At 72.3% G+C, this 54,386-nt stretch carries 60 protein-coding genes and 1 tRNA gene; 32 read left to right on the forward strand and 29 right to left on the reverse strand.

Annotated features, from left to right (window positions below; genetic code table 11):
- The 3 genes from U5911_RS14185 to U5911_RS14195 form a co-directional block, all read right to left on the reverse strand.
- On the reverse strand, window positions 1-316 hold a 316-nt coding region (locus tag U5911_RS14185; protein ID WP_336038083.1), incomplete at its 3' end, for a TSUP family transporter.
- Window positions 317-318: 2 nt separating this feature from the next.
- Window positions 319-468 carry a DUF7512 family protein gene (locus U5911_RS14190; protein ID WP_336037713.1) on the reverse strand — a complete coding sequence of 50 codons (150 nt, stop codon included), beginning with the start codon at window positions 466-468 and terminating at the stop codon, window positions 319-321.
- Window positions 469-489: 21 nt separating this feature from the next.
- A complete protein-coding gene (locus U5911_RS14195; RefSeq protein ID WP_336037714.1) occupies window positions 490-1,665 on the reverse strand; it encodes an MBL fold metallo-hydrolase in 1,176 nt (391 codons plus the stop codon).
- Window positions 1,666-1,891: 226 nt separating this feature from the next.
- Between U5911_RS14195 and U5911_RS14200 the strand changes: the two genes are divergently transcribed.
- From U5911_RS14200 to cydB, 7 genes are all read left to right on the forward strand, one after another.
- Window positions 1,892-2,983 carry a rhodanese-like domain-containing protein gene (locus U5911_RS14200; RefSeq protein ID WP_336037715.1) on the forward strand — a complete coding sequence of 364 codons (1,092 nt, stop codon included), beginning with the start codon at window positions 1,892-1,894 and terminating at the stop codon, window positions 2,981-2,983.
- Entirely contained in the window at window positions 2,980-3,156 is a 177-nt protein-coding gene (locus tag U5911_RS14205; RefSeq protein ID WP_336037716.1) for a hypothetical protein, read from the forward strand. Before U5911_RS14200 ends, U5911_RS14205 begins: the two co-directional genes overlap by 4 nt.
- A gap of 307 nt (window positions 3,157-3,463) precedes the next feature.
- Complete coding sequence (locus tag U5911_RS14210; RefSeq protein WP_336037717.1) at window positions 3,464-4,624, forward strand: NAD(P)/FAD-dependent oxidoreductase; 1,161 nt, start codon at window positions 3,464-3,466, stop codon at window positions 4,622-4,624.
- 2 nt (window positions 4,625-4,626) lie between these two features.
- The gene (locus tag U5911_RS14215; protein WP_336037718.1) at window positions 4,627-5,463 is read left to right on the forward strand and encodes a DUF1641 domain-containing protein; all 837 of its coding nucleotides are present in this window, start codon (window positions 4,627-4,629) and stop codon (window positions 5,461-5,463) included.
- Between the two features lie 147 nt (window positions 5,464-5,610).
- Entirely contained in the window at window positions 5,611-6,300 is a 690-nt protein-coding gene (locus U5911_RS14220) for a peroxiredoxin (protein ID WP_336037719.1), read from the forward strand.
- 83 nt (window positions 6,301-6,383) lie between these two features.
- Window positions 6,384-7,784 (forward strand): cytochrome ubiquinol oxidase subunit I, encoded by a 1,401-nt coding sequence (locus U5911_RS14225; RefSeq protein WP_336037720.1) that lies wholly within the window; start codon window positions 6,384-6,386, stop codon window positions 7,782-7,784.
- On the forward strand, window positions 7,777-8,790 hold the full coding sequence (gene cydB / locus U5911_RS14230; protein WP_336037721.1) for a cytochrome d ubiquinol oxidase subunit II: 1,014 nt from the start codon (window positions 7,777-7,779) through the stop codon (window positions 8,788-8,790). Before U5911_RS14225 ends, cydB begins: the two co-directional genes overlap by 8 nt.
- 5 nt (window positions 8,791-8,795) lie before the next feature.
- Here cydB and U5911_RS14235 read toward each other — a convergent pair whose 3' ends face one another.
- Complete coding sequence (locus tag U5911_RS14235) at window positions 8,796-8,993, reverse strand: DUF8073 family membrane protein (protein WP_336037722.1); 198 nt, start codon at window positions 8,991-8,993, stop codon at window positions 8,796-8,798.
- A gap of 132 nt (window positions 8,994-9,125) precedes the next feature.
- Entirely contained in the window at window positions 9,126-9,338 is a 213-nt protein-coding gene (locus tag U5911_RS14240) for a hypothetical protein (protein WP_336037723.1), read from the reverse strand.
- A gap of 220 nt (window positions 9,339-9,558) precedes the next feature.
- Between U5911_RS14240 and U5911_RS14245 the strand changes: the two genes are divergently transcribed.
- Window positions 9,559-9,984 carry a CopG family ribbon-helix-helix protein gene (locus U5911_RS14245; RefSeq protein WP_336037724.1) on the forward strand — a complete coding sequence of 142 codons (426 nt, stop codon included), beginning with the start codon at window positions 9,559-9,561 and terminating at the stop codon, window positions 9,982-9,984.
- A 22-nt stretch (window positions 9,985-10,006) separates the two neighbouring features.
- Here the strand turns inward: U5911_RS14245 and U5911_RS14250 are convergent, their stop codons facing one another.
- On the reverse strand, window positions 10,007-10,276 hold the full coding sequence (locus U5911_RS14250; RefSeq protein WP_336037725.1) for a MarR family transcriptional regulator: 270 nt from the start codon (window positions 10,274-10,276) through the stop codon (window positions 10,007-10,009).
- Between the two features lie 154 nt (window positions 10,277-10,430).
- On the opposite strand from U5911_RS14250, the gene U5911_RS14255 reads away from it, so the two are divergent.
- Genes U5911_RS14255 through U5911_RS14265 form a run of 3 tightly spaced genes read left to right on the forward strand, consistent with a single transcriptional unit; the run spans window position 10,431 to window position 13,290 of the window.
- The gene (locus tag U5911_RS14255) at window positions 10,431-11,528 is read left to right on the forward strand and encodes a metal ABC transporter substrate-binding protein (RefSeq protein ID WP_336037726.1); all 1,098 of its coding nucleotides are present in this window, start codon (window positions 10,431-10,433) and stop codon (window positions 11,526-11,528) included.
- Window positions 11,525-12,262: a metal ABC transporter ATP-binding protein gene (locus U5911_RS14260; protein ID WP_336037727.1), complete on the forward strand. Its 738-nt coding sequence runs from the start codon at window positions 11,525-11,527 to the stop codon at window positions 12,260-12,262. Before U5911_RS14255 ends, U5911_RS14260 begins: the two co-directional genes overlap by 4 nt.
- The gene (locus tag U5911_RS14265; RefSeq protein ID WP_336037728.1) at window positions 12,262-13,290 is read left to right on the forward strand and encodes a metal ABC transporter permease; all 1,029 of its coding nucleotides are present in this window, start codon (window positions 12,262-12,264) and stop codon (window positions 13,288-13,290) included. Before U5911_RS14260 ends, U5911_RS14265 begins: the two co-directional genes overlap by 1 nt.
- Window positions 13,291-14,010: 720 nt before the next feature.
- On the opposite strand, the gene U5911_RS14270 is transcribed toward U5911_RS14265, so the two are convergent.
- The 11 genes from U5911_RS14270 to U5911_RS14320 form a co-directional block, all read right to left on the reverse strand.
- On the reverse strand, window positions 14,011-14,181 hold the full coding sequence (locus tag U5911_RS14270) for a DUF7838 family putative zinc beta-ribbon protein (RefSeq protein ID WP_336037729.1): 171 nt from the start codon (window positions 14,179-14,181) through the stop codon (window positions 14,011-14,013).
- A 94-nt stretch (window positions 14,182-14,275) separates the two neighbouring features.
- Window positions 14,276-14,989: an adenosylcobinamide amidohydrolase gene (locus tag U5911_RS14275; RefSeq protein WP_336037730.1), complete on the reverse strand. Its 714-nt coding sequence runs from the start codon at window positions 14,987-14,989 to the stop codon at window positions 14,276-14,278.
- The gene (gene cobD / locus U5911_RS14280) at window positions 14,982-15,992 is read right to left on the reverse strand and encodes a threonine-phosphate decarboxylase CobD (RefSeq protein WP_336037731.1); all 1,011 of its coding nucleotides are present in this window, start codon (window positions 15,990-15,992) and stop codon (window positions 14,982-14,984) included. Before cobD ends, U5911_RS14275 begins: the two co-directional genes overlap by 8 nt.
- Window positions 15,982-16,560: an NTP transferase domain-containing protein gene (locus tag U5911_RS14285; protein ID WP_336038084.1), complete on the reverse strand. Its 579-nt coding sequence runs from the start codon at window positions 16,558-16,560 to the stop codon at window positions 15,982-15,984. Before U5911_RS14285 ends, cobD begins: the two co-directional genes overlap by 11 nt.
- Window positions 16,560-17,315, reverse strand: coding sequence for an adenosylcobinamide-GDP ribazoletransferase (gene cobS, locus U5911_RS14290; RefSeq protein WP_336037732.1), 756 nt, complete (start codon window positions 17,313-17,315; stop codon window positions 16,560-16,562). Before cobS ends, U5911_RS14285 begins: the two co-directional genes overlap by 1 nt.
- A complete protein-coding gene (locus U5911_RS14295; protein WP_418771543.1) occupies window positions 17,306-18,232 on the reverse strand; it encodes a CobD/CbiB family cobalamin biosynthesis protein in 927 nt (308 codons plus the stop codon). The genes cobS and U5911_RS14295 overlap by 10 nt, the downstream gene beginning before the upstream one ends.
- Window positions 18,223-18,849, reverse strand: coding sequence for an HAD family hydrolase (locus tag U5911_RS14300; protein WP_336037733.1), 627 nt, complete (start codon window positions 18,847-18,849; stop codon window positions 18,223-18,225). Before U5911_RS14300 ends, U5911_RS14295 begins: the two co-directional genes overlap by 10 nt.
- A gap of 38 nt (window positions 18,850-18,887) precedes the next feature.
- Window positions 18,888-20,444, reverse strand: a complete 1,557-nt coding sequence (locus U5911_RS14305; protein ID WP_336037734.1) for a cobyric acid synthase — start codon at window positions 20,442-20,444, stop codon at window positions 18,888-18,890.
- 1 nt (window position 20,445) lies between these two features.
- The gene (locus U5911_RS14310) at window positions 20,446-21,129 is read right to left on the reverse strand and encodes a cob(I)yrinic acid a,c-diamide adenosyltransferase (protein WP_336037735.1); all 684 of its coding nucleotides are present in this window, start codon (window positions 21,127-21,129) and stop codon (window positions 20,446-20,448) included.
- On the reverse strand, window positions 21,126-22,424 hold the full coding sequence (locus U5911_RS14315; protein WP_336037736.1) for a cobyrinic acid a,c-diamide synthase: 1,299 nt from the start codon (window positions 22,422-22,424) through the stop codon (window positions 21,126-21,128). Before U5911_RS14315 ends, U5911_RS14310 begins: the two co-directional genes overlap by 4 nt.
- Window positions 22,421-23,443 carry a nicotinate-nucleotide--dimethylbenzimidazole phosphoribosyltransferase gene (locus U5911_RS14320; protein WP_336037737.1) on the reverse strand — a complete coding sequence of 341 codons (1,023 nt, stop codon included), beginning with the start codon at window positions 23,441-23,443 and terminating at the stop codon, window positions 22,421-22,423. Before U5911_RS14320 ends, U5911_RS14315 begins: the two co-directional genes overlap by 4 nt.
- Before the next feature lie 96 nt (window positions 23,444-23,539).
- On the opposite strand from U5911_RS14320, the gene U5911_RS14325 reads away from it, so the two are divergent.
- Window positions 23,540-24,352: a DUF7839 domain-containing protein gene (locus tag U5911_RS14325; RefSeq protein ID WP_336037738.1), complete on the forward strand. Its 813-nt coding sequence runs from the start codon at window positions 23,540-23,542 to the stop codon at window positions 24,350-24,352.
- A gap of 147 nt (window positions 24,353-24,499) precedes the next feature.
- On the forward strand, window positions 24,500-25,198 hold the full coding sequence (locus U5911_RS14330; RefSeq protein WP_336037739.1) for a DUF547 domain-containing protein: 699 nt from the start codon (window positions 24,500-24,502) through the stop codon (window positions 25,196-25,198).
- Here U5911_RS14330 and U5911_RS14335 read toward each other — a convergent pair whose 3' ends face one another.
- Window positions 25,199-25,492 (reverse strand): tRNA-binding protein, encoded by a 294-nt coding sequence (locus U5911_RS14335; protein ID WP_336037740.1) that lies wholly within the window; start codon window positions 25,490-25,492, stop codon window positions 25,199-25,201. It lies immediately after the preceding gene.
- Window positions 25,493-25,597: 105 nt separating this feature from the next.
- Here U5911_RS14335 and U5911_RS14340 point away from each other — a divergent pair, with 105 nt between their 5' ends.
- The 3 genes from U5911_RS14340 (at window position 25,598) to U5911_RS14350 (ending at window position 26,626) form a co-directional block, all read left to right on the forward strand.
- Window positions 25,598-25,837 carry a glutaredoxin family protein gene (locus U5911_RS14340; RefSeq protein ID WP_336037741.1) on the forward strand — a complete coding sequence of 80 codons (240 nt, stop codon included), beginning with the start codon at window positions 25,598-25,600 and terminating at the stop codon, window positions 25,835-25,837.
- Window positions 25,834-26,367: a cob(I)yrinic acid a,c-diamide adenosyltransferase gene (locus tag U5911_RS14345; RefSeq protein ID WP_336037742.1), complete on the forward strand. Its 534-nt coding sequence runs from the start codon at window positions 25,834-25,836 to the stop codon at window positions 26,365-26,367. Before U5911_RS14340 ends, U5911_RS14345 begins: the two co-directional genes overlap by 4 nt.
- A 184-nt stretch (window positions 26,368-26,551) precedes the next feature.
- Window positions 26,552-26,626, forward strand: a tRNA-Val gene (locus U5911_RS14350).
- A 195-nt stretch (window positions 26,627-26,821) separates the two neighbouring features.
- On the opposite strand, the gene U5911_RS14355 is transcribed toward U5911_RS14350, so the two are convergent.
- On the reverse strand, window positions 26,822-27,355 hold the full coding sequence (locus U5911_RS14355; RefSeq protein ID WP_336037743.1) for a Rieske (2Fe-2S) protein: 534 nt from the start codon (window positions 27,353-27,355) through the stop codon (window positions 26,822-26,824).
- Between the two features lie 136 nt (window positions 27,356-27,491).
- Here U5911_RS14355 and U5911_RS14360 point away from each other — a divergent pair, with 136 nt between their 5' ends.
- A complete protein-coding gene (locus U5911_RS14360; RefSeq protein ID WP_336037744.1) occupies window positions 27,492-28,382 on the forward strand; it encodes an ATP-grasp domain-containing protein in 891 nt (296 codons plus the stop codon).
- 1 nt (window position 28,383) lies between these two features.
- Here U5911_RS14360 and U5911_RS14365 read toward each other — a convergent pair whose 3' ends face one another.
- The 5 genes from U5911_RS14365 to U5911_RS14385 form a co-directional block, all read right to left on the reverse strand.
- Complete coding sequence (locus tag U5911_RS14365) at window positions 28,384-29,409, reverse strand: DNA-methyltransferase (protein WP_336037745.1); 1,026 nt, start codon at window positions 29,407-29,409, stop codon at window positions 28,384-28,386.
- A 179-nt stretch (window positions 29,410-29,588) separates the two neighbouring features.
- Window positions 29,589-29,786 (reverse strand): DUF7835 family putative zinc beta-ribbon protein, encoded by a 198-nt coding sequence (locus U5911_RS14370; protein ID WP_336037746.1) that lies wholly within the window; start codon window positions 29,784-29,786, stop codon window positions 29,589-29,591.
- A gap of 195 nt (window positions 29,787-29,981) precedes the next feature.
- Entirely contained in the window at window positions 29,982-30,851 is an 870-nt protein-coding gene (gene sucD / locus U5911_RS14375) for a succinate--CoA ligase subunit alpha (RefSeq protein ID WP_336037747.1), read from the reverse strand.
- Window positions 30,848-32,005, reverse strand: a complete 1,158-nt coding sequence (sucC, locus tag U5911_RS14380; protein WP_336037748.1) for an ADP-forming succinate--CoA ligase subunit beta — start codon at window positions 32,003-32,005, stop codon at window positions 30,848-30,850. The genes sucD and sucC overlap by 4 nt, the downstream gene beginning before the upstream one ends.
- Before the next feature lie 120 nt (window positions 32,006-32,125).
- Window positions 32,126-32,764: an SdpI family protein gene (locus tag U5911_RS14385; RefSeq protein ID WP_336037749.1), complete on the reverse strand. Its 639-nt coding sequence runs from the start codon at window positions 32,762-32,764 to the stop codon at window positions 32,126-32,128.
- 113 nt (window positions 32,765-32,877) lie between these two features.
- On the opposite strand from U5911_RS14385, the gene U5911_RS14390 reads away from it, so the two are divergent.
- From U5911_RS14390 to U5911_RS14410, 5 genes are all read left to right on the forward strand, one after another.
- A complete protein-coding gene (locus U5911_RS14390; protein WP_336037750.1) occupies window positions 32,878-33,588 on the forward strand; it encodes an SDR family NAD(P)-dependent oxidoreductase in 711 nt (236 codons plus the stop codon).
- A gap of 157 nt (window positions 33,589-33,745) precedes the next feature.
- A complete protein-coding gene (locus U5911_RS14395) occupies window positions 33,746-35,089 on the forward strand; it encodes a sodium-dependent transporter (protein WP_336037751.1) in 1,344 nt (447 codons plus the stop codon).
- A 139-nt stretch (window positions 35,090-35,228) separates the two neighbouring features.
- On the forward strand, window positions 35,229-36,662 hold the full coding sequence (locus U5911_RS14400; protein WP_336037752.1) for a sodium-dependent transporter: 1,434 nt from the start codon (window positions 35,229-35,231) through the stop codon (window positions 36,660-36,662).
- Window positions 36,663-36,737: 75 nt separating this feature from the next.
- Complete coding sequence (locus U5911_RS14405) at window positions 36,738-38,282, forward strand: acyl-CoA carboxylase subunit beta (RefSeq protein WP_418771550.1); 1,545 nt, start codon at window positions 36,738-36,740, stop codon at window positions 38,280-38,282.
- Window positions 38,282-38,599: a DUF8022 family protein gene (locus tag U5911_RS14410; protein ID WP_336037754.1), complete on the forward strand. Its 318-nt coding sequence runs from the start codon at window positions 38,282-38,284 to the stop codon at window positions 38,597-38,599. Before U5911_RS14405 ends, U5911_RS14410 begins: the two co-directional genes overlap by 1 nt.
- Here the strand turns inward: U5911_RS14410 and U5911_RS14415 are convergent.
- Window positions 38,596-39,948, reverse strand: a complete 1,353-nt coding sequence (locus tag U5911_RS14415; RefSeq protein ID WP_336037755.1) for a cytochrome P450 — start codon at window positions 39,946-39,948, stop codon at window positions 38,596-38,598. The genes U5911_RS14410 and U5911_RS14415 overlap by 4 nt on opposite strands.
- A gap of 82 nt (window positions 39,949-40,030) precedes the next feature.
- On the opposite strand from U5911_RS14415, the gene U5911_RS14420 reads away from it, so the two are divergent.
- The 3 genes from U5911_RS14420 (at window position 40,031) to U5911_RS14430 (ending at window position 45,027) form a co-directional block, all read left to right on the forward strand.
- Window positions 40,031-40,678 carry a helix-turn-helix domain-containing protein gene (locus U5911_RS14420; RefSeq protein WP_336037756.1) on the forward strand — a complete coding sequence of 216 codons (648 nt, stop codon included), beginning with the start codon at window positions 40,031-40,033 and terminating at the stop codon, window positions 40,676-40,678.
- Between the two features lie 130 nt (window positions 40,679-40,808).
- Complete coding sequence (locus U5911_RS14425; protein ID WP_336037757.1) at window positions 40,809-42,644, forward strand: acetyl-CoA carboxylase biotin carboxylase subunit; 1,836 nt, start codon at window positions 40,809-40,811, stop codon at window positions 42,642-42,644.
- 301 nt (window positions 42,645-42,945) lie between these two features.
- Window positions 42,946-45,027 (forward strand): hypothetical protein, encoded by a 2,082-nt coding sequence (locus tag U5911_RS14430; protein WP_336037758.1) that lies wholly within the window; start codon window positions 42,946-42,948, stop codon window positions 45,025-45,027.
- Here U5911_RS14430 and U5911_RS14435 read toward each other — a convergent pair.
- On the reverse strand, window positions 45,024-45,158 hold the full coding sequence (locus U5911_RS14435; protein WP_336037759.1) for a DUF7503 family protein: 135 nt from the start codon (window positions 45,156-45,158) through the stop codon (window positions 45,024-45,026). The genes U5911_RS14430 and U5911_RS14435 overlap by 4 nt on opposite strands.
- A 201-nt stretch (window positions 45,159-45,359) precedes the next feature.
- On the opposite strand from U5911_RS14435, the gene U5911_RS14440 reads away from it, so the two are divergent.
- Window positions 45,360-46,322, forward strand: a complete 963-nt coding sequence (locus U5911_RS14440) for a biotin--[acetyl-CoA-carboxylase] ligase (RefSeq protein WP_336037760.1) — start codon at window positions 45,360-45,362, stop codon at window positions 46,320-46,322.
- Between the two features lies 1 nt (window position 46,323).
- Here the strand turns inward: U5911_RS14440 and U5911_RS14445 are convergent, their stop codons facing one another.
- The 3 genes from U5911_RS14445 to U5911_RS14455 all read right to left on the reverse strand — a co-directional run bounded on the left by U5911_RS14445 (window position 46,324) and on the right by U5911_RS14455 (window position 49,185).
- Entirely contained in the window at window positions 46,324-46,770 is a 447-nt protein-coding gene (locus U5911_RS14445; protein ID WP_336037761.1) for a universal stress protein, read from the reverse strand.
- 79 nt (window positions 46,771-46,849) lie between these two features.
- Window positions 46,850-47,866, reverse strand: a complete 1,017-nt coding sequence (locus U5911_RS14450; protein ID WP_336037762.1) for an amidohydrolase family protein — start codon at window positions 47,864-47,866, stop codon at window positions 46,850-46,852.
- A gap of 92 nt (window positions 47,867-47,958) precedes the next feature.
- Window positions 47,959-49,185: an HD domain-containing protein gene (locus U5911_RS14455; RefSeq protein WP_336037763.1), complete on the reverse strand. Its 1,227-nt coding sequence runs from the start codon at window positions 49,183-49,185 to the stop codon at window positions 47,959-47,961.
- A 195-nt stretch (window positions 49,186-49,380) separates the two neighbouring features.
- Between U5911_RS14455 and U5911_RS14460 the strand changes: the two genes are divergently transcribed.
- Genes U5911_RS14460 through U5911_RS14485 form a run of 6 tightly spaced genes read left to right on the forward strand, consistent with a single transcriptional unit; the run spans window position 49,381 to window position 54,348 of the window.
- Complete coding sequence (locus tag U5911_RS14460; protein ID WP_336037764.1) at window positions 49,381-50,208, forward strand: DUF7537 family lipoprotein; 828 nt, start codon at window positions 49,381-49,383, stop codon at window positions 50,206-50,208.
- A gap of 59 nt (window positions 50,209-50,267) precedes the next feature.
- Window positions 50,268-51,287 carry a 2-phospho-L-lactate transferase gene (cofD, locus tag U5911_RS14465; RefSeq protein WP_336037765.1) on the forward strand — a complete coding sequence of 340 codons (1,020 nt, stop codon included), beginning with the start codon at window positions 50,268-50,270 and terminating at the stop codon, window positions 51,285-51,287.
- On the forward strand, window positions 51,287-52,018 hold the full coding sequence (locus tag U5911_RS14470) for a tRNA-dihydrouridine synthase (RefSeq protein WP_336037766.1): 732 nt from the start codon (window positions 51,287-51,289) through the stop codon (window positions 52,016-52,018). The genes cofD and U5911_RS14470 overlap by 1 nt, the downstream gene beginning before the upstream one ends.
- A complete protein-coding gene (locus U5911_RS14475; RefSeq protein WP_336037767.1) occupies window positions 52,015-52,857 on the forward strand; it encodes a triphosphoribosyl-dephospho-CoA synthase in 843 nt (280 codons plus the stop codon). Before U5911_RS14470 ends, U5911_RS14475 begins: the two co-directional genes overlap by 4 nt.
- The gene (locus tag U5911_RS14480; protein WP_336037768.1) at window positions 52,850-53,443 is read left to right on the forward strand and encodes a DUF447 domain-containing protein; all 594 of its coding nucleotides are present in this window, start codon (window positions 52,850-52,852) and stop codon (window positions 53,441-53,443) included. The genes U5911_RS14475 and U5911_RS14480 overlap by 8 nt, the downstream gene beginning before the upstream one ends.
- A 41-nt stretch (window positions 53,444-53,484) precedes the next feature.
- Window positions 53,485-54,348: a hypothetical protein gene (locus U5911_RS14485; RefSeq protein ID WP_336037769.1), complete on the forward strand. Its 864-nt coding sequence runs from the start codon at window positions 53,485-53,487 to the stop codon at window positions 54,346-54,348.
- The last annotated feature ends 38 nt before the right edge of the window (window positions 54,349-54,386 follow it).

The raw sequence follows: 54,386 nt of genomic DNA on the forward strand, positions 1-54,386 counted from the left end.
GGCCCATCGCCTGGAGGGCGTGGAGGCCGATCTTGCCGACTTCGATGCCGGCGGTGGTCCCGGCGATCATCAGGACGCCGAGCTTGTAGTCGACCTGCCCCAGGTCGCGGTGTTTCAGCGTCGCGATCACCGACGTCCCGAAGACGAACGCGAGCCCGGAGGCCACCGCGACGTCGGCATCGTAGCCCATCACCATCAGCGCGGGCGTCACGAGGAACGACCCGCCCATGCCGAAGAAGCCGAACAGGATGCCGATGAGCAGGCCGAACCCGGTGAAGGTGCCGACGAGCGCGACGCTCATCCCGAACAGCTCCACCGTCATTCACCCCGCAGTAGCCCGACGAAGTACTCGCCGAAGGCCCGTTCGAGTGCGCCGTATACGACGTAGAGGACGACGGCTTCGACGAGCACGATACCGACGAGCGTCACCGCTTGCGCGTTCCCGGAGAGGGATCCGATTCCGAACATGGTGAGTGGGTGGGTGGGGTGTCAGTCGTCGGCGACGGCGCTGTCGGCGGTGGCGGCACAGCGGTTCGGACCGAGTTCGAGTTCGGTCTCCTCGTCGTCGTCTTCGGGCTGGTACTCGCCGGCGTTGGTCGCGATGACGTCCTCGTAGTTCGGCGGCTTCGACGGGAGGTTCTCGAACATGTGCTCGACGAACTCGTCTTCGTCCAGCCGGAGGATCTCGTTGTTCTCCCAGAGGTAGCCGACCGTCGAGAACATCGGCTGGCCGGGCGTCACGTCGATGTACTCGCCGTCGTCGGTGACCGAGAAGTGGCCCGGCAGGATCTTCACGTCGTTGGGCTCGGTCATGACGACCTTGTGCAGCGTCTCGTACTGGATTCGGGCGCCGTCGCGGGCGTCCTGGTCGGCGAACTGGAGTTCGGTGCGGCCGATGGACTCGACGAACAGCGTGTCGCCGGTGAGCAGCGCCTCGTCGTCGACGAGGTACGAGGTCATGCCGGTGGTGTGGCCGGGCGTGTGGACGGCCTTGATCTCCACGTCGCCGAGTTCGACGACGTCGTTGGGCTCGATGGGGTCGAACTCGAAGTTCGGGTCCCGCGTCTCGGCGGGCGCACCGAGGTGGTAGGGGACGCCGAGCCGGTCGGCGAGCTCCCGGCCCTTCGAGATGTGGTCGGCGTGGATGTGCGTGTCGAGGACGCGCGTGACCTCCAGCCCGCGTTCGCTGGCAGCGTCGAGGAACTCGTCGGTGGCGCGAGTCACGTCGACGAGCGCGGCCTCGCCGGCGGTCTTCGACCCGACGACGTAGCCCAGACAGCCCTTCGAGCGGCGCTGCAGTTGGAGCACGACGAGGTCGTCGTTCGCGGTGGCGACCGGCACGACGTCGTACACCATGCTCCAGGCCTCCATGCCGCCCTCGACGGTCTTGACGTCGTGGGCGTGGCCCTCGCGTTCGAGGTACTCGGCGAAGCTGCTCGCGGAGTTGCCCGTCGCACAGATGGTGACGACGGTGTCTCCGGCGTCGAGGTCGTCCGGGTCGAACTCGCCGACGAGTTCGTCCTCGGAGCTGCTGTACTCGACGTTCCGGGCGCCGGCGATGTGCCAGTCGGCGAAGCTGTCCGGTGACCGGGTGTCGAAGAGGACGAAGTCCTCCCCGGCGTCGATCGTGTCCCGCAGCTGTTCCGCAGTGATTGTCTCGACCATCTTCACAGTATTGTATAGACAGGACACGTAAAACGGTTCGAGCGGGGAGGAAAATTGGTGCTAGAATCCGCCGCTCCGGCCCGGGAGCGCAGGACCGGGAAATAATTTCCGCAACTCGAGGCGGGCGGAGCGGTCCACTACGCCAGATTTTCGCCAACGCCCTCGCTCTTTCGCGAATCGTACCAGTAATGTCTTGAACCGCAATCCCTTAGATAGTATTGTAAGGATGGCACAAAATTCTGGCGCGGAGGAGGCCCTGGTGGACCTGCCGCCGAGTTCGAAGTTCATCTACAAGACGCTGTCCCGGGAAGGGTCGATGACCCTGAAACAGATCACCGAGGAGACGCTGCTGTCCTCGCGGACGGCGCGATACGGGCTCACCAAACTCGAGGAGGCGGAACTGGTCGAAACGGCGCCGGCGCTGCACGACGGCCGCCAGACGTGTTACAGCATCAGCCACCGCTCGCTCGGCTCGGACCGGATCGGCTACCCCGAGACGGCGCTGGTCAGGCCGGACAGCGCCGACGAACGGCTGGCGGAGTTCGAGGCGGACGACCCGGACTTCCGCCTCGTCGAGGTCTCGACGCAGTACCAGGACGGACACATCCCCGGCGCGGTCGAACTCGACCCGCGGACGGACTTCCTCGACGCCGGCACGCGGACGATCCCGGACGCCCGTCGCCTCGAAACCCTGCTGGGCGAGCGAGGCGTCACGCCCGACAGCACGGTCGTCCTCTACAGCGACGGGTACAACGAGTTCGCGGCGTTCGTCTACTGGACGCTCAAGTACTACCGACACCGTGACGTCCGCCTGCTCAACGGCGGAAAACGGTACTGGACGGAGAACGGCTACCCGACGACGAGCACGACCCCGTCGGTCACGCCAGTCGAGTACGAGGCACACCCCCCGAACGACCGCATCCGGGCCTACCGGCAGGACGTCCAGGACGCCCTCTCGGAGGACACCGCCATCATCGACGTGCGGCCGCGGGAGGAGTACTGCGGGGACGCCGAGGCGCCCGCGCGCGCGAGCGGTCACATCCCCCGGACCGTCAACATCGAGTGGGACAGCGTGGTCCGGGATTGCGGGCGGTTCGAGCACCAGCGCGCGCTCGAACGGCCGTTCGCCGAGGCGGGCGTCGAGGAGGACGACGACGTGATCGTCTACTGTAACGTCGGCGAGCGCTCGGCGCTGGTCTGGTTCGCGCTCTCGGAGCTGCTCGGGTACCCGAACGTCGCGAACTACGACGGGTCCTGGACGGAGTGGGGGAACCTCGTCGACGTCCCCGTCGAGACCTGTGACTCGGAGGACCAGTGACCGACCCGCTCCCGGCCCTGGCGGCCAGTGGCGCCGGCGAGCTGGTGCTCGCGCTCGTCGTGCCGGTCGTCCTCGTCGCCGTCGGCACGTACGTCGGCGTCCTGCTGGCGCTGCAGTCGTTTTTCGACGCCTCGTCGTGGGAGGAAGCGACGACCGGCGACGCGGGCGAGTAGCGCAGACGCCCGCACGAAGCGGACCCGACACGCGCTAGGAGCGTCGACACGCGGCAGGTGGACGCTCATACGCGCCGGTGGGCGTCGACACGCGCCGGTGGACGCCGACACGCGTCAGGGAGCGCCGACACGCGTCAGGGAGCGCCGACACGCGCCGGTGGACGCCGACACGCGGCAGTGACGGCTGTACCCGACGCGGCGCGAACTCCCCGCAATCTTTTCCGCGAGGCGTCCGGGCCGCCGAGGTCTTCGACATTGTGGTAGCTACCTCAGCGTTCAGGTATCCGACCGACTAACACGAACGTATATGGACCACGTAGTGGTGCTCGGTGCTGGTGTCGGCGGAACGATGACCGCCAACATGCTCGACCGCCGATTGGACCGCACCGACGCCGAAATCACCGTCGTCGACAAGAGCACAGAACACGCGTACCAGCCGTCGTTCTACCTGCTCCCGTTCGGGTACATGGAGCCAGACGACCAGTTCCGGGACGTCCGCGGGCTGCTCCGCGACGGCGTCGAGTTCGTCCACGACGAGGTCACCGGCGTCGACCCCGACGAGAAGACGGTCGCGCTCGGGGACGGCGACCTCTCGTACGACTACCTCGTCGTCGCGCTCGGCCACCGGCTCGCGCCCGAGGCCACGCCCGGCATGCTCGAGGGCTGGGAGGAGACGGACGCGGTATACCCGTTCTACCACTTCGAGGCCGCGATGGGGCTGCGTGACGCCCTCGAGGACTTCGAGTCGGGGACGTTCGTCGTCTCGGTGCCGGACACCTCGATCAAGTGCGGGGGCGCGCCGCTGAAGATGACGATGCTCGCCGAGGACTACTTCCGCCGGCGGGGAATCCGCGACGACGTCGACGTCGTCATGACCAAGGGCAGCGACGCCGTGTTCGGCGTCTCGCCGTACCGCGAGAAACTCGAGGAGATCTGGGCCGACCGCGGCATCGAGGCCAACCTGGAGTTCGAGGTCGCGGAGATCGACCACGAGGCACAGGTCATCCACTCGACGGACGGCGACACGCAGGAGTACGACCTGTACGCGCCGGTCCCGCCCCAGTACGGGCAGGAACCCCTCACCGAGCACTCGCCGCTGACCGACGGCGAGTACGTCACCGTCGACGAGCACACGCTCCAGCACACGGAGTACGAGGACGTGTTCGCGCTCGGCGACGGGGCGGACACGCCGAACGCCAAGACCGCCGCGGCCGCGCGCAAGCAGTCCCACGTCGTCCTCGACAACCTCACGGCGCACATGGCGGACAAGCGACAGACCGCAGCCTACGAGGGGTACGCTGCCTGTCCGCTGCTGACGAGGAAGGGCAAGGCGATGGTCGCGGAGTTCGACTACGAGGAGAGCATCTCCGCGCCGGTCGAGAGCCGGCTGAACTGGATCATGGACGTCGACGTCCTCCCGAGTTTCTACTGGGACGCCTGGCTGCGCGGCTACGACCCCCTCCCGTGACCATGGCAAGCGAACACCGGTCCGCCGACGCGACCGACCCGCTGGACGACGAATCGGAGCTGGCCAGGGCCATCGAGGACAACGAGGCGGAACTCGCGGAACTCCTCCGGCTGCTGGCGGTGACCGAGGAGCTCGCCGCGGACCTGACCCCGGAGCTCCGCGAGACCGTCCGGGAGAACCGCGAACCCATCCGCGACCTCCGCGTGGCCTTCGAGCGCGAGGAGACGCTCGTGCTCTTCCAGCGTGTCGGCGAGGAAGCCGACACGCTCGTCGAACTGCTCGACGTGCTGGCCGCCTCGAAGGACCTCGCCGACGACCTCGTGCCGGAGTTGCGGGTCGCCGTCCGCGAGAACCGGGCGGTCGTCGAACGCCTCCGCGCGGCCGTCGAGCGCGAGGAGACGCTGGTGTTGCTCGAACGGCTCGGCGAGAACGCCGACACGCTCGCGGAGTTGCTGGACCTCCTCGACGCGACCCACGACCTCGCGATGGACCTGACGCCCGAACTGCGGGACGTGGCCCGGGACAACCGGAACGTCATCCGCGACCTCCGGATGGCCGCCGCCGGCTTCGCGGACGCCCACGCCGAGAACGACGTCGACATGTACGAGCTCGGCCGGAACGCGAACAACATGGTCGCGCTCGTGCAGACGCTCGGCGACCCACAGGTCACCGACGCCGTCGACGCCACGATGGGGGGGCTGGCAGCGGACGACCCCCAGCCGGTCGGCCTCTTCGGGCTGTTCCGGGCGCTGTTCGACGCCGACGTCAGGCGCGGACTCGGCCGCCTGCTGGCGGCCGCCCGCGGTCTCGGCAGCCTGGAGGCGGACGCGGAGGACTGACCCGACGACCGGGCGGGGCCCGTCGCGGGCACCCGGAACCGGAACAACCGGAAATCGTGTCGCGTTCACGGAAATGTGGTTACAGAATACGAAAAAATAGTTCGTAGTACGCGAACTAAGTGTGGCGGGGCCCAACTGGAGAACGGGATGACACAGCGAGAACCCGCGACCGACGACGCGACGGTACCGACGCCCGGCATCGGGGACCAGTTCCCGGCGCTGACAGTGGAGACGAGCATGGGCGAGCGGACGCTGCCCGACGACTACGAGGGCCAGTGGCTCGTCCTGTTCAGCCACCCCGGCGACTTCACCCCCGTCTGCACCTCCGAGTTCGTCGCTTTCGAGCAGCGCCGCGAGGAGTTCGAGGAGCTGAACGCCGAACTGCTCGGGCTCTCGGTCGACCGCGTCCACTCGCACATCAAGTGGACGGAGTGGATCCGCGACAACCTCGACGTCGACATCCAGTTCCCCATCGTCGCCGACGACCAGGGAGCGGTCGCCGAACGACTCGGCATGCTCCACCCGGGCGCCGGGACGGCGACCGTCCGGAGCGTCTTCGTCCTCGACCCCGACGGAGTCGTCCGCCTGCGCCTGACCTACCCGATGGAGATCGGACGGAACATCGACGAGGTCCTCCGCTCGCTGCGGGCCCTCCAGACCAGCGACGCCGACGGCGTCGCCGCACCGGCCGACTGGCCGAACAACGAGACGTTCGGTGACCGCGTCCTCCTCTCCCCGCCCGGCACCGAGGCCGACGCCGAAGCACGGAAAGCCGAAGTCGCCGACCGCGAGGACACGGACTACTACGACTGGTGGTTCGTGACGCGCGAACAGTAACGGAACAGGGACGCTCCAACCGCTCCGCACGGGCCGTGGCCGCGCGCTGACGGCCGCCGCCCGACTCCGAGGACATCCTACCAATGATTGACCCGGTCATCGCCAGCAGACTCCAGTTCGCGGTGACGACGATCGTCCACATCATCTTCCCGGTGATGAGCATGGGCCTGGCGCCCTTCCTCATCTACTTCACGTGGAAGGAGATACGGACCGACGAACAGGTGTACGAACAGCTCCGCGCCTTCTGGACGAAGGTCTTCGCGATCTCGTTCGTCGTCGGCACCGTGACGGGCATCGTCCTCGAGTTCGAGTTCGGCACGAACTTCGCGGCGTTCTCGACGGCCGCCGGCGAACTGTTCGGCGGCCCGCTCGCCATCGAAGGCATGATGGCGTTCATGCTCGAGGCGACGTTCCTCGGCATCTTCGTGTTCGGCCGCGACCGGGTCAGCGACCGCCTCTACATGCTGTCCAGCGTCCTCGTGGGCCTCGGGACGTGGCTGTCGGCGGTCTGGATCCTCGTCGCGAACTCCTGGATGCAGACGCCGCGCGGGTTCGAAATGGCACACGAGAGCGGCCAGCCGGTCGTCACGCTCGTCGACCCGGTGGCCGCCTACGCCAACCCCCGGTTCCCGTGGATGTACGTCCACATGCAGAACGCGGCCGTGCTGTCGGTCGCGCTGTTCCTCACCGGCGTCGCGGCCTACTACGTCTGGACGAACCGGGACACGGAGTTCTGGCGGAAGACGATGAAAGCCGGTCTCGCCGTCCTGCTCGTCACCGCTCCGTTCCAGGCGGTCCACGGCGACGCGTACGGCCGCCACGTCGCCGACACGCAGCCCCAGAAGTTCGCCGCCATGGAGGCCCAGTACGACACCCGCTCCTCGGTCGGCCTGAAGTTGCTCGCGTTCCCGACGAGCCTCGAAGACGTCACCGACCCCCACGCCGAGGACCTGTTCGTCGTCGAGGTCCCGTTCGTCGCGTCGCTGCTCGCCAGCGGAGGCGACCCGGACGCGCAGATCACGGGGTTGAACGACCTCCCCGCCGAGAGCCCCCCGGTCGCGGTCGTGTTCTGGGCGTTCCGGGCGATGGTCGGCCTCGGCGTCTGGTTCGTCCTGCTGGCGTTCTGGGGCGGCTACCGCTGGTACCGTGGGGAACTGTTCGAGGACGACCTGCTGGCGAAGGCGCTGGTCGGCTCCTCCGTGCTGGGGATTCTCGCCGTCGAACTGGGCTGGATCGTCACCGAGGTCGGCCGCCAGCCGTGGGTCATCCAGGGCGTCATGAAGACCCACGCGGGCGTCTCACCGGGACTGACCGGGGCCGAGGCGCTCACCACGCTCGCCGGGTTCGTCGGCGTCTACAGCGCGCTGCTCGTGCTCTACTGGTACGTCGTCGTCAGGCTCGTCCGCGAGGAGGCCCCGACCCGGCCACCGACACCCGAGCGCGACGCGTCAGGCACCGAGGAGGTGGTCGCGAGCGATGACTGACCCGGCAGCCCTCGCGCCGCTCGCACTGGCCGACGGGCCGCTGTTCGGCCTCCCGCTCGACCGGCTGTGGTTCGGGCTGGTCTTCTCCGTCCTCGGGACGTTCCTGTTCCTGGACGGGTTCGACTTCGGGGTGGGCGCGCTGTTCGCGACCCGCGACGACGACCGCGAACGCGAGCAGTTACTGGCCGCTATCGGGCCGTTCTGGGACGGCAACGAGGTGTGGCTGGTCGTCTTCGGCGGGATGCTGTTCGCCGTCTTCCCGGCGGTGTACGCCGACCTGTTCAGCCGCCACTACCTGTTGATGTTCGCCATCCTCGCGGCGCTCGTCCTCCGCGGTCTCGCCCCCGAGATGTACGAGCAGCGCCACGACGAACAGTGGCAGCGCCACTGGGGGCGGGCGTTCGTCGTCGGGAGCATCGCGTCCCCCTTTTTCCTCGGCGTGTTCGTCGGCAACTGGCTGTTCGGCGTCGACGGCGGCGCTTCGCTCGCGAGCGTCCTCGTCGGCCTCGCCGTCGTCGCGCTCACTGTCGTCGACGGGGCCGCCTACCTCGGACTGAAAACGCGGGGCGACGTCCGGCTCGAAACCCGACCGCTCGGCCACCTCGCACAGGTCGCCTACCTGGTGCTGGCGGTCGCCGCCCTGGCCGTCGGCGGTCGTTCGACACCCCACGTCAGTCTGTTCGCGCTACCGACGCTGGGCCTGCTCGGCCTGACGGCGCTCCTGGCCGGCGTCCACCTGCTCGCCGGCCGGGCCGGCCGCCACTACGTCGCGTTCGCGGCGGTCGCGGGCCAGGTGTACGGTCTCGCGGCGCTCGTCGCGACGCTGCTGTACCCGCAGATCGATCCCGTGACCGGCCGCACCGTCGAGGCGGCGATCGTGTCCACGGTCCCGCTGAACCTCACGACGATCGGTGCGGGACTGCTCTTGCCGCTCGTCGCGTCCTACTTCGTCGTGCTGTACTCGGCGTTCAGCGGCCCCGTCGAGGACGAGGAGTCGTACGCGTAGGCCGCCTACGCGTCGTGCCACTTCCGGTAGAACCCGGCGCCGAACGCCACGAGCACCACGGCGATGCCGAGGTCGCGGGCGAACGAGCCGACGTCCCCGGTGAGCGATAGCTGGAGCAGGCCGACGCCGACGAGGAAGGCGACGACGACGCCCGAGAGGACGAGCATCCAGGTCGCCACGTCGGCGGTGGCGTCCTCAGGCACGGCCAGGTACCTCCGGGCCGCGGCGGCGAGGGCCGGCGCCACAGCTCCCGGGTTTTCGATGCCACCTGACTACCGACGTACCGTGTTGGCCGTGCATGGGGGTGGGACGGGACGAGCGGCCAGAAACGCGTGTCAGTGCGTCGCCGCGTGGGGCGAGAGACCGATACCGGTCAGCAACAGACCGGCAGCGACGAGCAGCCCGAGTCCAGCCGCCGTCACGACGTCGCCGACGCTGAGCATCCAGGCCGCCGCAGCGAGGCTCAGGAGGACGAGCAGCGTCCCCGCCACGAGCAGTGGCGTGTCGAGCCGGTCGGAGGTGTGCGGAAGTGACATGCGTTGGCTCACGAGCGATGGTAGGCGTCGCCGACGCAAAAGCAGTCGTCCACGTGCGATTATTGGCTGTTGCACCCGGCCGCCCGGAGATAGCGGAAATAATTTCGCGGCGGGTCCGCGCCCCCGAGAGCGCCGTCGTCCAGTCGCCGTCGACGGGAACGCGGCGATACTCGCTGTCGTGCTGCGGCCGAAAATAATAATCCTTAATATTCTATTCCCGTTTGGTTGTTACATGACCGTCGTCAGCGTCTCGATGCCGGACGAACTGCTGGAGCGCATCGACGAGTTCTCCGAGGACCACGGCTACACGGGCCGCAGCGAGGTGGTGCGGGAGGCCGCGCGCAACCTCCTCGGCGAGTTCGAGGACAAACAGCTCGAGGACCGCCGGCTCATCGGCGTCGTCACGGTCCTGTTCAGCTACGAGAACTCCACCGTCGAGGAGCGCATGATGAACCTCCGCCACGAGTACGAGGGGCTCGTGACGTCGAACGTCCACAACCACGTCGGCAACCACTACTGCATGGAGCTGTTCATCCTCGAGGGCGAACTCGAGGAGATCTCGGAGTTCGTCGGCCGCGTGCGCGCGACGAAGGACACCATCACGGTCGACTACTCGGTCATCCCCGTCGACGGGTTCGCGGCGGTCCCCGACGCGTGAGCCGCCGGCGGTCCCGGCGGGCTCAGTCGACCACCCGCGGCTCGTAGATGCGCTTTCTCGCGTCCGGGACGTAGACGCGCTCCTCGACGAGGTCGGCGTCTTTCAGCAGCGAGACGCCGTGGCGCGTCGTCCGCTTCGACAGCCGCGTCCGGTCCCGTATCTCGGACTGCGTGAGCGGCGCGTGGTACTCCAGGACCTTGTAGACGAGTTTCGCGCTCGGCGGGAGCGCCGTCAGGTCGTCGCTGTCGGCGGGACTCGATGCCTCAGAACTGCTCGTGGCAAAAACGACCACTGGACTCTGCCATTGCAGCCGTGGTGACGACGCGGACGTAGTTAGGTGTTTGGCCCCCGACAGCGATGGCCGCCGCCCGCGCCCGTCGGATTATTATCTAGTTCGACTAGAAAAACAAGAATTAATAGAACCGGGGCATTCGTTAGTAACACAGATGGAGATGACGCGACGACAGCTGGTCGCGACGGCGGCAACGGCGGCGGTCGGCGGCACGTTCGCCGGCTGCCTCGGCGACACCGGCGGCGGGGGCGACGACGCGGGAACGACCGCACAGGCGTCCTTCTTCGTGTTCGGGACGCTCGCGGAACGCGTCGCCGGCGACGCCGCCGAGGCGAAACTGCTCGTGCCGACCGGCCAGCACGGCCACGGCTGGGAGCCCGGCCCTAGCGTCCGCGAGGACGTCCAGACCGCGGACCTGCTCGTGCACGGTCCGCCGGACTTCCAGCCGTGGGTCGACGACGTCCGCGGCGAACTCGACGCCGACGGCGCGGACGTCCACGCCGTCGACGTCACCGCCGACGTCGACCTCCTCGAAGCCGGCAGCAGTCACGACCGCGGCGACGAACACGACGACAGTCACGACGAGGAACACGGGGACCAGCACAGCGACGAGGAACACGACGAGCACGACGAACACGGGGACGAGCACGGCGACGAGCACGACGAACACGGGGACGAGCACGGCGACGAGCACAGCGACGGCCACGCCCACGGTGCCCACGACCCGCACTTCTGGATGGACCCCCTCCGGCTCCGGGACGCCGTCGACGCCGTCCGGGCCGGATTCGTCGCCGTCGACGACGGGAACGCGGACGCGTACGGCGAGAACGCCGACGCGTTCCGCGAGGACCTCGCGGCGCTCCACGACGACCTCCGGGCGACGGTCGAGGACGCCGACCGGGACGTCCTGCTGGTCGCCGGACACGACTCCTTCCAGTACCTCGGCGCGCGCTACGGCGTGCAGGTGGAGGCGCTGACGGGCATCGCGCCCGACGACCAGCCGACCACGAGAGACCTCGCGCACGCCCAGTCGGTCGTCGACGAACACGGCCTCGAGTACGTCTGCGCGGACCCCCTGGAGTCCCAGCGGGCCGCCGAGAAACTGCTCGAGGAGACCGACCTCGAGGCGGTCCTGCCGCTGACCGCGATGCCGGGCGTTACCGACGAGTGGCGGGACGGCGGCTGGGGGTACCTGGACGTGATGGAGCGCGTCAACCTCCCGACGCTCGAACGGGCACTGGAGGCGCAATGACGGTCGTCAGCGTCGCGGACGCGTCGTTCGCCTACGCCGACCAGCCGGTGCTCGACGGCGTCACGCTGGACGTCGAGGCCGGCGACTTCCTCGGGCTCGTCGGTCCGAACGGCTCCGGGAAGACGACCCTCCTCGAACTGATGGTCGGCCTGCGCCGGCCCGACGCCGGCAGCGTCGAGCTGTTCGGCGAACCCGCCCACGACTTCGCCGACGGCGAACGCGTCGGCTACGTCCCCCAGGACGCCGCCGCCGCGAACGGCGAGATGCCGGTCACCGTCCGCGAGGTCGTCCGGATGGGCCGGTACCCGCACGTCCCGCTCGGGCGGTTCGGCGGCGACGACCGCCGCGCCGTCGACGACGCCCTCGACCGCGTCGACGTCCGGGACCTCGCCGACCGCCGCGTCGGCCGGCTCTCCGGCGGCCAGCGACAGCGCGTGTTCATCGCGCGCGCACTCGCCGCCGACGCGGACCTGCTCGCGCTCGACGAACCCACGACGGGGGTCGACGCCGAGTCCCGGGAGGCGTTCTACGGCCTCCTCGCCGAGCTCAACGACGACGGCCTCACGGTCGTGCTCGTCGAGCACGACGTCGGCGTCGTCACCGCGCACGCGAGCGCGATCGCGTGCCTGAACCGCCGCCTGTACTTCCACGGCGACCCGGAGTCGTTCGTCGAGACGGACGCGCTCGCGGACGCGTACGGGGCCGACCAGCACGTCGTCCGCCACGACCACTGATGTCCGGCGCCCGCACTCCGCCCCCCCTGGCTGCCGTCCGCACGCCGTCCCCCCTGACCGCCGCCCTCCTCGTGGTCGCCGTCGTCACCGCTGCCGCCGCCGCCGGCGGTGCGGCCGCCCTCGAAACGCTGCTCGCGGCCTGGGGGAGCGGGTTCGACGTCCTCGCCGCCGCGACCGGCGCGGACCTGCTCGCGCTCTCGTTCATGCAGCAGGCGTACCTCGCCGGCGTCTGCGTCGCCGTCGTCGGCCCGCTCGTCGGGAGCTTCCTCGTGCACCGCGAGATGGCGATGATCGGCGACGCGCTCGCGCACTCCGCGTTCGCCGGCGTCGCCGCCGGCCTCTTCGCGAACGCCGTCCTCGAGACGGCGCTCCCGCCGCTGGCCACGGCGCTCGCCGCGGCGGTGCTCGCCGCGCTGCTCGTGCAGACGCTCGTCGACCACGCGGGCGCCTACCGGGACACCTCGATGGCCATCGTGCTCACGGGGTCGTTCGCGCTCGGGAGCGTCCTCGTCACCGCCGCGGACGGCGGCATCGCGGTCGGCGTCGACGCCTACCTGTTCGGCAGTCTCGCCACCGTCACCCGGGCGAACGTCGGCGTGCTCGTCGCGATGACCGCGGTCGTCGTCGGCGTGGTCGCGGTCGCGTACCGCCCGCTCGTCTACGCCACCTTCGACGACGTCGGCGCGCGCGCCGCCGGCCTCGACGTCGCGCGGTACAACCAGTTGCTCGCCGTCCTGACCGCGGTGGTCGTCGTCGCGGCGATGCAGATCATGGGCGTGATCCTTGTCGCGGCGATGCTCGTCGTCCCCGTCGCCGCCGTCGCGCACGTCCGCGGGTTCAAGCGCGCGATGGCGGCGGCGGTCGGCGTCGCTCAGGTCGCGACCCTGGTCGGCGTCACGCTCTCCTACCAGTTCGACGTGGCCGCCGGCGGCGCCATCGTCCTCACCGCCATCGCCGCCTACGTCGTGACGACGCTGGCCGTCCGCGGCCGTCGCTGGGCCGCCTCACGTCGTCGACGGAGCGCGTGACGGCCTCGGACGCCCGCTTCGACGCCCGACCTCGCGCACGAGACCGGATTCTATATCTCCGAATGCGGTTTATGGGCTCTCGTCGGAACGGCCGTCGCCGCGCTAGAACCGCAGGACTGGGCCGGATTCCGCCACTCTATCGTCGGATTTCGGGGTCGGCTCGGCCTCGCGGTCTCGTTCTCCGGCGTCGGGTCCGGCCTCCTGGTCTCGTCTTCGGGCGGGACGGGTGAACGCGGCGCTGCCGCGGTGGCCGACCGCCGCGGCAGCCAGCGACTGTTACGCGGAGAGCCCCGCGACCGACGGGAGGGCAGAAGAACCCGGGACGATCGCGTCTCCGAGACCAGCTGGCGCGACCGCGTCGCTGGGAACGGCCGTCACGCGCGCGTAGTCAATTCGCAGAAAATGGCGCTCAGACCGGGTCGGGGTGGTCTGGTCCGGGAACCGACGCCGCCTGGGCGGAGTTGCCCCGAACGCAATACGTGCGCTCGCCAGAAGTCCGCTGGACGGGTACGCGGTCGGTGCCCGACTGGCCGAGGCGGTGAGCGACTGGCCTGCCGCCGCTGCCACCCCGGGCAGTGACTGCTGGGACGTGTCCTGCTGGGGCAGACCCCGCTCGGCGGCCGGGAGTCGAGCGTGGGCTACGGGGCGGTGAGGCGCGGTACTCGGGGCGGTGAGGCGCGGTACTCCGGGGCAGTGATGCGCCGTACTCCGGAGCGGTGGTTACGCGGTCGCCGAGGAGTCGATGTCGCCGTCGATGCGGACGAACCCGTAGCCGCACTCGGGGCAGTACCACTTCGTCTTCAGGCCGAGGTGGAGGTTGGTGGCCGCGGCGCGGTAGAACGTCCGCTCCTCGCCGCACTCCGGGCACTCGTGGTCGAGTTCGCGAGCCATAGACGGGAGTCAGCCTGCCAGCCAATTTAACGTACTGATTTCGGGGCTCTCGCCGGCTCCGACGCCCCGATAAACTCCATGGCGCAATACAGAATCAGGGCCGGCGGTCGGGCGTCGAGACGTCGGCCTCGACGTCCGTAGTGACGCCGTGGCTGGCGTCAGCGACCGACGACGGCGGGTCCTCGTCGCCGTACCGGCTCTTGACGCTCGCGGCGACGGCGTCCCGGACGCACGCCCGGGCGGCCGCTCCGACGCGCGTCGCGCTCCCCGAGTAGGACGCCGGTTCGCCGGACAGGTCGCAGGCGGCGACGACCGCGTCCGTCGTGGTTCCGGGGAACCCGGTGGCGTCGAGCAGCGTCGCGGCCTTCGCTTCCGCGGCGACCGTCGCGAGGTTCGCGAGCGCGGCGTCCCCGAGCGCGCGGGTCGTCCCGACGAAGACGTTCACCGTGCCAGCGGCGGCGGTCGGCGCTTCGGGGAGCGTGCCGCCCTCGGGGTCCATCGGGAGCGCGGCGGGGTTGGAGACGCCGGCGGTCGCGACGGCGGCCGCGGGGCCGCAGCGTGCGATGCGAGCGTGGCGCTGTGCGACGCCGGTGAGGAGGACCGGGGCGCCGGCGGGCCGGTCGAAGCCCGCGTCCGCGAGGCGGTCGGCGACGTACGCGTCGAGGTCCTCGGGGTTCCAGCCCTCGGGCACCGTCACGTTGAACGCGCGGTCGGCGGCGGCGAGGCCGCCGTCCCAGCCCGTGGACAGCCACCGCGAGCCGGGGCGCTCCAGGCGGAGCACGCCCTCGCGCACCGCGGTCTCAAACATCCGCGAGCACCTCCAGCAGGCGGTCGTTCTCCCCGGGCGTGCGGACGGCGACGCGGACGTGCGAGTCGAGGCCGCGGAACGTCGTCGCGTCCCGGACGGCGACGCCGCGGTCCAGCGCCGCGTCAGCGAGGCCGGCGACGTCCCGGTCGCCGACGTCCAGGAGGAGGAACGGCGCGTCCGAGGGGTGGACGTCGAAGTCGCCCGCGAGCGCCGCCCCGAGTCGGTCGCGTTCGCTGGCGACGCGCGCGCGAGTCTCCGCGACGAACTCGTCCTGGCGCATCGCGTGCGCGCCGACCGCCGCCGCCGGCGTGCCGAGGTTCCACGCGCGGCGCGCGGTCGCACAGTCCGCGCGGCGCTCGCCGGTCGCGGCGAGGAAGCCCGCGCGCAGCCCGGGCAGGCCGAACAGCTTCGTGAGCGAGCGCGCGACGACCACTCCGGGCTCGCCGGCCAGCGAGTCCGCGTCGGTGAACCCGAGGAAGGCCTCGTCGACGAGCAGCTCCGTCCCGGCGTCGCGGCACCGGTCGGCGAACGCCCGGAGCGCCCCTGCGTCGTACAGGTCGCCCGTCGGGTTGTTGGGGTTGCAGACCACCGCCATCGCGTGGCCGGCGGGGTCCGCCTCGAGGACCTCGTCGTTGGGGACGAACGACGGGTCTGCGCCCTGGAGTGCGATCTCGCGCGCGTACTCGCCGAAACTCGGGGAGGGCACGAGGACGCTGTCGCCGCGCTCGACGCGCGTCTCGACGGCCAGGCGGATGGCCGCGAGGCCGCCGGGCGTCGGCACCACCTGGCCGGGGTCGCAGCCGGCGTACGCGGCGGCCGCTCGCCGGTAGTCCGGGTAGTCGTCGTCCGGGTAGCGCTCGGCGGCGGCGAGCGCGTCCTCGTAGACCTCGCGGACGCCCGGCGGCGTCCGGGGGTTGGTGTTCGCGCTGAAGTCGAGCACCGAGGCGTCGTCGCTGCCGCCGTGGGGGACGCGGTCGGCGCCCCGGACTGCGTCAGGGTCCATCGGTCCGGTCCTCGGCCGCGGGGTCGATGTGCGTGTCGGTCCGCGCCGCGAGCAGGCGCTCGGCGACCGCGGCGTCCGCGCGGCGGTTGACGTTCACCGCGAGGCGCGCGTCGTAGCTCCGCTGGAGCGCGTCCTCGTCGTCGGCGACGACGTTCACGCCGGCGGGCACCCACGCGCCGTCGCCGTCGACGCTCGCGCCGAGCAGTTCCTTCAGCGCCGCCGGCACCGCGACGCTCGTCGAGCCGCCCGCGGCGTCGAGCACGCGGTCCAGGACCTCGCCGTCCAGCAGCGGGAGGTCGGCGGCGACCGTGAGCACGGGCGGTTCGACGGCCTCGAGCGCGACGCGGAGGTCCTCGACGTAGCCGTCGCCGGGCGTCTCCACGAGGGGGAGGTCGCCGGCGAGGTGGTCCCGCGTCGCCGGCGCGTGCGGCGAGACGACGGCGTGCGCGGCGTCGACGCGGCTGGCCGCGAGCGCGTCGCGGACGCGGTCGACCATCGGCGTTCCGGCGACCGGGAACAGCGGCTTCTCGACGGCGGCGTCGAGGCGCGTGCCGCGGCCGCCGCACATCAGGAGAGCGTCCACGCGACCACCCCCAGGTGGAGGCCGACCGCCCGACCGAGTTCGTTCACCGCGCCGAAGACGTCGCCGTTGACGCCGCCGAGCAGGCGGCCCAGCCACGCCAGCGCGAGCACGCAAGCGAGGACAGCGCCGCCCAGCGCCGCGGCGGCGGCCGGCGTCGGCCAGGCGAGCGCGGCGGCGGGCAGCGCGACCGCGGCGACGCCGGGGAGGTCGTCGGCGCCGGCGCGGGTCGTGAACTGCGAGCCGAACCCCTCGTGGGCGGCGGTGCCGAGGCACGCGACGACGGCCATCCCGGCCTTCGCGCCGACCTCCGCGGCGACGGCGACGGCGACGGCGGCCCGGAGCGGGAGCGCGGCGACGCCGAGCGCGCCGAGCGCGAGCGCCAGCAGGACGACGCCGACGGCGGCGGCCGCACCGACGCCGACGGTCGTGTCCCGGAGGACTGCCGTCCGGTCCGCGGCGTCGCCGTGGACGACCGCCGCGTCGCCGACGTCGGCGACGCCGTCGAGGTGGTTGACGCCCGTTACCGCGAGCACGGCGACGAGGTACGCGGCGGCGACCGTCTGCGGCGGGGCGGCGGTCGCGACCAGCAGGAAGGGGACGGCGACGAGGCCGCCGGCGGCGTAGCCCGCGAGCGGGAACGCCCACGGCGACGCGCGGAACGCCGCCCACGCGGACTCGCTGTGGCCGACGGGCAGCCGCGTCAGGAACCCGAGCGCGCCCCGGACGGCCGCTACGACCACGCCACCACCCCCTGTGACGCGGCGGCACCGGCGGCGGCGAGCGCGTACGCGAGCACGCCGGCGGCGCCGACGACGCGGACGCCGCGGCGGGCGTCGCCGACGGCCGGGAGGCCGGCGCCGAGCGGCAGGTCGTAGCTGTCCGGCTTGGCGAGGCGGACCTCGAGCGCGGCGGCGAGCGTCGCCATCGGCCACCCCGAGTTCGGCGACGGCGGCGCGGCCGCTTGGCGGCGAGCGCGAGCGAGCGCGCTGGGGTCGCGGGCGGCGGCGGCCACGAGCGCGGCGGCGAGCCGCGCCGGCAGCCACATCGCGGCGTCGTCGAGGCGCGCGCTCGCGGTGCCGACTGGCTTGTCGGGGTAGCCGAGCATCGAGTCGAGCGTGTTCACGGCCTTCACCCAGGCGGCGGCCGCCGCGGCGACCGACAGCGACACGGCGGCGCCGACGGCGAACGCGAGCAGGGGCGCGACGAGGCCGTCCGCGAGGTTCTCGGCGGCGCTCTCCACGGCGGCGCTGCGGACCTCGCCGGCGGTGAGGGCGCTGGCGTCCCGGCCGGCCAGCGACCGCAGGCGGTCGCGAGCGGCGGCGAGGTCCGAGTCGGTCGCGGCGGCGACGGCGCCGGCCTCCTCGAGGAGCATCCGCAGGCTGGTGGCGCTGAACAGCGCGACGCCGGCCGCGGCGGCGGCGAGCCGGGGGTCGACGCGGGCGGCGAGTGCGACGGCGCCGGCGGTCGCGCCGGCCGCCAGGAGGGGGACGAGGACTGCCGCGGCGACGCCGACGGCCCGCGGACGGCGCCACTCGCGGTCGAACGGCGCGACGGCGCGCCCGAGCCACGCGACGGGGTGGACTCGAGTCGGGGGTTCGGCCGCGGCGACCTCGAGCGCGAACGCGGCGGCGACGGCCGCGGCCGCCGTCAGCGACACGGCGCTCCCTCCAGTTCCGCCGGCACGGACTCGAGTGGGGTCTCCGGGAGGAGGACCGCTCGACCGCCCACTGACTCGACGCCGCCGTCGGTCTCGGGGTCGTCGCCGACGTGCACGAGCGCTCGCGGCTCGGCGTCGAGCGCGGCCGCGACGGCGCGGAACGACCGCTCGTGGGGCTTCCGCCAGCCGCAGTCGACGCTCGCGGCGACCGCGTCGAAGGCGCCGTCGAGGCCCGCGCGGTCGAGCGCGCGCTCGACGAGCCCCGGGACGCTGCAGTTCGAGAGCACGGCGACGGGGCCGCGGTCGCCCGCGGCGCCGACTGCGGCGCGCGCGCCGTCGCGGCGCTGGACCGGCCGGTCGAACGCGGCGAGCGTCGCGTCCTCGACGACGCCCGCGGCGGCGTCGACGCCGCGGCTCTCGAGCGCGTCCGCGACGTGCGCGGGCAGCGAGCGCTCGGCGCCCGGCGGGACGTCCGCGTGGGGTTCGCGGTACGCCACAGCCCAGTCGTCGGGGACGGCGACGCCGCGCTCGCGGAGGGCGGCCGCCACGGCGCTGGCGGGGGCTCTCGGGCGCTCGGCGGCGACGAGGGTCCCGAAGCGGTCGAACGACACTGGCACTGTACTTTACTTACTGCAAGCAGACTTGAATCGGTCGGTCACTCGGGGAGGCCGAGTGCCGAGAGGGCGACGTGTTCGCGAACCAGGTCGGCGGCCGCCTCGTACGGCGACTCGCGGGTCGCGTCCGCGACTGGCCGGTCCGCGTCCGCGTGCTCGAAGACCGCGTCCACGAACCCCTCGCGAGCGCAGTCGTTCTCGAAGAGCCCGTGGAGGTACGTGCCGAGGACGCGGCCGTCCGCGGCGCTCGCCGGTCCCACGGGACTGGCGACGCCGTCCGGCACGTCGGTGCGGCCCGCGTGGATCTCGTAGCCCGAGACCGAGCCGGTCGCGCCGCCGAGCGCCGGGGTCGAGTCGAGGCCCCGTTCGACGGCCGCGACGCGCTTGTCCTCGCGGAACGCGGTCGTCACCGGGAGCAAGCCGAACCCCGCGACAGCGTCGAGGTCGCCGGTGGACTCGACGCCCGCGTCCGTGACGCGGTCGCCGAGCAGCTGGTAGCCGCCGCAGAGCCCGACGACGGGGCCCTCGAACGCCCGGAGCTCGTCCCCGAAGCCCCCGTCGCGGAGCGCGCGCAGGTCGTCGACGGTGTTCTTCGACCCGGGGAGCACGACCGCGTCCGCGTCGGCGAGCGAGCCGTCCGGCGGCACGAACGCGACGCGGACGCCGGGCGTCGCCGCGAGCGGCTCGAGGTCCGTGGCGTTCGAGATGCGCGGCAGCCGCGGGACGGCCACCGTCACCGCGCGCTCGGGCGGCACGCCGTCGTCGTCGCCGCGGACCGCGCGCTCTCCGGCGGCCGGGAGCGCGACGCTGTCCTCCTCGGGGAGCCCGGGGTCGTCGTACGGCAGGACCCCCAGGACGGGGACGCCGGTCCGGGCCTCGATGTCGGCGATGCCGTCCTCGAGGAGAGCGGGGTCGCCCCGGAACTTCGTGACGACCGCGCCCGCGACGCGCTCGCGGACGTCACCGGGGAGCAGTTCGAGCGTGCCGTAGAGGCTGGCGAACGCGCCGCCGCGCTCGACGTCCACGACGAGCAGGACGTCGGCGTCGGCGAACCGCGCGGTCTCGATGTTCGCGAGGTCGCGGTCGTGGAGGTTGATCTCGGCGATGCTGCCAGCGCCCTCCGCGACGACGACGTCGTGGCTCGCGGCGAGGCGCTCGTGTGCCGCTCGCGCCGCCGCCCGGGCGGCCGCCCAGTGGTCGTCGTAGTAGTCGCCGGCCGCGTAGTGGCCGACCGCCTGGCCGTCGAGGACGAGCTGGCTCTCGGCGTCGCCCCGGGGCTTCAGCAGGACTGGGTTGTGGTCGGTCGTGGCGGCGACGCGAGCCGCGCGCGCCTGGACGTACTGGGAGACGCCGATCTCGCCCCACGCGGCGTCGGCGCCAGCGCCCTCGGCGACGGGGGCGGCGCGCGCGTTGTTGCTCATGTTCTGGGCCTTGAACGGGGCGACCGACGCGCCCGCGTCGGCGAGGTGGCGGCAGAGGCCGGCCGCGACCGTGCTCTTGCCGACGTGGGAGGCGGTGCCGGCGACGAGAACCGTCCGGCGGTCGCTGTCGGCCGCTTCGTCACGGTCGCTGCCGCTCCCGCCGTCCGGGCGCGCCATCTCAGTACTCGGTGCCCTTCCGCGCGCCCTGCCCGGCCTCGATGGGGTGGGCCTGCTTCCGGACCTCGGTCACGAGGTCCGCGCGCTCCGTGACGTACGTCGGTTCCTCGTGGCCGCCCGTGAGCACGACCTCGAGGGTCGCCGGCCTGTCCTCGAGGAGCGCGACGACGTCCTCGGGGTCGACGAGGCCGCGGTTCGCGGCGTACAGCACCTCGTCGAGGATCAGCATGTGGACGCCGTCGTCGGCGGGACCGTCGAGCGGGAGCGGCCCGTCGACGTCCCGGGAGGCGTCGACGACGTCGCGCGCGCGGTCGAGGCCCCCCTTCGCCCTGGCCTCGTGTTCGTCGTCGTCGCTGCCGTCGAGGAAGCCGTGCCAGCCGTAGTGCCCGGAGTTCTCGAGGGAGAACCCGGGGACCGCGGCGGCGGCGTTGTACTCGCCGCGGACGTCCTCGACGCTCCCGGTGCCGCCCTTCATGAACTGGAGGACGTGGACGCGGTAGCCGTGGCCGGCCGCGCGCAGCCCCATCCCCAGCGCAGCGGTGGTCTTGCCCTTGCCGTCGCCGTACCACACCTGCACGAGCCCGAACTCGTCGGGCTCGCCGGGCGTGATCTCGCGCGCGTCGAGGGGGTTGCTGTCCGCGTCTCCGGTGCTGTCGCCGCCGTCGTGGTCCGTGTCGTCTGTCATAGTTCGTCGAGGAAGTGGTCGAACGCGCCGCTCTCGGCGTGGACGTGCGCGTACGTGCCGAGGGTGCGGTACTCCGTGAGGCCGTCGCGGCTGCCGTCGACGCCGTCGCCGCGCTCGACGTCGAACGCGAACCGCGCGTCGGTCGCGACGTCCGCCTCCGAGTAGTGGAACTCGTGGCCGCGCAGCGTCCCGCCGGCGCTCGCGGTGAGCGCGTCGCGGCGGGCGCGGAGTGCCACGTGGTCGAGCGCCCGGTAGCGCTCGCACAGCCGCACGGCCGCCGGCAGGACGCCCGCCAGCTCGTGGGTGTCGCCGTCGACGGTGGTGAGGGACTCCGAGAGCGCCAGCAGGCCGCCGCACTCCCCCAGGACGGGGAGACCGTCCGCGGCGCGCTCGGCGAGCGCGTCCAGCGCCGGCGAGTCCGCGAGTTCCGCGGCGTGCAGTTCCGGGTAGCCGCCCGGCAGGTAGACGCCGTCGCAGTCCGGCAGGTCGTCGCCCGCGACCGGCGAGAACGTTACGACGTCGGCGCGCCCGCGGAGGCGCTCGCGTGTCGCCGGGTACGCGAAGCAGAACGCGGCGTCCGAGGCGACCGCGACGCGCTCGCCGGTCGGCGGTCCCCGGTCCGCTGGCGCCGGCCGCGGCGGTTCGCGCGCCAGCGCGGCGATTGCCTCGGCGTCGACGTGCGCGGCCGCTCCGTCCAGCGCCCCGGGGTCGACCGGCGCCTCGTCGCCCATGTGGAGGCCGAGGTGGCGGTCCGGGATCTCGAGTCCCTCGTGTGGCGGAATCCGGCCGAGGTAGGCGAGCCCGTCGGGGAGCGCGTCGCGAATCCCGCTCTCGTGGCGGCCGCCGTGCGCGCGCTGGGCGAGCACGCCGGCGACGTCGACGTCGGCGTCGACCTCGGCGGCGTACTCGCGGAAGCCCAGCGCCGTCGCGGCGACGCTCTGCATGCCGGCGCTGGCGTCGACGACGAGCACGACAGGGAGGTCGAGCACGCTCGCGACGCGCGCGGTGCTCGCCACCTCGCCGTCGTACAGCCCCATCATGCCCTCGACGACGCAGACGTCGCCGCCGCCGCGGTGGTAGTTCCGCCGCGTCCCCGCTTCGCCCGCGAGCCACGGGTCGAGCGTCCGGGAGGGCGTTCCGGCGACCGCCTCGTGGTGGCTCGGGTCGATGAAGTCCGGGCCGGCCTTCGCGGGCCGGGGGTCGTAGCCGGCGTCCTCGAGCGCGCGCAGCACCGCGAGCGTCGCGACCGTCTTGCCGACGCCGGAGGCGGTGCCGGCGAGCACGACGCCGTTCACGGGGCGACCTCCGTTCCGGCGACCCGGTCGTAGACGTCTTCGACGGCGTCCAGGAGGCCGTCGTGGTCGACGCCCGCGTCGGCGGCCAGCGACAGCGCGCCGCCCATGCCGACGCCCTCCTTCGCCTCGCCGGCGAGGTAGCCCGCCACCGCGGGGTGGTCCTCGCGCGCCTCGAACCCGGGGTCGGTGACGGTGAGGTCGAGGTCGAGGTCGGCGGCGAGGCCGCGGACGGCGGCGGAGTCGTCGGCGGTCACGAAGGACGTGGTCGCGAGCTCGAGCGGCCCGGTGACGCCCGTGTGGCGGACGAGGGCGCCCGCCGCGGCAAGCTGGGTGCCGCCCGCGAGGACCACCTCGGCGTCGCCCGCGAGCGCGCCGACCGCCAGCCCGGAGACGGCGGCCAGCACCGGGTCGCCCATCCGCCGGACGGCGTCGGTGGGCCGGCCGGCGAGGTCGCCGTCGCCGAGGCCGCTGGCGGCGAGCGCGTCGTCGACGACCTCGCGCTTGAGGTCGAGGGGGTTCTCGGGGAGCGACGAGGAGACCGCGCGGCGCTCGCCGAGCGCGGCGAGCACGCCCATCGCGGTGGTGGTGCCGGCCGGGACGGTCTCGGCGACCACGAGGCGGTCGGCGGGGAGGTCGGCGCCGAAGCGGCGCGCGGCAGCGAAGACGTCGCCGGCGTCCGGGACGGGTTCGGCGTCGCGGACGTCGCTGCCGGGGGCGGCGCCGACGTCGACGGTGGGCGCGCCCGTGGGTTCGGCGAGGCCGGCGTCGAGCGTGACGACGTCGAAGCCGACGACCTCGCGGACGGCGCGCGTGACGACCGCCGGCGTCGGACAGCCCGTGGGACTGACCGGGACCACGGGCGCGCGGACGGGGCGGCCGTACGCGAGAATCTCGGCGTCCGCGGCGGGCGTGTGCGCCATCGCGGCCGGGTCCGCGCCGGCGGCGCTGATGCCGTCGATGGCGGCCGTGCGGGTGGTGCCGGCGGCGAGCGCGAACAGCGCGTCCGTGTCGTCGGTCACGCCCGGTGGTTCGTGGACCCCGCACGTCAATTCGCCGGTCGCCGCCCGGCGAGTTACACAAAGATACTTGCGTTGGAGTCGCGTGCGCTTGTAGTGATGGACGACGCCGCCGACGCGGGCGAGCTCGGGGTGCTCCGGAGCAAGCGCAACGCCACGCGCTACCAGATCCTCGTGGAGATCGCCCAGCGCCAGCCAGCGGTCAGCCAGCAGGAGATCGCGGACGCCATCGGCGTCACCGCGCAGGCGGTCAGCGACTACCTCGGCGACCTCGTCGCGGAGGGCCACGTCCGCAAGCACGGCCGCGGCCGCTACGAGGTCACGAAGGAGGGCGTCGACTGGCTCATCTCCCAGACCGACGACCTGCGGTCGTTCGTCGAGTACGTCTCCGAGAACGTCATCGAGGGCGTCGACGTCGACACCGCGGTCGCGACGGCAGCCGTCCGGGAGGGCGAGCGCGTCTCCCTGTCGATGCGCGACGGCGTGATGCACGCGTCGCCGGGCGGCGGGGGGGCCGCGACGGCGGTCGCGGTGACGGACGCCGACCCGGGCCAGGACGTCGGCGTCGCGGAGTTCGAGGGGATGCTGGACTACGAGCCGGGCGAGGTGACGGTGGTGTCGACGCCGCGCGTCCGGAACGGCGGCAGCCGCGCGCTCCCCGAGGGCGCGGTCGGCGAACGCCTCGCCGACCACGACCTGGTCGCGGCGGCGGGCGTGGAGGCGCTGGTCGCCGTGCGGGACGCGGGCGTCGAACCGGACGTCCGCTTCGGCACCGCGGAGGCCGTCCCCGAGGCCGCGAGCAAGGGGCTGTCCGTGCTGCTGGTGGCGACCACGGACCGCCTCTCCGAGCACACCGATCCGCTGCGCGAGCACGGCGTCGGCTACGAGGTCGTCGAGGCCGGCGAGGGCTGACGGCCGACCGCCGCACCGACTGGTCGCCATCGCGCCGATAGACGTTAGTGGACTGCCGCGGAATATCGTGGTATGGTATCACGGGGCACACGGCGGCCGGCGGGGGCGCCACCGGCCGGACCTCCGCTCGGACGGGGGTGACCTCGCGTGTTCGCCGCGAACGCCGACACCACGACCGCCCACGACCTCGTCGCCGCGTCGCAGCGACTGCTGCACGCCGTCCACCACGACCACCCCACCGACGACCTGTTCGGGTCGCTTGCGGGGCTGTCCGAGGACGTCCTCGCGGTGCTCCGCGACGACCAGCGCGCAGCGAAGGCGTTCTGGCTGAACCTCCACGGCGCGCTCGCCGCCGACGCCGCCGACACCCGTCGCGTCGCGGGCGTCCGGCTCGCTCCCGACGACGTCCGGGACGGCATCCTCCGCGGCGGCAAGTGGAAGTACGGCTTCGGCTACCTCCCGGACCCGTTCGGGTCGCGGTTCGCGCGCCGGCACGCCCTCACGGACCTCGACGCGCGCGTCCACGCGGCCGTGCTCGCCGGCGAGCACGCGCCCGACCTCTCGGGGACGTACACCGCGACCGACGTGGAGGCCGAACTCGCGGCGGTCACGGGCTCGTACCTCGACGGCACGGTCGACTACGACCCGGCGACGGGCGTCGCGCGCGTCCCGGCCGCGTTCTTCTGGCACCGCGGGGACTTCGGCGGTCGCGACGGCGTGCGGGCGTTCCTCGTCGCGCACGGCGCTCTCCCCGCCGACGCCGACCCGCGGTTCTCCTACGCCGCCCCCGAGCCGGACGTCGAAGCCGACGCGCCGCCCCGGCGGACGCGCGAGCGCCGCCAGTAGCTAGTACAGTTCGCCGCCGAGCGGCACGCCCTCGTCCGGCCCCACGAGCACGGGGTTGCCGTCTCCGTCCGGGACGCCGACCGTCAGGACCGCCGACTCGTAGCCCGCGATGGTGACCGTGCCGAGGTCGGTCGCGCACAGCACCTGCCGGCCGACGAGGTCCTGGGGCTCGTAGTTGTAGCCGGTCCGGGCGGCCGACTGGACGACCTCGGTTCCGAGGTCCACCTCGAGTTTCGCGAGTTCGGGCTTCCGCGCCTCGGGGAACGGCTCGGCGGCGACGACTTCGCCGACCACGAACGTCGTCTCGAACAGCTCGGACGTGTCCCGAGGCCACGCGGTCGCCGGGGTTAGGCGTTCGGGTGGACGAACTACTTTGGTGGGGCGACGCCAAGACCGCGTATGGGCGTGACGCTGTACGAACTGGACGGCTGTCCGTACTGCGAGCGCGTCGCGGACGCGCTCGACGAGCACGGCGTCGACTACGAGTCGGTGTGGGTGGACGCGTTACACAGCGACCGCGACGCGGTCAAGCGCGCGAGCGGCCAGCGCGCCGTGCCGGTGCTCGTGGACGACGACCGCGGCGTGACGATGGCCGAGAGCGAGAACATCGTGGCGTACGTCGAGAGGACGCTGGCATGAAGATCTACACGCGACGCGGCGACTCGGGGGAGACGGACCTCCGGGACATGTCCCGGGTCTCGAAGGCGAGCCCGCGCATCGAGGCGTACGGCACCGTCGACGAACTGAACGCGGTCGTCGGGACGGTGCGGCCGACGGGCGTCGAGGAACTCGACGACTACCTCGAGGCCGCGCAGAACCACCTGCACGTGGTGCAGGCGGACTTCGCGAACCCCGACCCCGACGAGGGCGACCCGGTGGTCCGCGAGGACCACGTCGACGAGGTCGAGGACTGGATCGACGCCTGCGAGGAACAACTGGAGCCGCTGCAGTCCTTTATCCTGCCGGGCGGCAGCGAGGCGGGCGCGGACCTCCACCACGCGCGGGCGGTGTGTCGGCGCGCGGAGCGCCGCGCGGTCGCGCTCGCGGACCGCGAGGACGTCAACGAGACGGCCGTCGCGTACCTGAACCGGCTGTCGGACGCGCTGTTCGTGTTCGCGCGGCTGGCGAACAGTGAGATGGGCGTCCGCGAGGAGTCGCCGTCGTACTGACGGCGCGCGGACGCGGTGATGCCTCGGGTGCCGACGGTCGAGTGGACTGGGACAGACGCGGGCGGGCGGCCGGCGACGCCCGCCGCACGGGTTTTAGGTTCGCCTAAACGAACAAAAAGCTGTCGGAGTCCACCGCCCCCAAACGCAAGTCTTAATGGCGGCCTGCGGGTAGTAGAGAGTGCGCGGGTCGGTGGTCTAGTCCGGTTATGACGGCTCCTTCACACGGAGCAGGTCGGCGGTTCGAATCCGCCCCGACCCACTTCTACTGACGCAACGACCGCGAGAGACCGCCGTGTCTCTCGCGTCGTCGCAGTTGCGTGCGGTCGGAAGGATTCGAACCCTGGAAGACGCAGCGTCGAGCGGAGCGAGACGACCGTCTTCCTCCGGTTCGAATCCGCCCCGACCCATGTTCTCTCGGACCTTCTCCGCGTAGCCACGACGTTGTCGCTTCGCGTCAGTCGAGGCGCCTGCAGGCGTCGAAGCGGTCGTCGGCGAGGTAGACGGCGCCGTCGCGGGCGGCGACGGCGACGGCGTCGAGTGCGTCGCCGGCGCAGGGGCCGCGCGTGCAGACGCCGTCCTCGCACTCGAAGCGCGCGCCGTGTTCGTGGCAGACGAGCTGGTCGTCGTCGACGATGGCGCCGTCGCCGGGGTCGAGGCGGACGTTCGGTCGGTGCGGGCAGGCGTTCCGCCAGGCGAGGACGTCGTCGCCGTCGCGCTGGAGGATGACCTCCGTGCCGCGGCGGCCGTGCAGTGCCTCGCAGCGGAGCGTGCTGTCCGTCGGGACGTCGGAGAGCGGGGCGACGTGCCGGGGGTCGGAGCGGTCGTCGGGCTCGGGTGGCGCGTCGCCGGTGGCGTCCTCGCGGTCGGTGCCGCCGACGCTGAACCGGAACGTGGCGTCGCCGGCGGACACCTCGCCGGCGTCGTCGTGGACGCGCACAGCGGTCTGGTCGTCGCCGGCCTCGACGGACACCCTGACTGCGTCTCGCATCGACCGTCTTTTTCGGCCAGCCTAAAAGTGTGTTCCGGAATCGCGTCCGCGGGACGGCGGACGCGGACCCCTCGGGTGCGTTACGTAAACCGAGTGCAGCGAGCGCTTTAGTCGCTGGCGCGACCACGTCGCGCCGATGACGGCCCTCCACTCGAAGGCGGTCGGCGTCGTCACCGGGCCGCGACGCCCCGACCTCTCCGCGGGCGGTCGGGCGCTCGCCGACGAACTCCGGGCGCGCGGCGCGACGGTCGACCCGGTCGTCTGGACCGACCTGGACGACCTCGCGGACGTCGACGCGCTCGTCCTGCGGTCGTGCTGGGACTACCACGAGCGAATCGCCGACTTCCGCGCGTGGCTCGAGGGCGTGGACGCCGCCGACGCCGCGCTCCTGAACCCCGTCCGTGTCGTCCGTTGGAACGTCCACAAGTCCTACCTCCGTGACCTCGCCGAGGCGGGCGTCGACGTCCTCGACACCGCGTTCGTCGAGCGCGGCAGCGACCGAGCCCTCCGGAGCGTGCTCGAGGCCCGCGGCTGGGAGGACGCGGTGGTGAAGCCGGCCGTCGGCACCAGTTCGGCGGGAGCGTTCCGGACGACGCGGGCGGACGCGGCCGCGGACCGCGAGCGGTTCGCGTCGCTGGTCGCCGACGGCGACGTGCTCGTCCAGCGGTTCGCGCCCGAGATCCGCGACGGCGAGCGGTCGCTGGCGTTCCTCGGCGGCGCGTTCAGTCACGCCTACCGCCGCGTCCCCGCGGACGGCGACTTCCGCGCGCACCCGAGCTTCGACGCGACAGTCGAGCAGTACGACCCGGCCGACGCCACCGTCGCGGCGGCCCGCGCCGCGCTCGACGCCGTCGAGGACGCGGTCGGCGTACCGCCCGCCGCGCTCCCGTACGCGCGCGTGGACGGCGTGCGCCGCGACGGCGGCTTCGTGCTGATGGAACTGGAACTCGTCGAGCCCTGGCTCGGCCTCCACGAGGTCGACGGCGCCGCCGACCGGCTCGCGGACGCCGTCGCGGCGGCGCTGTGAGTCACGGCTCGTAGGGCCGGTGGGTCAGCCGCCAGCCGTCGCCGGTCTCCGCGACGGCCGCGACCTCGTAGAACCGGATGTGGCGCTCCTGGCTCGTTCGCACGGGCGCGTCGTAGTGTTCGGCCTCGTACTCGAGGTCGCCGTCGGCGTCCGCGACGAACTCGCGGTGGGCGGCGAGGCGGTCGGCGGCGACCGACCGCGAGAGCGCCGGGGCCTCCCGGATGCGGTCGGCGAACGCGGCCGCGAGGTCGCCGTCGCGCTCGACGCCGACGGAGTGCCGGCCGGCGACGGCGGCGGCGAGACTCGTCGTCCCCGTCCCCCAGAACGGGTCGAGGACGGTGTCGCCGTACACGGAGTACATGTTCACGAGCCGGTAGGGGAACTCGAAGGGGAACGCGCCAGAGCGCTCCCGGAGGTCGGGGTCGGAGAGCGTCTGCCGTCGCCCGTTCAGGTCGGTCCAGACGTCCGAGAACCACCGGTTGCGCTCCTCCCAGAAGTACGCCGCCTCGTAGCGGCGGTCGGCGCCCGGGTCGAAGTCCCGGCGCTCGCCGTTCCGGAACACGAGCACGTGCTCGCGCTCCAGGGTGACGTAGGCGTTCGGCGGCACCATCCCGCTGCCCATGAACTTCGCCGCGGAGTTCGCTGGCTTCCGCCAGAGCACGCCCGGCAGCGGGTCGAACCCCAGGTCCTCGAACGCCGCGGTCACGCGCGCGTGGTTGTCGTACACGCGGAACCGGTCGAGCGTGCGCGTCGCGTCGCCGACGTTCACCACCGCGATGCCGCCGGGTTCGAGCACGCGCGCGACCTCCGCCCACGCGTCCGCGAGGACCGACAGCATCAGGTCGTGCGCGCGGTCGCCGTCGCCGTCCGCGAGCGCGTCGCCGATTTCCGGGTCGAGGGCGGCGAACACGTCGTCCCACATCTCGATCATGGGGTACGGGGGCGACGTGACCACGAGGGACACGCTGTCGTCGGCCAGCGGGAGGTCCCGGGCGTCGCCGACGTGCACGCGGTGCGTGGTCTCCATCACCGTGTGGTTGCCGCCCCGCCACGTAGGCGTTACGCCGACCCGGAGGCCGGTCGGCGGTCCGGTTCCAGACGGCGGCTGACGTTGCGTCGGCGTACGCCGGTCGACGCTCCGGTCCCGGACGGCGGCTGACGTTGCGTCGGCGTACGCCGGTCGACGCTCCGGTCCCGGACGGCGGCCTACGCGTCGTTCATGCGGACCGCGTCCGTGGCCTCGCAGTGCAGGCACTCGCTGACGCGGTACGGCTCGCGGCTGCACTTCGGCTGGCTGGCCTCGGCGTTCTCGACGCGCAACTGGATCTCGACCGCGTGGCGGGTCTCCCGGTCGCAGTCCTCGCAGAACTCGGTCAGGTTCGACATGGGTGTCTTGGTCGCCATCTCGTCCGGGCCGTGGACGGCCGTGTCAATAAACCGGGTCGTCCCTGGCGCCCGATTTAGGACGCTTAAGCCGAATTATCGCCGAGTCGACGGCGCTTCCGGCGTCCGGGTCGCTCCGGTCGAACCGCTAGAGGCGGCCGGAAACGGTGTCAGCGAAACAGAGAGAGGGCGGCGAGGCTGGGTCGGCGCCGGCGGTTACAGCAGGTCCTCGATGTGCTCGGCGACCTCCTCGGGGGTGTCGCCGACGGGGACGCCCGCGTCGTTGAGCGCGGTGATCTTGCTCTCCGCGGTGCCGGTGCCGCTGCCGGAGACGATGGCGCCCGCGTGCCCCATGCGCTTGCCCGGCGGCGCGGTGCGCCCGGCGATGAAGCCCGCGACGGGCGTGTCCATGTTCTGGGCGATGTACTCGGCGGCCTCCTCCTCGTCCTCGCCGCCGATCTCGCCGCACATCACGACGGCGTGGGTGTCCTCGTCCCGCTCGAACAGCTCGAGGGCGTCGATGAAGTCCGTGCCGATGATGGGGTCGCCGCCGATGCCGACGGCGGTCGTCTGCCCGATGCCCCGGGAGGTCAGGGAGTCGACGACCTGGTAGGTGAGCGTGCCGGAGCGGGAGACGAGGCCGACGTTCCCGGGTTCGAAGATGTTCCCGGGGAGGATGCCGAGTTTCGTCTCGCCGGGCGTGATGATGCCCGGACAGTTCGGCCCGATGAGGCGGGTCTCGACCTCCGAGAGGCGCTTTTTCACCTTCGCCATGTCCTGGGTGGGGATGCCCTCGGTGATGGCGACGACGAGGTCGAGGTCCGTGTCCAGCGCCTCGAAGACGGCGTCCGCGGCGAACGCCGGCGGCACGAACACGACCGAGGCGTCGGCGTCCTCGGCCGCGACGGCCTCGTCGACGGTGTCGTAGACGGGGACGCCGGCGACCGACTGGCCGCCCTTCCCGGGGACGGCGCCGGCCACGACGTTCGTCCCGTAGTCCATCATCTGTTCGGCGTGGAACTTCCCCTCGCCGCCAGTGATGCCCTGTACCACGACCCGGGTGTCGTCGTCGACTAGCACGCTCATTGGTCTACCTCCTGGGCTCGGTCGTCAGCGAACTCGACGGCGCGCTGCACGGCGCCCTCGAGGGTCTCCTCGACGGTCACGAGCTCGTCGTTGAGGATCTCGCGGCCCTCCGCGGCGTTCGTGCCGGCGAGCCGCACCACGACGGGTTTCGGGATCTCGTCGAACTGTTCGAGGGCGCTGTTGATGCCCTTCGCGACCTCGTCGCCGCGCGTGATGCCGCCGAAGATGTTGAACACCACGCTGTCGACGTTCTCGTCGCTGAACACCATGTCGAGGGCGTTCGCGACGCGTTCGGCCTTCGCGCCGCCGCCGATGTCCAGGAAGTTCGCGGGCTCGCCGCCGTAGTAGTCCACGAGGTCCAGCGTCGTCATCACGAGGCCGGCGCCGTTCCCGATGATGCCGACGTTGCCGTCGAGGCGGACGTAGTCGAAGCCGTACTCGTTGGCCTTCGCCTCGAGGTCGTCCTCGGCGGCCTCCTCCTCCATCTCCGCGAGCTCGGGCTGGCGGAACAGCGCGTCCTCGTCGATGTTCATCACGGCGTCCGCGGCGACGACCTCGCCGTCGGCCGTGACCATCAGGGGGTTGATCTCGACGTCGCTGCCGTCGCGCTCCTCGAAGAGGTCGTACAGCGTGGAGACGACGCCCGCGACGTCGAGGGCGACCTCGTCCGGGATGTCGGCGTCGAAGACGGCCTTCCGCGCCTGGTAGGGGTGGAGGCCGAACGCGGGGTCGACGTGCTCGCGGACGATGGCCTCCGGGTCCTCCTCGGCGACCGCCTCGATGTCGACGCCGCCGCGCTCCGAGACCATGACGACGGGTTCGCCCTCGCCGCGGTCCATCGTCACGCCGACGTACAGTTCGTTCGTGAAGTCGACCGCCTCCTCGACGAGGACTTTCTCGACGGTGTACCCCTTGAGGTCCATGCCGAGGATGCTCTCGGCGGCCTCGCGGGCCTCGGTCTCGTTCTCGGCGAGCTTGATACCGCCGGCCTTCCCGCGGCCGCCGACGTGTACCTGGGCCTTCACGGCGACCGGGTAGCCGAGGTCCGCGGCCACCTCGACGACCTCGTCGACTGACTCGGCGAGCGCCGACCCCGGGGTCGGGATGCCCGCCTCGGCGAAGACCTGCTTCGCCTGGTACTCGTGGAGCTTCATCTTGCACTCGGAAAGCCGTCCGCGGTTCGCATAAAGCCCACCATTCGCGTCCGTTCCGCGCCGGCCAGTGGGGCGCGCGCCGGCGTCGGACGGCGCGTCCCGCGGCGCGGCGGGTCGGCGTCAGGCGGCCCGGTGGTAGCGGTGGTAGGAGTAGCCGACGGAGACGACGACAGCGGCGGCGGCCGGCGCGACGACGAGCGCGACCGCGTACGACGGGACGAGGAACCCGAGCGCGGCGACGACGCCGCCGGCCTTGAACAGCGCGCCGACGAGGCGGTTCGTCGCCGCCCAGACGTCCTCGTCCTCGAGCGTCCAGGGCGTGCGGACGCCGACGAACCAGTTCTGGTCGGCGCGCTCGGTGACGTAGCCGGCGACGACGTAGATGCCGCCGACGGCGGGCGCCACCGCCTGCAGCACGCCGACGTCGACGCCGAGGTTCACCGCGACGAGCACGGCGTGGACGTACGCGAGGCAGCCGAGCGTCGCGAGCGCGAGGGCGTCGTACGCGAACCGGAAGCCGGCGTAGTCGTTGCGCGGGTCCACGCGCGGCAGCACGAGGAACACGCCGAGCAGCGCCGCGGCGAGCGCGGGCAGCAGGGCGACCGCCACCGGCCGAGGGGTCGTGCCGTCGACCTCGCCGCTGGCGTTCCAGTGTGTCGCCATCTCGGCGGGCAGTTCGGGGTACGCGAGGGCGCCGACCGCGGCCGCGAGCGCGACGAGCGCGCCGCCGCCGGCGAGGAGGCGTCTGTCCGGGGACATGGTCGGGTCTGTGTGCTGGACCCACGTAAACGTCTCCAGTAGCTGCGTTCTGTAAGCGGGCTGGTAGATGACTGGCGCCCACGTTTACGGTGCTGGCAGTGCGTGTCACTGGTATGCACGCGGAGTTCGACTTCGACGGCGACGTGGTGCTGGTGACCGGCGCGTCCGGCGCGCTCGGCAGCGCGGTCTGCCGCGCGTTCGCGGACGCCGGCGCGACCGTCTGCGGCAGCGACGTGGTGGAACCGGGCGAGGACACCGAACTCGACCGCGGCGAGGTGGCGTTCTACCGCGGCGACCTCACCGACGAGGCCGACGCCGAGCGCGTGGTCTCGGGTGTCGTCGACGCCCACGGCGGCCTCGACGTGCTCTGCAACGTCGCCGGCACGTGGAAGGGCGGTACCCCCGTCGACGAGACCGCCGTCGACGAGTTCGAGACCGTCTTCGACGTGAACCTGAAGACGATGTTCCTCGCGAGCAAGCACGCCATCCCCCACCTCCGCGAGGGCGACGGCGACGGCGCGGTCGTCTCCGTGTCGGCGCGCGCGTCCCTGGCGGGCGGCGAGGGCGACGGTCCGTACCGCGCGTCGAAGGCCGGCGTCCGACTGCTCACGGAGACCATCGCCGAGGAGAACGAGGGCGACGTGCGCGCGAACGCCGTGATGCCGTCGGTCATCGACACGCCCCAGAACCGGGAGATGCTGCCCGACGCCGACCACGACGCGTGGGTCGACCCGGCGGACATCGCCCGGACGGTCATGGCGCTTGCCTCGGACGCCACGCCGCCGACCAGCGGCGCCGCCGTCCCGGTCTACGGCGAGGCGTAGCGGCAAATCCTGCCGCAGCGGCCGCCGAGCGGCGGCAGATCGGGGTCGTTCGGTGGTAGCACTCCCCGCGGGAGTGTCCCTCGGTTCCTGTTGCCGTGGCGAACGCTCTCAATCCGAATGGCTTTTGAAGGGGCCGACTGGTACGCCGTGGTAGACCATGGCAGAACGAGAAACCTGGACGACGCGGGTCGGCTTCATCTTCGCCGCGGTGGGGAGTGCAGTCGGCCTCGGCAACATCTGGTCGTTCCCGTTCCAGACGGGGTCGAACGGCGGGGCCGCGTTCCTCGTCGTCTACCTCGCGATCGTGTTCCTGTTCGGCTTCCCGGCGATGCTGATGGAGTTCGTCATCGGCCGGCGCAGCGAGAAGAACCCGATCTCGGCGTTCGGCGAACTCGGCTTCCCGAACTGGTCGTTCGCCGGCACGCTCGGAGTCCTCGGGTCGATGGTGACGCTGGCGTTCTACAGCGTCATCGGCGGCTGGGTGCTCAGCTACATCGTCGGCAGCCTCACCGGCGCGTACTTCGGCGACGCCGGCGCCTTCTTCGGCTCCGTCTCCGCGGGCGGGCTCGCCGTCGGCACGCACGCCATCTTCATGGCCATGACCGTCGGCATCGTCGCGTTCGGCGTTCAGAGCGGCATCGAGCGCGCGACCAAGTTCATGATCCCCGCCATCATCGTGTTGCTGCTGGGGATGGCCGTCTGGGGGGCGACCCTCGAGGGCGCCGCCGCCGGCTACGACTACTACCTCTCGCCGGACTTCCAGTACCTCACCGAGAACATCGCGTCCATCGTCCCCGCGGCAGTCGGGCAGGCGTTCTTCACGCTGTCGCTCGGGTTCAGCGTGATGATCGCGTACGCCTCGTACCTCGGCCGCGACGACAGCCTGCCGGCCGACGGCGGCGCCATCGTCGTCATCAACACGCTGGTCGCGCTGCTCGCCGGGTTCGTCATCTTCCCGGTCCTGTTCGCCATCGGCGTCGAGCCCGGCTCCGGCGGGACGAGCACGGCGTTCGTCGGCCTCGCGGGCGCGTTCGGCCAGCTGCCCGGCGGCGCCGTCCTCGGCGCGGCGTTCTTCGTCGTGCTGTTGCTCGCCGCGCTGTCCAGCGCCATCAGCCTCCTGGAGACGCCGACCTCGTACGTCGTGGACAACTACGACTACGAGCGCAAGACCGTCGCCACCGCGCTCGGCGCCGCCATCTTCGCGCTCGGTGTCCCGACCGCACTCGACACGGGCACGCTCGGCTGGTACAACGACGTCGTGTTCAAACTCCTGTTGCCGATCGTCGTGTTGCTGTTCGCGCTGTTCGTCGGCTGGGTCGCGTACGGCCCGTCCACCGACGAACTCACGCAGGGGTCGACGTTCGGCGACGGCTTCACCACCCTGTGGCTGTGGTGGGTGCGCCTCGTCATCCCGGTCGGCATCGGCCTGACGCTGGTCCTCGGCGTCCAGGAGCTACTCGTCAAGGCCCAGATCCTGGAGTCCGCCGTCATCCTCGCCTAGGGATCGTCGGCGCCGGCTGGAATATGCCGTCGAACCGAAGTTCCGTAACGGTCTTTCAGGCGCTTTCCGCGTACTCTTCTGGTGGTTGAGGGTTCCTCGGTCGCAATCCTCAAATGCGGCTGGTTGCTACGGTGTGGCAATGACACGCGAGTCCTGGCAGACGAGAATCGGGTTCATCCTCGCGGCCGTCGGCTCGGCCGTCGGCCTCGGGAACCTCTGGCGGTTCCCGTGGATGGCCAGCGAGAACGGCGGCGCCGCGTTCCTCGTCGTCTACCTCGGCGTCGTCCTGCTCGTGGGCGTGCCCGGCCTGCTGGCGGAGTTCACCATCGGCCGGCGCGCCCGCCGCAACCCCGTCGGCGCGCTGCGGGACCTCTCGGACTCGCGGTTCTGGTCGGCGTTCGGCCACGTGTTCGTCGTCACCGCCGTCGCCCTGCTGTCGTTCTACAGCGTCGTCGGCGGCTGGATCCTGCGGTACTTCGCCGAGAGCTTCACGGGCGCGTACTTCGCGGACCCCGGCGCGCACTTCGCGGCCATCGACTACGGCGCCGCCGCGGTCGGCTTCCACCTCCTCTTCCTCGCGGCGACCGCCGTCATCGTCCTCCGGGGCGTCCGCCGCGGCATCGAGCGCGCCACGAAGGTGATGATGCCCGCCATCCTCGTCCTCCTGGGCGGCCTCGCCGCGTGGGGGCTCACGCTCGACGGCGCGGCGGCCGGCGTCGCCTTCTACCTCACCCCGGACGTCGGCTACCTCCGCGCGAACTTCCTCGACATCCTCCCCGCCGCCGCCGGCCAGGCGCTGTTCACGCTCTCGCTGGGCGCCGGCACGATGCTCACGTACGCCTCCTACCTCGGCGAGGACCGGTCGCTGGCCGCCGACGGCGCCGCCATCGCGGTGCTGAACACGCTCGTCGGCGTGCTCGCGGGCGTCGTCGTCTTCCCCATCCTGTTCGCGCTCGGCGCCGGCGCCGGCCCCGCCGGTCCGGGCGCGCTGTTCGTCAGCCTCGCGGGCGCGTTCGCCGCGCTCCCGTACGGCCAGGTCGTCGGCGCCGCGTTCTTCGGCGTGGTCGCGCTCGCCGCGCTCTCCTCGTCGATCTCCATGCTGGAGATCCCGGTCGCGTTCCTCGTCGACGAGTACGGCGTCTCGCGCCGCCGTGCCGTCGCGGGGCTCGCCGGCCTGTTCGCGGTCACCGGCAGCGTCGTCGCGCTCGACCCCGACCTCTTCGGGTTCGTCGCCGGCCCGCTCGTCGACCTCCTGCTGACCGGCGGGCTCGTCGGCTTCATGCTGTTCGCCGGCTGGGTGCTCGGCGTCGACGCGGTCGCGGAACTCCGCGCTGGCGCGGGCGCGCTGGCGCGCTCGCTGGCGACGCCGTGGCTGTACGCGGTCGGGGTCGCGCTCCCCGCCTTCCTCATGTTCACGCTCGTCTCCGCGCTCGCCGCCGCCGCGGGCGTCCCGGTCGGCCCGCTGTCCGTGTTCGGGCTCGAACTCGACCGGACGCGCGTCCTGCTCGTGGTGACCGCCCTCGTCGCCGTCGCCTCATTCCTCGGGCTGCGGCGCCCGCAGTCCGTGCTCTGACCGCCGCCGCCTCGCGCTCCGAGTCTCGGAATCCTTTTGCCGTCGGTGCTGGAAACCACGCCCAATCAGATGACGATGGAAGAGCGCATCGAGGAACTGCGCGAGAAGACCGAGCGCGCGCTCCTCGGCGGCGGCGAGGACCGCATCGACGCCCAGCACGAGAAGGGGAAGATGACGGCCCGCGAGCGGATCGACTACTTCCTCGACGACGGCACCTTCGAGGAGTTCGACCAGCTCCGCACCCACCGCAGCCACAACTTCGGGATGGAGGAAGAGCAGATCCCCGGCGACGGCGTCGTCACGGGCTACGGCGAGGTCGACGGCCGCACCGTCTTCGTGTTCGCCCACGACTTCACCGTGTTCGGCGGCAGCCTCGGCGAGGTGTTCGCGGAGAAGGTCTGCAAGGTCATGGACAAGGCGATGGAGGTCGGCGCGCCCGTCGTCGGCCTGAACGACTCCGCGGGCGCCCGCATCCAGGAGGGCGTCGACGCGCTCGGCGGGTACGCCGAGATCTTCACGCGCAACGAGAAGGCCAGCGGCGTCGTTCCCCAGATCTCGGCCATCATGGGGCCGTGTGCGGGCGGCGCGGTCTACTCGCCGGCCATCACGGACTTCGTGTTCATGGTCAAAGACACGAGTCACATGTTCATCACGGGGCCGGACGTCATCGAGACGGTGACCGGCGAGGAGGTCGGGTTCGAGGAGCTCGGCGGCGCGACCACGCACTCCTCGGAGTCCGGCGTCGCGCACTTCGCCTGCGACAGCGAGGAGGCGGCCCTCGACCAGATCGCGCGCCTGCTGTCGTACCTCCCCCAGAACAACGTCGAGGACCCGCCGCGCGTGGAGCCGTGGGACGACCCCGAGCGCCGCGACGAGCGACTGGAGTCCATCGTCCCCGACCAGCCCCGCAAACCGTACGACATGACGAACGTCGTCGACTCGGTGGTCGACGAGGGGTCGTTCTTCGAGGTCCAGGAGAACTTCGCGAAGAACCTCGTCGTCGGGTTCGCGCGCCTGGACGGCCGCTCGGTCGGGGTCGTCGCGAACCAGCCGCGCGTGAACGCCGGCACGCTCGACATCGAGGCCAGCGAGAAGGGGTCGCGGTTCGTGCGGTTCTGCGACTCGTTCAACGTCCCCATCCTGACGTTCGTGGACGTCCCGGGGTTCCTGCCCGGGACGGACCAGGAGCACGGCGGCATCATCCGGCACGGGGCGAAACTGCTGTACGCGTACTCGGAGGCGTCTGTGCCCCTCATGACGGTCATCACGCGGAAGGCCTACGGGGGCGCCTACGACGTGATGGCCTCCAAGCACATCGGCGCGGACGTCAACTACGCGTGGCCGACCGCGGAGATCGCCGTGATGGGGCCGAAGGGCGCGGTGAACGTCCTCTACCGCGACGAACTCGACGGGGCCGACGACCCCGACGAGCTCCGCGAGCAGCTCATCGCGGAGTACCGCGAGGAGTTCGCGAACCCGTACACGGCGGCGGACCGCGGCTACGTCGACGCGGTCATCGAGCCGACGGAGACCCGCCCCAGGCTCGTCTCGGACCTCGAGATGCTCGCGAGCAAGCGCGAGGACACCCCCGAGAAGAAGCACGGGAACATCCCGCTGTGATGGCCGTGACGGACACCGACGCGGCGGACGACGCCGACGCGGACGCCGAGGGGGCCGGCGGCGCGGACGCGGCGCTCTCGGTCCCCGAGGACGCCACCGACGAGGAGGCCGCCGCCATCGCCGCCGCCGTCAGCGCGCACCTCGCGCGCCTCCGCGCGGAAGCCGAGGCCGCGGCGGGCGACGGCGAGCCGTCCTGGGACGGCGAGAAGTGGGCGTTCGCCGGCCGCATCGCCGGCCTCGACGGCCACGGCCGCCGCGTCCCCGACGGCGCACCGCGGGACGCGTGGACGGCGGCTGGCCGCCGCGACCGGTTCTAGCGCTCGGTGACGACCGCGCGCACGTCGTCGGCGGGCTCGAACGGCGAGCCGAGCGCCGGGTCGACGTCCGGGTCGCGGACGTCGACGTCGACGTTCGCGACCAGGGTGGCGAGCGCGAGCCGGAGTTCGAGCGCGGCGAACCGCATCCCGATGCAGTGCCGCGGCCCGCCGCCGAACGGGAAGTACGCGTAGTCCGGCAGGTCGTCCTCGAGGCCGTCCGTCCAGCGCTCCGGCCGGAAGGTTTCCGGGTCGTCGTAGAACCGCGGGTCGGTGTGGACGGCGAACTGGGGGAGGACGACCATCGTGCCCTCGGGGACGCGGTAGCCCGCGAGCTCGACGTCCTCGCGGGGCTCCCTGAACAGCGCGCCCGCCGGCGGCCGCAGCCGGAGCACTTCCTTCGCGACCCGGTCAGTGTACGGCAGGCGCTCCAGGTCGGCGACGGTGGCGCGGTCGCCGTCGACGGTCGCGTCGACCTCCGCGCGGAGCCGGTCGTACGCGGCGGGCCGCCGGTTCAGCAGGACGAACGCCCACGTCAGCGCGAGCGACGTGGTGTCGTGGCCGGCGAACAGGAACGTCATCAGCTGGTCGCGGACCTCGGTCCGGGACGGCGTCGACCCGTCCGGGTACTCGGCGGCCAGCAGCAGCGAGAGCAGGTCCGCCGGGCCCCCGCCGTCGGTCGGCCGGCCGTCCCGCCGGTCCTCGACGAGGTCGGCGACGACGCCGTCGAAGCGCTCGAACGCGCGGCGGTGGCGGCGCCGCGACGGCAGCGGCACCCAGCGCGGCAGCTGGGCAGCCAGGGAGCCGGCGCGACCGATCTCGCGGACGGCGTCGGCGAACCCCCGGACGGCGTCGGCGTGCTCGCCGAGGTCGGCGTCGAGGAGCGTCCGGGCGAGCACGCGGAGCGTGTACTCGGAGGCCGCCGCCTGGAGGTCGACGTCGCCGCCGTCGGCCCAGTCGGCGGCGGCGTCGCGGGCGTACGCCGCCATCAGGTCGCCGTACGCCTCGACGCGCTCCCGGTAGAACATCGGCTGGAGTGTGCTGCGCTGGGCGCGCCACTGGTCGCCCTCCGTCAGCAGCACGCCCTCGGTCATGTAGTCGTCGAGGGCGTCCCCGAGGAGGTCGGGCTTCCGGTAGGCGTCGGCGTCGTCGAGCAACACCGCCTCGACGGCGGCCGGGTCGAGCACCGAACACATGTCGTACCCGAGCATCCGGTAGGCGACCACGTCGCCGTACTCGCGGAGGTCGTCGTAGAACGCGAACGGGTCGCGCCGGAAGCGGAGGAAGCTCCCGACGACGGGGAGGCCGTCGGGCCCAGGCGGCAGCGGCGCGCGCTCGGCTGACTCGCTCATGCGTGACGGTTCCGACTGCCGCGGCTTGGACGTTCGCGCGTCGATGCTAGGCGATTTAAGCGTCGCCGGCGAAGCGCCGCGCATGAAGCACCTCCGGGTGCGCCTCGGGTTCCCGCGCGACGTCCGGCACCCGATGCACGACTTCCTCGTCGAGGACCCCCGGATGGACCGCGAGGAGCTGTGGTCGTGGAGTTTCGTCGGCGAGACGCCGACGGTGCTGTTCCGGGTGTTCGGCGCGCGCGAGCCGTACCGCGAGCGCATCGCCGCGGTGGCGGGCGTCGAGGACTTCCAGCTGACGGACGCGGACGGCGACGGCGCCTTCTACGCGCTCGTGCGCGCCGCGCCGACCGACGACGAGTGGGAGTGGATGCTCGCGTTCGCGCAGGCGTCCCTGCTGGTCGTGCCGCCGGTCGTGTACACCGACGACGGCGACGCCGTCTTCGAGGTGGTGGGGGACGCGGACGACCTCCGGGGGCTGCTCGAGGCGCTCCCGGCGAGCGTGGACGCGACGGTCGAGCGCGTCGGCGAGTACGACCGACCCCGGGGCAGCGGCGCGTCGCTGACGGACCGCCAGCGCGAGGTCGTCGCGGCCGCGGTCGACCTCGGCTACTACGACGTCCCCCGGGAGGCGACGCTCGAGGACGTCGCCGCCGAACTGGACGTGGCGGCCTCGACGGTCTCGGACCACCTCCGGAAGGCGGAAGCCGAAGTGATGGGGCGGCTGGCGTAGGCGGTCGCGTGCGGTCGAACGCCCGGCGGCGTCCGGTTCGGCGTGACACGAGCGCGACCGACGGCGGCGGCGAGCCGGTCGTCCCGAACCGAAGGTATGAGTAGGGCTTCGGCAGAAGCCACCGGCAGGAATGTTCGAGAAGGTCCTCGTCGCGAACCGCGGCGAAATCGCCGTCCGCGTGATGCGGGCGTGCGAGGAACTCGGAATCGAGACGGTCGCCGTCTACAGCGACGCCGACAAACACTCCGGGCACGTGCGGTACGCCGACGAGGCGTACAACGTCGGCCCCGCGCGCGCGGCGGACTCCTACCTCGACCACGAGGCCATCGTCGACGCCGCCGTCCAGTCGGGCGCCGACGCGGTCCACCCCGGCTACGGCTTCCTCGCGGAGAACGCGGAGTTCGCCTCGACGGTCGAGGCCACCGAGGGCGTGACGTGGGTCGGGCCGTCCAGCGACTCGATGGCCCAGCTCGGCGAGAAGACGTCCGCCCGGAAGACGATGCGGGACGCCGACGTCCCCATCGTCCCGGGGACCACCGACCCCGCGGAGTCCGCCGAGGAGGTCCGCGAGTTCGGCGACGAGCACGGTTACCCCGTCGCCATCAAGGCCGAGGGCGGCGGCGGCGGCCGCGGCATGAAGATCGTCCGCGACCCCGGGGAGGCCGACGAGCAGTTCGAGTCCGCGCAGCGCGAGGGCGAGGCGTACTTCGACAACGCCAACGTCTACCTCGAGCGGTACCTCGAGAACCCGCGGCACGTCGAGGTCCAGATCGTCGCCGACGAGCACGGCAACGTCCGGCACCTCGGCGAGCGCGACTGCAGCCTGCAGCGCCGCCACCAGAAGGTCATCGAGGAGGGCCCGAGCCCCGCGCTCACGGACGAGCTCCGCGAGCAGATCGGTGAGGCGGCGCGCCGCGGCGCCGACGCGGCCGGTTACACGAACGCCGGCACCTTCGAGTTCCTCGTCGAGGAGGACCCCGAGCGCGAGGCGGGCGAACTGCTCGGCCCGGAGACGGACTTCTACTTCCTCGAGGTGAACACGCGCATCCAGGTCGAGCACACCGTCACGGAGGAGCTGACCGGCATCGACATCGTGAAGTGGCAGCTCCGGGTCGCGGCCGGCGAGGAGCTGACGTTCGCCCAGGACGACGTCGAACTGGACGGCCACGCCGTCGAGTACCGCATCAACGCGGAGAACGCCGCCGACGACTTCGCGCCCGCGACCGGCGGCCGCCTGGAGACGTACGACCCGCCGGGCGGCATCGGCGTGCGCGTCGACGACGCGCTCCGGCAGGGCGACGACCTGGTCACCGACTACGACTCGATGGTCGCGAAGCTCGTCGTCTGGGGGAGCGACCGCGAGGAGTGTCTGACGCGCTCCGAGCGCGCGCTCGCGGAGTACGACGTCGCGGGCATCCCGACCATCGTGCCGTTCCACCGCCTGATGCTCACGGACGAGGAGTTCACGGCGGGGACACACACCACGAAGTACCTCGACGACCACCTCGACCCCGAGCGCGTCGAGGAGGCCCAGCAGCGCTGGGGCACCGAGACTGCGGCCAGCGAGGCCGACGAGGACGTCGTCGAGCGCGACTTCACCGTGGAGGTCAACGGCAAGCGCTTCGAGGTGAACCTCGAGGAGCGCGGCGCCGCGCAGCTCGCGGCCGGCGGCGGCAGCGGCGGGGAGAGCGGCGGCCAACGCCCCGAGTCGGCGGGCGACAGCGGCGGCTCGGAGACCGTCGTCGAGGGCAGCGGCGAGACCGTCGAGTCGGAGATGCAGGGCACCATCCTCTCCGTGGACGTCGCGGAGGGCGACGAGGTCGAACCCGGGGACGTGCTCGTGGTGCTGGAGGCGATGAAGATGGAGAACGACGTGGTCGCCTCGCACGGCGGTACGGTCACGCAGGTCGCCGTCTCCGAGGGCGACAGCGTCGACATGGGCGACGTGCTCGTCGTCGTGGACTGACGCCCGAATTTTTATCACCGGTGGTCTCCCTCTGTGACACGATGACACGGGGGCCGTCGTCGTCCCGCGACGACCGAGCGAGCGACGTTGACGTGTCAGCAACGCTACTGCGTCGGTCGCTCGCGGTCCCCGCGCCGGCGTCGCGCTGGTGGGGGCCGAGCCGGCGGTCGGGGTCGGACGCGAGCCGACGGTCGGGGTCGCGGGAGTGCCACACCGAGTCGGTTAACCCGCTCGCAGCCCTCCCCTCCGGCACAGTGACGGCGAGGACGCCAGGGCACCAGTCGGGGAGGCGGTCGCCGCGATGAAGCCGTCCTTCGAACCGCTGGTCGACCCCCACGGCATCCAGGTGCGGGACCCAATCGAGAACTCGCAGTTCGAACTGTACACGGACCGCGTCGTCGACCCGGTCGACGCCGACCCCGGGCAGTTCGTGCTGCCGGTCGACAGCGCGGTCACGGTCACCGTCCGGGAGCTGGAGATCCCGCGGCTCGTGAACGTCTTCCTGTGGTCGGCCGACGAGGCGATGGTCGGCGAGTCCGCGAACCAGCAGCTCGCGGAGTACCCGGCGGACTGGTACTCCATCGACATCGACGTCGGTCCGATGAAACTGCAGGCGGCCGCGGACAGCGCGGTGGCGGTGCGCCGCGAGGCGAACACGACGTACGTGGACTTCGGCGAGGCCACGGACGTCTCGCTGGGCGCGCGGTCGCTGCACGAGTCCCCCGCGGGCACCATCACCATCGGGGACGACGTCGAGGACGCGATGCGCGCCGTCGCGCTCACGGGGTCGGCGCTGAAGACCACGTCGCCCGAGCGGTCGTTCCCGACGCTGCGCGGCCACCCGCCGCTCGTCGAGCGCGGCGACGGCTTCGACGCGCCCGAGGCGTTCGAGCGCCCGGAGACGGACGTCGCCATCGAGATCCCGCGGGACTACGCGGACCTCTACCGCGTGAGCACGCTCGCGTACTACCTCGGCGCGGACGTCGTCCCCGGCGAGGAGCGCGTGCTCGACGTGGGCGGCTACCGGTACGACCTCGAGACGGACCGCGGGTTCGAGCGCGAGGTGTCCACGCTCCTGAAGCACGTGTTCTTGCTGGACTGCGTCACGCGCACCGAGGGGTTCTACCCCGTCGACCTCCACGAGCGCCGCGCGGTCGAGGCCGACCTGGAGTTCGACCTCGCGGCCGCCTACGACGCGTCGTTCGCCGAGCGGCTGCGGACGTACCTCGGCGTCCCCTACGAGGTGACCGAACCGCACTTCCCGAAGTGGAAGCTCACCGCGGACGTCGAACCCGACCCGGCGCACGTGGAGGCGCTGCCGTTCGTCGCCGCGGAACTCGGCACCGTCCGCATCCCGAGCGACGACGAGGACCCCGACGTCTACGAGGAGCCAGAGGAGCTGGCGTCGTTCTACCGGGCGGCCGGGACGGCGCTGCGCGGCCGCAGCACCTCGGAGGGCGAGACGGACGGCGAGGGCATCGTGAAGCCCAGCGAGACCGACTCCATCGAGCACGCGTGGATCGCGGAGGGGTTCCCGATCGGCGCGAGCAAGACGCGCGTCGAGTCGTACCTGCGCCGGCTCGACCGGCCGGTCCGCGAACGGGACTCGATCAGCATCGACATCGTCTGCAACGAGCCGGACATGGACGACGAGGACATCGTCGAGGAGTTCTACGGCACGCGGGACCTCTTCGAGTTCGACATCGACGTCCACTACGAGCTGGACGGCGAGGAACTCGGCGACGTCCTCCGGAAGGACACGGACTTCCTGCACTACATCGGGCACGTCGACGAGGGCGGCTTCCAGTGCGCGGACGGGATGTTCGACGCGCGCACGCTCGCCGAGGTGAACGTCGACGCGTTCCTGCTGAACGCCTGCAAGTCCTACGAGCAGGGGGACGCGCTGGTCGAGCGCGGCAGCTTCGGCGGCATCGTCACGCTCGCGAACGTCAGCAACGACCCCGCCGTGCGGATGGGGCGGGCGCTCGCGCGCCTGCTGAACAACGGCTTCTCGCTGCAGGCGGGGCTGTCCGTCGCGCGGAACGTGACGCTGCTCGGCAGCCAGTACATCACCATCGGCGACGGGACGCTCCAGCTCGTCCAGCACGACAACGGGACGCCGATCTCACTCGAGTTGACCGACCGAGGCGACGGCTACACGGTCCGGGTCTATGGGTATCCCACTTCGCGGTCCTCTATCGGTTCGCTGTACCTCCCACACATCAAGGAGAACACCAAGCACTACCTGAACTCGGGGCTGGTCGACGAGTTCCGGGTTTCGGCGGGAGAACTCCGTTCGTTCTTCAATCTGAGCGTCATGCCCGTACTGTACGACGGTGAACTCGTCTGGACCGACGAACTGATGGAGAACGAACTCGCTTAAGGACCGGAAAGCGTCGAGCCTGCACTCGCAGCCGCGGCGCCCGTACTGGAGAGGAACACCATCAGGCTGAACAGCACGCCGATCATCCGGGGGTTGTCCTTGAGGAACGCGGTGAACTTGCTTTCTGTCATCGTCCACTCGACCAGTAGCCGGGTGATATATTCAATCTATCTGAAAATAACCGAGATAAACTATCCTGTAATTATCAGAATTGAAAACAGATTGGCGTCAGATAGTGTCCAGACCGCTGGTTCTCACCAGTTTCAGCCACTCACTTGGGTGTTCCGCCGAACCGGCGGTGCTTTTGGGCGTGCGGCCGGTACTGGCCGGCGATGAACGAGACGCGCCGCGCCGTCCTCGACGCGCTCGCCGACGGCCCCGTCACCGGCCCCGCCCTCGCCGACGCCCTCGACGTCTCCCGGGCGGCCGTCTGGAAGCACGTCGAAGCCCTCCGCGACGACGGCTTCGCGGTCGACAGCACCGACGACGGCTACGTGCTCGCCGGCGTCCCCGAGTACGGCGGGCTCGCCGTCGAGTACGGCCTCGAGGCGCCCTTCGAGGTCGAGTACCACGACGCCGTCGCGAGCACGAACGACCGCGCGCGCGAACTCGCCGCCGACGGCCGGCGCGACGCGGTCGTGCTCGCCGACCGGCAGACCGGCGGCCGCGGCCGCCGCGACCGCGAGTGGTCGTCGCCCACGGGCGGCGTCTGGCTGAGCCTCGTGCTCCGGCCCGACGTGCCGCCCGCGCGCGTGCCACTGCTGACGCTCGCCGCCGCCGTCGCCGTCACCGACGCGGCCCGCGAGGCCGGCGTCGACGCCGCCATCAAGTGGCCGAACGACGTCGTCGTCCCGCGCTCCGGCCCCGACGCCCCCGAACGCGGCGGCGACAAGCTCGCTGGCGTGCTCACCGAGATGGAAGGCGAGGCCAGCCGCGTCTCCTGGGTGGTCGTCGGCGTCGGCGTGAACGCCAACGTCGACGTCGCCGACCTCGCGGGCGACGCGACGAGCGTGCGCGCCGAGGCCGGCGACGTCGACCGGCGCGCGTTCGTCCAGCGCGCGCTCGAGCGGTTCGACGCCCTGCGCGGCGACCCCGGCGCCGTGCTCGCCGCGTGGCGCGAGCGCGCCGCGACGCTCGGCGAGCGCGTCCGCGTCGACACGGCGGACGGCGCCGTCGTCGGCGACGCTGTAGACGTCACCGAACACGGCGCGCTCGTCGTCGAGACAGCCGGCGGCGACCGCCGCGTCGTCCACGCCGGCGACTGCCAGCACCTCCGGCCGGTCGCCGAACCGTAGCCTACGCGCTGGTGTCGACGCGAACCGTCAACACCGGCACCGTCGACGACCGCACCACCTTCTCCGCGACGCTCCCCAACAGCAGGCGGTCGATGCCGCCGCGGCCGTGGGTCCCCATGACGACGAGGTCGCAGCCCTCGTCCTCGGCGTACCGCACGATCTCGCGGCTCGGACTGCCGTCGACGAGCGCGCGCTCGACCGACACGCCGCGCTCGTCGGCGATGGCCTCCACGTCGTCGAGGGCGGCCGCGCCCTCCTCGTTCATCATCGCGGCGACGCTCTCCCACGACGACTCCATCGGGAGACTCGAGAAGCTCGCGGAGTTCACGACGTACAGCGCGTGGATCGTCGCGCCGTGCTCCTCGGCGAGGTCGACGGCGTGCTCGACCGCCTGTCGCGTCTCCTCGGAGCCGTCGGTCGGCACGAGGATGCGCTCGTAACGCCCCATCGTGTTACACTCTGTCGGGGGAGGGCTTAACTTTCGGGGCGGCCGCCCGCGCGGCGGGAACCGGCCCGCGGCGCGCGCCTCACGGCAGCACGACGCGTTTCACGTCGCTGGCGCCGGCGCGCCGCACGACCGCCCGCACCGGGTCGCGGACGCCCGCGAGGTTGTCCGAGTCGCCGTCCAGCACGAGCACGCGCGCGTCCCGGCCGGCCTCCAGGACGCCGCAGTTCGCGCCGACGGCCGCCGCGCCGGCGCGCGTCGCCATCCGCAGCACGTCGGGCGCGTCGACGTCGAAGAGCTTGCTCGCGAACGCCATCTCGCGGAACATCGACGGGCTGTTCGTCATCACGTTGTCCGTGCCGAGCGCCACCGACGTCCGCTCCAGGAGGTCCTCGACGGGCGGCAGCCCGACGTCGGTCACGAGGTTCGACCGCGGACACACCGCCACCGGGATCTCGTTGTCCGCGACGCGGTCGAGGTGCAGCGACTCCGCGTGCACCATGTGCACGAGCAGGTCCGGGTCGAGGTCGATGGCGGGGTTGATGTCCGAGGCGTCGACCTCGCCGGCGTGGATCGCGAACGGCTTCCCGGCGTCCCGCGCGGCGTTGCGCTCCCGGCCGAACTCGCCGTCCGCCGCGCCGCTCGCGCCGAACCCGTCCGCGACGTCCAGCACGTCCACGGAGTCCCGGCCGAAGACGAACGGCTCCACGTCCACGTCGGTCGCCGCCTCCCGCAGCGCGTGCACGCCCGGCACGCCGCCCTCGCGGAACTCCAGGGTCATCGCGGTGCCGGTCGCCTCCATGAACCGCAGGCTGCGGCGCATCCCCTCGACGAGGTCCTCGCGGCTCGCCTCCGCCAGCAGGCGGTGCTTGAGGCCGTCCGGCGGCGCCACGAGCTCCTCGAGGGTCAGCCCCCGGCCCGCCTCCTTCGCGATGGAGTCCCCGAGGTGCGTGTGCGCGTTCACGAACGCCGGCAACACGACGTCGTCGGAGTCCGTGAGCTCCTCGTCCAGTCGAACCACCTCGCCGTCCTCCACCACCAGCGTGCCCTCCACGGGCTCGTAGTCCTCGCCCCAGAGGACCGTCCCGGACAGTTCCATACGCAGGCCTCACGCTACGGGCCCGTGAAGCTTACTCGACGCGGCGGCGCGGCGCTCGCTCAGTTCGTGGCCTCACTTCGTTCGGCCACGCTTCACTCGAACTCGGTGAGTGACGCGTACCGCCCGGGCGTGCCGACTTCGCTGATGAGCGCGCCCGCCGTCTCCAGGCCGAGCACGCGCTCGGCGGCCTTCCCGACCGCCTCGACCGCGTCCTCGGGCGCGTACACGCCGAGGCGCCACTGCTCGCGCTGGGCGACCTGGAGGGCGTTCACGAGCGTCGACTGCTCGTCCAGCCGCCGGACCTCGCCGTTCACGACGACGCCGGTGGTCGACTCCCGCATCGACGGCTTCCCCGGCACGTCGAGGATGACGTCTGCCTCCTCGACGCCGGCGTCCGCCGCGACGTCGGCCTCGTAGGCCCGGACCCGGTCGTGGTCCGCCTCCAGGACGTCGTCGTCGACGTCCCCCATCTCCGCCCAGACCGCGCGCTTGAAGAGGTCGCGGTCGGCCAGCCGGCGGCCGAACGGCGAGCTGGCGTCGTGGGTCCGCAGCGCCACCGACAGCTCGTGGTCGTCCATCCGGCGGAGCTGCTCGGCCGAGATCTCCGAGGTGTCCAGGAGGGCCTCCGTCCCCCTGCGGAGCATCGACTTGCTGATGCGCGCGACGTGGTGGCTGTACACGGTCGGGTTCATGAGCGCGCGCGCCAGCAGCAGGCTCTCCGCGGTCTGGACGTTCCCCTCGCCGAGCACGAGGTCGCCGTCCACGAACCGCAGCGCGCGGACGAGCCGGCCGTGGTCGATGGTGCCGTAGGGGACGCCGGTGTGGTGGGCGTCCCGGACGAGGTAGTCCATGCGGTCGACGTCCAGTTCGCCGGCGACCAGCTGGGCGAGCTCGCCGTCGCCGCGGACGAGCCGCGCGACCGCCTCCGGGTCGATGTCGTGGCCGTCGAGCACGCGCGCGACGCTGCCCGCCGTGACGAGCTCGTCGACGTCGTCGTGCTCCTTGCCGGTGCGTCGGTGGACGACGTCCTCGACGTTGTGGCTGAACGGGCTGTGGCCGACGTCGTGGAGGACGGCCGCGGCGCGCACGCGCTCGGCGCGCTGGCCGGCGATGCCGAGGTGGTCGAGCGCGCGGTCGGCGAGGTGGTAGACGCCCAGGGAGTGCTCGAAGCGCGTGTGGTTCGCCGACGGGTAGACGAGCGCCACCGTCCCGAGCTGCTTGATGCGCCGGAGCCGCTGGACGGGCGGCGTGTCGAGGAGGGCGGCGGCGACGCCCCCGACCTCGATGTGGTCGTGGACGCTGTCCTTGATGGTGGTCATTACCCCCCGGTTCGGCGTTCTCGGGTAAAAACCCGCGGCCGTCTCGGACCGGCACGGCGGGCCGTCGGGACGCCGCAGCGGTTGCCGGTGTGGCGTTGGCGACCACCACAGGGGACGCGAGATTCGGTGTGGGAGACCACCACAGAGACTGTGGGGTCCGGAGGTGTTTTCCGCTCGCCCGTCGAATCACGCCGTATGCGCAAGCAGATTGCGGCCGTCGCGGTCGTCGCGCTCCTCCTGGTGGCCGGCTGCAGCACCGGCGGGGACGGCTCGGCGACCACCACGGCGCCGGAGGCGACCACCGCCGCACCGGGCGACGCGACCACCACTGCGAGCGGCGGCGACGGCGGCGACGGCGGCGACGGGTCGGCCGTCTACGAGACGCCGCTGGACGCGGCGACGGTCGCGGACAACCACGAGGCCGTGCTCCGCGAGGCCGGGACGTTCACGCTGGAGTCCACGTCGAACCAGACGCAGGGCGAGCAGTCCTTCGGCGTGACGTCCTCGGTGGCGGCCGACCTCTCCTCGGGCGCGTACCTCTCGACGCAGGACGCGCAGGGCCGAACCGTGGAGACGTACGGCTACGGGAACGGCACCGCGTACCAGCGGCTCACGCTCTCCGAGAACGAGACGCAGTACGCCGTCCCCCAGCAGACCACGAACACCTCCCAGCTGGCGAGCGGACAGATCCAGCAGTTCGTGAACGGGTTCTCCTTCGAGCACGTCGGGGCCGAGACGGTCGACGGCGAGGAGACCGACGTCTACGAGGCCGACGGGTTCGGCGACCTGAACCGGTCCGCGCCCGGCTTCGAGGACTTCAGCGAGGAGAACGTCTCCAGCGTCACCGCGCGGCTCTACATCACCGAGGACGGCCTCGTGAAGCAGTTCTCCTACGAGCTGACCGCCCAGACCGAGACCGGCGAGGCGACCATCCGGCTCGACCAGCGGTACGTCGACGTGGGCTCGACGGACGTCGCCGAGCCCGACTGGCTGGACGAGGCCCGCGAGAGCACCGGCGAGTAGCCGTCCAGCGGTCGGCCGGTGACGCAAGGGTTTACCGGACAGCGCGCTCACGTCGGGGTATGACGACGTTCCTCGCCGGCGGCACTGGCACGCCGAAGCTGCTGGCTGGCAGCGCCGGCGTCTTCGACCCCGCCGACGCGACCGTCGTCGGGAACACCGGCGACGACGTGGAACTCGGCGGACTCGTGGTCTGCCCCGACGTCGACACCGTGCTCTTCGAGCGCGGCGGCGTCCTCGACCGCGAGACGTGGTGGGGCATCGCCGACGACTCCGCGACGACCCACGACTACCTCCTGGAGCTCTCCGAGCGGGCGGGCCTCGACGACGGACCGCGGTACCTCCCCGGGGACCGCCAGACCGCGGGCCGCCACCTCGCGGACTGGCGGCGGTTCTCCGCGGCGTCGGAGTTCATGTTCATCGGCGACCGCGACCGCGCCGTCCACGCGCTCCGGACCAGCCTCCTCGACGAGGGGTACTCGCTGACCGAGGTGACGCGCGCGCTCGCGGACGCCTTCGGCCTCGACGTGGACCTCGTGCCGATGAGCGACGACCCGGTCGCGAGCATCGTCCACACGCCCGACGGCGAACTGCACTTCCAGGCGTTCTGGGTCGCGGAAGGCGGCGACCCCGAGGTGACGGACGTGGAGTTCCGCGGCGCGGACGCCGCTACCGCCGCGCCCGCCGCCGTCGACGCGATCCGCGACGGTCCCGTGATCGTCGGCCCCTCCAATCCGGTGACGAGCATCGGGCCGATGCTCGCGCTCGACGGAATCCGCGAGGCGCTCGAGGAGACCGCGGTGGTCGCCGTCTCGCCGTTCGTCGAGGACGAGGTGTTCTCGGGGCCGGCGGCGAAGCTGATGGAGGCGGTCGGCTACGAGGCGTCGACCGCCGGCGTCGCCGAGGCGTACGACTTCGCGGACGCGTTCGTGCTGGACGACGCCGACGGGACCGACCTCGACCGCCCGGTCGTGCGGACGGACACCGAGATGGCCGAGGCGGCCGACGCGGCGCGCGTCGCGCGGGCCTGCGAGCGCGCGCTCGACGCGGTGGCGGACCTCGAGCCCGAGGGGGTGGCGTAGTGTTCGCGCCGCGCGTGGCGCTCGCCAGCCTCAGCGGCGAGAGCGACGCCGAGTGGGCGAAGGCGTGCGCTCGCCCCGCCGGCGCGGCGTTCCTCGGCGGCGTCGCCGTCGACGGGCCGACGCGCGAGGCCGCCCGCGAGCTGGTCGACCGCGACCGCGAGGAGTTCCTGCCCGAGGACCCCGTGGCGTTCGTCGACGACCAGCTCGCCGCACTCGACGACGAGTTCCTGCGCGCGGGCGTGAACGTCCGCGCGACCGGCCTCGAGCCGCTGCGCGAGGCCGCGGCGGTCTGTGCCGCCCACGACGCGATCCTCGAGGTGAACGCCCACTGCCGGCAGGACGAGATGTGCGCGGTCGGCGCCGGCGAGTCGCTGCTCCGCGACGCGGACCGGCTCTGCGAGCAGGTCGCCGCCGCCGCCGACGAGGGCGCGCCCGTCTCGGTGAAGGTGCGAGCGGAGGTCGACGGCGTCCACCTGCCGACGCTCGCGAAGGCCGTCGAGCGGGCGGGCGCGGACGCCGTCCACGTCGACGCGATGGACTCCCGCCGCGTCGTCCGCGACGTCGCCGAAGCCACCGACCTGTTCGTCGTCGCGAACAACGGCGTCCGCGGCCGCGAGGACGTCTTCGAGTACCTCGCGTACGGCGCGGACGCGGTGAGCGTCGGCCGGCCGAGCCGCGACCCCGGGCGCGTCCGCCCCGTCTACGCCGCGGTCAAGGAGTGGTTCCTGTGACGCCGAGCGACCGCGCGCAGCTGGCGCTGCTGCTGGAGGTCGCGGGCGAACCGAAGCCCGGGAACGTCGACCGCCGCCGGGACGTCCCGGGCCTGCGCTTCGAGCAGTTCCTCGCGGGCGCGGTCGGCGCGCGCGAGGGGCTCGAACTCGCCGAGTCCGGGCCGGTCGGCGACGCCCTCGAGACCGCCGTCGCGGGGATGGCCGACGCGTCCGGGACGAACACGCAGTTCGGCTGCCTGCTGCTGTTGACGCCGCTCGTGCGCGCCGCCTGCGCGAGCGACGGCGACCTCGCCCGCGAGGACGCGACCGCGGTGGTCGAGGCCACCACCGTCGACGACGCGGCGGCGTTCTACCGCGCGTTCGAGCACGCCGACGTCGCCGTCCGGGACCCGCCCGAGGGAGTCGACGACCTGGACGTCCGGCGGGGCGCGGACGCGGTGCCGGCGGTCCGCGAGCGCGGCCTCGCGCTCTCGGACGTCATGGAACTGAGCGCGGACCGCGACGCGAACGCCCGCGAGTGGGTCGAGGGGTTCCCGCGCGTGTTCCGCGCGGCGGCGCGCGTCGAGGCCGGCGACGGCCCGGTCGCGGACCGCGCCGCCGAGGCGTTCCTGGCGCTGCTCGCGGAGGCCCCGGACACGCTCGTCGCGACCCAGCACGGCGAGGCCGTCGCCGAGGAGGTCCGCGAGCGCGCGCTCGACCTGCAGGACGCGGACGCGGACCGCGTCCGCGAGTTCGCCGCCGACCTCGTCGACCGCGGCGTCAACCCCGGGACGACGGCGGACCTCACGGCCGCGGCGCTGTTCGTCGCGCTCGAACGCGGGGTGACCGTCCGTGCGTAGGGGCGGCGACGCGGACTGGCCGGTCGACCTCGCCGGCGTCACGGAGACGGTGGTGGCGACGCTCGGGCCGAACGACCGCTGGAACCTCGCGGCGCTCGGCGTCCACGCGCCGACCGAGGGGGAGCCCGCGACGGCGACGACGTGGGGGAACACGCGCACGCGCCGGAACTTCCTCCGCGAGGGCGGCGGCGTCGTGCAGTTCGTCGCCGACCCCGTCGTGTTCGCGGACGCCGCGCTCTCGGTCCTCGAGCGCGAGGACCCGGTCTCGGACGCCGCGGACGCGTGGGCGCGGGTCGAGGCCGAACGCGTCGGCGCGGACGACGACGAGGGAACGCGCCGCGAGCACTGGGCGCTGCGCCCCGTCGAGAGCGCGGTGGTGCGCGAGTCGCCGCGCACGGTCGACCGCGGCTTCTGCGCGGTCGTGGAGGCGACCGTCGCGGCGTCGCGGCTCGGCGTGGCGGCCTACGACACCGACGCGCTCCGCGACCGCCTCCGGTACTTCGAGTCCGTCGTCGAGTCCGCGGGCAGCGACCGCGAGCGCGAGGCGATGGCCCGGGTCCGCGAGCACGCCGACGGCGGCTGGTAGGACGGGGAAAGCACTTGTACCGCACGCGGGAACCGGAGGGTATGCGCCGCCGCGCCCTCCTCGGGTCCGCCGCCGGCCTGCTCGGCGCCGGGCTCGCCGGCTGCCTCGACCAGTCGAGCGACGGGCCGACGACCGAGCCAGCCGGGACGACCGCCCGTCCCGCCGCGGACACCACCACGGAGCCGCCGACCACCGAACGGACGTCGGGGTTCGACGCGTCCCTGGACCCGACCGTCGACCGCCACCAGCACGGCGTCGCCGTCCTCGGCGTCGACTCCGTCGGCGTGAAGTCCGGCTCCCAGTACGTCTTCTACCGCGTCGACGTAACCGACGGCGACCCGCCGGCGCGGACGGACCTCGGCTTCCGGTACGGCGGCCAGGTGTTCGGGCCGGGCGTGCAGACCGGCGGCGGCCAGCTCTGGCGGGCGTCCGAGACCGACACCCGGTACACCAGCGACCGCGGCGAGGGCTGGCTGGTGTTCGAACTGCCGCCCGCCCGGAGCGCCGGCCACGCGGCGTTCGCGCTCGGCAGCGAGGAGTGGCCGGCGCCGGACTGGCTGCGCGAGCGGCTGGCCGCGCCGGAACCACCGACGACCGTGGAGTGGGGGCTCGCGGCCGACCAGCCCGGGGACGCCGCGCGGCTGTCCTTCTCGGTGACAAACGAGGGCGACGTCGACGCGCGGTTCGTCGCCGGCCTGAACGGCGTCGGCGTCGGCGCGGCCCACCGGCCGGTCGCGGCGTTCCACCGCGAGGTGCCGGTCGGCGAGACGGTCTCCTGGACGCTCGAAGACGCGGACGGCGACCCGTTCGTCGCCAGCACCGGAGACGAGGCGGACGCCCACTACCACCTGACGTGGACGCGCGGCGAGGACGACCTGTACGTCGAGCGCGCGAACGGCGAGTAGCGCAGCTGGCTATCCGATGTCGGGACGTTCAAATCGCC

It is taken from the genome of Halobacterium yunchengense (assembly GCF_037031165.1).
Lineage (GTDB): Archaea > Halobacteriota > Halobacteria > Halobacteriales > Halobacteriaceae > Halobacterium > Halobacterium yunchengense.

Excerpts from the sequence above, each read along its gene's own strand:
- U5911_RS14485 (WP_336037769.1), top strand. The coding sequence starts at position 53,485 with ATGCGCCGCCGCGCCCTCCTCGGGTCCGCCGCCGGCCTGCTCGGCGCC.
- cobD (WP_336037731.1), bottom strand. The coding sequence starts at position 15,992 with ATGGACCCTGACGCAGTCCGGGGCGCCGACCGCGTCCCCCACGGCGGC.
- U5911_RS14255 (WP_336037726.1), top strand. The coding sequence starts at position 10,431 with ATGGAGATGACGCGACGACAGCTGGTCGCGACGGCGGCAACGGCGGCG.
- U5911_RS14460 (WP_336037764.1), top strand. The coding sequence starts at position 49,381 with ATGCGCAAGCAGATTGCGGCCGTCGCGGTCGTCGCGCTCCTCCTGGTG.
- U5911_RS14190 (WP_336037713.1), bottom strand. The coding sequence starts at position 468 with ATGTTCGGAATCGGATCCCTCTCCGGGAACGCGCAAGCGGTGACGCTC.
- cofD (WP_336037765.1), top strand. The coding sequence starts at position 50,268 with ATGACGACGTTCCTCGCCGGCGGCACTGGCACGCCGAAGCTGCTGGCT.
- U5911_RS14360 (WP_336037744.1), top strand. The coding sequence starts at position 27,492 with ATGACGGCCCTCCACTCGAAGGCGGTCGGCGTCGTCACCGGGCCGCGA.
- cydB (WP_336037721.1), top strand. The coding sequence starts at position 7,777 with ATGACTGACCCGGCAGCCCTCGCGCCGCTCGCACTGGCCGACGGGCCG.
- U5911_RS14405 (WP_418771550.1), top strand. The coding sequence starts at position 36,738 with ATGGAAGAGCGCATCGAGGAACTGCGCGAGAAGACCGAGCGCGCGCTC.
- U5911_RS14435 (WP_336037759.1), bottom strand. The coding sequence starts at position 45,158 with ATGACAGAAAGCAAGTTCACCGCGTTCCTCAAGGACAACCCCCGGATG.
- U5911_RS14415 (WP_336037755.1), bottom strand. The coding sequence starts at position 39,948 with ATGAGCGAGTCAGCCGAGCGCGCGCCGCTGCCGCCTGGGCCCGACGGC.
- U5911_RS14450 (WP_336037762.1), bottom strand. The coding sequence starts at position 47,866 with ATGGAACTGTCCGGGACGGTCCTCTGGGGCGAGGACTACGAGCCCGTG.
- U5911_RS14445 (WP_336037761.1), bottom strand. The coding sequence starts at position 46,770 with ATGGGGCGTTACGAGCGCATCCTCGTGCCGACCGACGGCTCCGAGGAG.
- U5911_RS14390 (WP_336037750.1), top strand. The coding sequence starts at position 32,878 with ATGCACGCGGAGTTCGACTTCGACGGCGACGTGGTGCTGGTGACCGGC.
- U5911_RS14260 (WP_336037727.1), top strand. The coding sequence starts at position 11,525 with ATGACGGTCGTCAGCGTCGCGGACGCGTCGTTCGCCTACGCCGACCAG.
- U5911_RS14270 (WP_336037729.1), bottom strand. The coding sequence starts at position 14,181 with ATGGCTCGCGAACTCGACCACGAGTGCCCGGAGTGCGGCGAGGAGCGG.
- U5911_RS14210 (WP_336037717.1), top strand. The coding sequence starts at position 3,464 with ATGGACCACGTAGTGGTGCTCGGTGCTGGTGTCGGCGGAACGATGACC.
- U5911_RS14395 (WP_336037751.1), top strand. The coding sequence starts at position 33,746 with ATGGCAGAACGAGAAACCTGGACGACGCGGGTCGGCTTCATCTTCGCC.
- U5911_RS14220 (WP_336037719.1), top strand. The coding sequence starts at position 5,611 with ATGACACAGCGAGAACCCGCGACCGACGACGCGACGGTACCGACGCCC.
- U5911_RS14385 (WP_336037749.1), bottom strand. The coding sequence starts at position 32,764 with ATGTCCCCGGACAGACGCCTCCTCGCCGGCGGCGGCGCGCTCGTCGCG.
- U5911_RS14410 (WP_336037754.1), top strand. The coding sequence starts at position 38,282 with ATGGCCGTGACGGACACCGACGCGGCGGACGACGCCGACGCGGACGCC.
- U5911_RS14420 (WP_336037756.1), top strand. The coding sequence starts at position 40,031 with ATGAAGCACCTCCGGGTGCGCCTCGGGTTCCCGCGCGACGTCCGGCAC.
- U5911_RS14340 (WP_336037741.1), top strand. The coding sequence starts at position 25,598 with ATGGGCGTGACGCTGTACGAACTGGACGGCTGTCCGTACTGCGAGCGC.
- U5911_RS14345 (WP_336037742.1), top strand. The coding sequence starts at position 25,834 with ATGAAGATCTACACGCGACGCGGCGACTCGGGGGAGACGGACCTCCGG.
- U5911_RS14200 (WP_336037715.1), top strand. The coding sequence starts at position 1,892 with ATGGCACAAAATTCTGGCGCGGAGGAGGCCCTGGTGGACCTGCCGCCG.
- U5911_RS14245 (WP_336037724.1), top strand. The coding sequence starts at position 9,559 with ATGACCGTCGTCAGCGTCTCGATGCCGGACGAACTGCTGGAGCGCATC.
- U5911_RS14370 (WP_336037746.1), bottom strand. The coding sequence starts at position 29,786 with ATGGCGACCAAGACACCCATGTCGAACCTGACCGAGTTCTGCGAGGAC.
- sucD (WP_336037747.1), bottom strand. The coding sequence starts at position 30,851 with ATGAGCGTGCTAGTCGACGACGACACCCGGGTCGTGGTACAGGGCATC.
- U5911_RS14265 (WP_336037728.1), top strand. The coding sequence starts at position 12,262 with ATGTCCGGCGCCCGCACTCCGCCCCCCCTGGCTGCCGTCCGCACGCCG.
- U5911_RS14365 (WP_336037745.1), bottom strand. The coding sequence starts at position 29,409 with ATGGAGACCACGCACCGCGTGCACGTCGGCGACGCCCGGGACCTCCCG.
- U5911_RS14355 (WP_336037743.1), bottom strand. The coding sequence starts at position 27,355 with ATGCGAGACGCAGTCAGGGTGTCCGTCGAGGCCGGCGACGACCAGACC.
- U5911_RS14305 (WP_336037734.1), bottom strand. The coding sequence starts at position 20,444 with ATGGCGCGCCCGGACGGCGGGAGCGGCAGCGACCGTGACGAAGCGGCC.
- U5911_RS14285 (WP_336038084.1), bottom strand. The coding sequence starts at position 16,560 with ATGTGCGGCGGCCGCGGCACGCGCCTCGACGCCGCCGTCGAGAAGCCG.
- U5911_RS14440 (WP_336037760.1), top strand. The coding sequence starts at position 45,360 with ATGAACGAGACGCGCCGCGCCGTCCTCGACGCGCTCGCCGACGGCCCC.
- U5911_RS14310 (WP_336037735.1), bottom strand. The coding sequence starts at position 21,129 with ATGACAGACGACACGGACCACGACGGCGGCGACAGCACCGGAGACGCG.
- U5911_RS14425 (WP_336037757.1), top strand. The coding sequence starts at position 40,809 with ATGTTCGAGAAGGTCCTCGTCGCGAACCGCGGCGAAATCGCCGTCCGC.
- U5911_RS14275 (WP_336037730.1), bottom strand. The coding sequence starts at position 14,989 with ATGTTTGAGACCGCGGTGCGCGAGGGCGTGCTCCGCCTGGAGCGCCCC.
- U5911_RS14325 (WP_336037738.1), top strand. The coding sequence starts at position 23,540 with ATGGACGACGCCGCCGACGCGGGCGAGCTCGGGGTGCTCCGGAGCAAG.
- U5911_RS14225 (WP_336037720.1), top strand. The coding sequence starts at position 6,384 with ATGATTGACCCGGTCATCGCCAGCAGACTCCAGTTCGCGGTGACGACG.
- U5911_RS14215 (WP_336037718.1), top strand. The coding sequence starts at position 4,627 with ATGGCAAGCGAACACCGGTCCGCCGACGCGACCGACCCGCTGGACGAC.
- sucC (WP_336037748.1), bottom strand. The coding sequence starts at position 32,005 with ATGAAGCTCCACGAGTACCAGGCGAAGCAGGTCTTCGCCGAGGCGGGC.
- U5911_RS14455 (WP_336037763.1), bottom strand. The coding sequence starts at position 49,185 with ATGACCACCATCAAGGACAGCGTCCACGACCACATCGAGGTCGGGGGC.
- U5911_RS14195 (WP_336037714.1), bottom strand. The coding sequence starts at position 1,665 with ATGGTCGAGACAATCACTGCGGAACAGCTGCGGGACACGATCGACGCC.
- U5911_RS14430 (WP_336037758.1), top strand. The coding sequence starts at position 42,946 with ATGAAGCCGTCCTTCGAACCGCTGGTCGACCCCCACGGCATCCAGGTG.
- U5911_RS14400 (WP_336037752.1), top strand. The coding sequence starts at position 35,229 with ATGACACGCGAGTCCTGGCAGACGAGAATCGGGTTCATCCTCGCGGCC.